The following is a 54,814-nucleotide window of genomic DNA, read 5'->3' on the forward strand; positions in this document are numbered from 1 at the left end:
CTTTGTTCGCAGCCATCATGATCCCTTGCCCAGTGCCGCAGAGGACAATACCCAAGCTGCAATCGCCCGAGGCTACGGCCTGCGCCGCGGCCTTGCCGTGTTTGGGGTAATGGGTGCTTTCCGGGCTTGTCGGGCCAATATCAACCACGTCCCAACCTTGCTGTGCGATGTGGTTGGCCACGGACCGGCGCAGCTTGATCGCCGCATGATCGCTGGAAAGAACAATACGTTTGTTGGCAGTCATGGAGGTGATTCCACTTGTGTCGCCGATCGCGCCCCATGGTCAGATATCTGCGCAATCGGTATTTCAGAAAACAGGGGGCGACATGTTTGGCCGCCCCCTGTTGCTCAATCCATCTGATACATGGATTCGTAGATCGGGGTCAGCGTCTTGTCTTCGAACAGCGAAGACACACTGGTTCCGTTCCAGATGTTCAGGATCGCCTGGGTGAAGATCGGCGCAGTCGGAACGATGCGGATATTCTTTGCCTTCAAAATCTCTTTGGTCGGCTGGATCGTATCGGTCAGCACCAGCGACTTCATGACCGAGTTCGTCACCCGCTCGACCGCCGGGCCGCTCATGACGCCGTGCGTGATGTAGGAGTGAACTTCCTTGGCACCATTGTCCAACAGGACCTGCGCGGCCTTGCAAAGCGTACCGGCGGTGTCACACATATCGTCGACAATCAGGCAGATCTTGTCCTTCACATCCCCGATAACGGTCATTTCCGCGACTTCGCCTGCTTTCTCGCGCCGTTTGTCAACGATCGACAGGGGGGCATTGATGCGCTTGGCCAGTTCACGCGCGCGCGCCACGCCGCCCACGTCGGGTGAAACCACCATGATCTCATCCAGATTGTCCTTGAACTGGTTTTTGACATCCAGCGCAAAGATCGGCGAGGCGTACAGGTTGTCGACGGGCATATCGAAAAAGCCCTGAATCTGCGCGGCATGAAGATCCATCGTCAGAATCCGCTCGATCCCTGCGCCGGTCAGCATATTGGCCACCAGCTTGGCGCTGATGGGCGTGCGGGCCTTGGTGCGGCGATCCTGACGGGCATAACCGAAATACGGGATCACGGCCGTGATCCGCTGCGCAGACGAGCGGCGCAATGCGTCGGCGATGATCAGCAGCTCCATCAAGTTGTCGTTGGCCGGGTTCGAGGTCGGCTGGATGATGAACATATCCTCGCCGCGTACGTTCTCGAACACTTCGACGAAGATCTCGCCGTCATTGAACCGTTCGACGCGCGCATCGACCAATCCCTGGTCAACACCGCGATACAGGCTCATGCGGCGGGCGATGGTTTTGGCAAGTGGAAGGTTGGCGTTCCCAGCAATAAGCTTGGGTTCGTGAAGTGTCGGCATCGGCTGAGGTCCCCGGGCAGCAATGGCTATGTGACAGATTCGTGATGTTGACACCGCTTAGCATGGCCTTACCGTCCCGCAAAGATAACGCAGCGGAGAAAGTGAACATGACCCAGATTGACTACTATTTTGCGACAATTTCGCCTTACAGCTATCTGGCTGGTACCCGGTTGGAGGAGGTGGCGGCGAAACACGGCGCAACGATCAACTACAAGCCGCTGGACATCATGGCCCTGTTCGCGCGCACCGGGGGAACCCCGCCGAAGGATCGCCACATCTCGCGGATCGAATACCGCGCTCAGGAGCTGCTGCGCCAATCCAAAAATCTGGGGATGGAGTTCAACCTGCAACCGGCGCACTGGCCGACCAACATGGCGCCTTCTTCCTATGCGATTATCGCCGCAATCAAGGACGGTTCGGGCGACGTCGGCAAGCTGAGTCATTCCATTCTGCGCGCCTGCTGGGCCGAAGAAAAGGATGTGGCCCAGGATGATGTGATCCGCGACTGTCTGGCCAATGCCGGGTTTGATCCCGATCTGGCCAACAGCGGCCTGCTGGTCGGGGCCGAAACCTATGCCGCCAATCTGGAAGAAGCCGTGGATCGTGGTGTGTTCGGCGCGCCGTTCTACATCACGCCGGATGGTCAACGCTTCTGGGGGCAGGATCGCCTGGAAGATCTGGATCGGCATCTGTCCGAGATGAAAGGATGACAGCACCAACGGCGATGCAATCCGGTTTTGTCAGACGATTGGGCGATGGAGGGCGCAAACTGCTTGCCCTTCATTGCACCATTGCGCATTCCGGCGCGTGGTCCGGCCTAGCCAAGGCATTGGATGGCAGCGTGTGTCTTGTAGCACCGGATATGCTGTCTCACGGGCGCAGTCCGGATTGGGACGGTCAACGCGATTTTTTTGACGCTGTGACAGGGCTGGCGGCGGTCGAATTGACCGAGCCCACGGATCTGGTCGGCCATTCCTTTGGGGCGATCGTTGCGCTCAGACTGGCCATCGAGCACCCGGACCGTATACGAAGTTTGACCCTGATCGAGCCTGTGTTCTTTGCCGTGGCAAAACAGGACGCGCCCGATTTGTACGATCAGCACCTGCGAGAGTCACAACCGATTGAAGCAGCGTTCCAAGCAGGCGACAAGGCGCTGGCCGCGCGGTTGTTCAACCGGATGTGGAGCACTGACATCAGCCCCAAATGGCCTGACCTGCCAGAACGGACGCGCGCCAGCATGGTGCGTGGGATTCATGTTGTTCCTGCGTCTTATGCCGTTCTGTACGATGACCGGGCCGGGTTGCTTGATCCCGGCAGATGCAAGCGCGTATCGATGCCAACCCTGTTGCTGAGCGGATCAAAGACCCAACCGACGATCCCGGCAATCTGTGAAGGGTTGCGGCGCCGTCTGCCGAACGTACGCCATAAAATCGTTCAAGGTGCGGGGCATATGCTGCCCATTTCGCACCCCCTTGAAACCAGCGTGCTGCTTCAGCAGTTCTGGAAAGCTGGCCACGGGGCGGGTGTTACAACAGGCTGAGAAACTGATCGATCTCGGCTGTTCCGATCGACCAGTCGCAGACCAGTCTGCACGCAAGGCTTTCATCGTCATCGTCACCTTCCAGCTCGGCCCCCCAAAGGTGGTAGATTGCCCCGGCCTCATGCAGCTGTTTGTGCTTCGCGCGTGAAAAAGCGGCAAAGACCATATTGGCCTGCGGTTCGTGCAGGAACTCGGCCCCTTTTGCACGCAAGCCATTAGCCAGCCGGGCACAGTTTGCGTTGGCCTGACGGGCCAGCTTTAGCCACAGATCATCCTCAAGATAGGCCGCCATCTGAGCGGACAGGTAGCGATGCTTGGAAAACAGATGCGCCCCGCGCTTGCGCCGCAGCTCGAATTCCCAGGCCTTGCTCTCGTCAAAGAACACCACCGCCTCGACGCCCATCAGGCCGTTTTTGGTGCCGCCAAAGCTGACCGCGTCCACCCCGGCTTTCCATGTCATGTCTGCCGGAGAGCAATTCAGGGCCACCAGAGCATTGCTGAACCGGGCCCCATCCAGATGGACCGGCAAGCCATATTCCTTTGCGACCCCGCACAACGCCTGCAACTCTTCCAGCGAATAGACCGATCCGCGCTCGGTGACCTGAGTGATCGACACCGGCCCGCGCTGCGGCCCGTGAACTCCTCGGGTTTCTTCGCCCAGGATGGACCCGCGCAGCGCGTCCGGAACCATCTTGTCGCTTCCGGGAACAAGGGTCAGCTTGGCCCCGGTGTAAAACTCGGGCGCGTTGCACTCGTCTTCATGAATATGGGCGACCGGAGAGCAGAAGATCGTTTCCCAAGGGTTGGACAATGTGGCAAGGGCCAGCGAATTTGCCGCTGTCCCCGTCGCCACCAGATAGACGGCAGCCCCCGGAGCTTCAAAGATGCTGCGAATGCGGTCACGCACCTCGTTCATCATCGTGTCGGCGCCATAGGCCATCTGATAGCCCCGGTTGGCCTCGGCCAGTTTGGCCATGACCTGCGGGTGAACCGGCCCGGAATTGTCAGATGCGAAATACATCAGCTAGGCTCCTCGATAATGTAGTCTTCCCACTCTTCCATGGGGGTTTCGAACTCGGACACCGTGCGCCCTCGGACCGACACGCCTGCGGCATGCACGGTTTCCGGCGTACCAGACAACAATGGGTGCCAGTCGTAAAGCGGTTTGCCTTCCCACAGCAACCGATACGCGCAGGTTTGCGGCAACCAATAGGCGTGTTCGTCGATATTGTCGGGTGTCATGACGATGCATTCAGGCACGAATTGATGCCGGATGTCGTATTGCGTGCAGCGGCAGCTTTCATCATCCAGAAGGCGGCAGGCGACGCAGGTCAGGGCAACTTCGCCCGAGTCTTCATCTTCCAGCTTGTTGAGGCAGCACTTGCCGCAGCCGTCACACAGGGCCTCCCACTCGCGCTGGTTCATCTTGCGCAGGGGTTTGCGTTCCCAGAACCGGGCGGGCAGGCCGGTGCGTTCAATCGGATCAGCGCTCATAGGGCGGCCAGAATGCCCCGGGCCTGTTCACAATCGGCATTCATCTGCGCGATCAGACCATCCAGCCCGTCAAATGTCATTTCAGGGCGCAGGAATTCGATCAGCCCCACCGACAAGGTCGCCCCGTACAGGTCGCCGGAAAAGTCGAACAGGAAGGTTTCGATATTTGGCACTTCGCCATGGAACATCGGGCGCACCCCAACCGAGGCCGCGCCGTGATAGCTGCCCTGATGCGGGCCATCCAGCACGTCGACCAATACTGCGTAGACACCGAATTTCGGCGGGTGGAGCCCTTCGATGGACATGTTCGCCGTTGGAAAACCCAGCTCGCGCCCGCGCTGCTCGCCGCCGATCACCTCGCCTTCGATCCTGTGCCAATGGCCCAGCATCGCGGCGGCATCCCTTGGGCGACCCTCGCTCAATGCGGTGCGAATGGCGGTTGACGAAACCACGTTTTCCGACCGCTGCATCAAAGGGGCAATCGTCACGCCAAATCCCATCTCTTGCCCGAACCGAACCAGATCGTCAGCCGTCCCGCTGCGGCTCTTGCCAAAACAGAAATCGGCCCCGACCACGACATGGGACAGGCCCAGCCCGTCACAAATCACGTTGCGCGCGAATTCATCGGGGGAAAGCCCGGCCAGCGCCGCGTTGAACGGCAGCTCATACAGTCTCTCGACACCCAGCTTCTCAAGCCGATGCGCCCGCGCATTGCCGCGCATCAGGCGGAACGGAGGAGAGTCCGGCGCAAAGTACTCACGTGGATGCGGCTCGAATGTCATGACACCCAGTGGCGCATCCGGGGCCGCGTCGCGGGCCAGTTCGATCACCGACCGGTGCCCCACATGGACGCCATCAAAATTCCCGATCGCAACGCTGGCGCCGCGATCTTCTGGCTCGACAAACTGGAAATCCCGGATGATGTGCATAGGCGATTGCGTAGCGTTGCGTTGCGATTTGTTCAAGCGGCAGTTTGAGTTCAAGGCACGCGTTCTGGCGAAACACACCAAAACCATTTGCCGGACATGATTGCACACGGGGCATCCCTGGAATGCTGTACAATATTCGGTCAACTGCTTGATCCAAAAAAAATACTGGGTGTAGACTGAACTTCCGACCCTCGGACCACGCTGGGGGGCGGACGATGGCCCGGCCAGGTTCAGATGAACCCAGCACAGGAGGCAGACCATGTATCGATTGCGACTGTTCGCGATTCGCAACGCCCGTGCGTTCGAGTGGATTTACAAATGTGTCGAACGGGGCATGGTCGCGATGGATCCGGTCTTTGCAAAGATCGGCTACAACCGCGTCGAACGCCCCATCGCGCTGGTCGAAAAAGGCGTCAAAAGCCTGTTGTTCGATTGCAAGATGTGCGGGCAATGCGTTTTGTCTTCGACGGGTATGTCTTGCCCGATGAACTGCCCCAAGCAACTGCGCAACGGCCCATGCGGCGGTGTACGCCCCGGTGAGTTCTGCGAGGTGAAACCCGATATGAAATGCGTCTGGGCTTTGGCCTGGGACGGGGCCAGCCGCATGCGGCACGGGGGCGACAAGATAAAAGAGGTTCTTCCGCCCGTGGAACACACCTTGAAGGGGTCATCATCCTGGCTGCGGGTCAGCCGCGAGATCGCCGCACAGGAACGCGAGGCCCGGGACGCTGCCCGCGAAACGCTTGCGCAGGCGTTCCCGGAGGCGCGAGAAAACGAACCCTCTGCGGCACCTCTGGCTGCTGAACCCCCCAACGCGGTGAACCGGGAGCTGAAGAAATGATTGATGCCCATCGCAGCGAGGTTGAGCCGATCGGCTATGTGCCTGTTCCCGAAGGCTATGTCTCGCACAGTCGATTGGAAAGAGTTCTGCGTTCGGGCCGCTTTGCGGTGACCGCTGAACTGAACCCGCCAGACAGTGCTGACCCCGAGGATGTTTTTCAGGCGGCACAGCCGTTGGGTGAAGTGGCGGATGCGATCAATGCAACCGATGCGTCTGGTGCCAACTGCCACATGTCTTCGATAGGAATCTGTGCGTTGTTGACCCGCGCGGGGTATTCTCCGGTCTATCAGATTTCCTGCCGAGACCGGAACCGGATCGCCATTCAGGGGGATGTTCTGGGGGCCGCGGCGCTGGGCGTCAGCAACGTATTGTGCCTGACCGGCGACGGTGTCGGGGTTGGGGATCAACCGGGGGCAAAACCGGTGTTCGACTTCGATTCCCTGACCTTGCTGCGGACGATCCGAACGATGCGCGATCAGGGAAAGTTTCTTTCCGGCCGCAAGATCACGCGCCCCCCTCAACTGTTTTTGGGTGCGGCGGAAAACCCCTGTATACCACCTTATGACTGGCGCCCGGAACGTCTTGCCAAGAAGGTCGAGGCGGGGGCCGAGTTTATTCAGACCAACTATATCTATGACATTCCGCTCTTTGAAAGGTTCATGGGGCGGGTTCGGGATGCCGGTCTGGACAAAAAAGTGTTCATCATCGCCGGTGTAGGCCCCATCGCTTCGGCACGCGCGGCTCGCTGGATGCGCAGCAATGTGCCCGGAATTCACATCCCGGATCATGTAATCGAGCGGATGGAGAATGCCGAAAAGCCCGCGGAAGAGGGTAAGAAGATCTGTATCGAACTGATCCAGCAGATCCGGGACATCGCCGGTGTTTCCGGGGTTCATGTAATGGCCTACCGGCGTGAACACGTGGTGTCGGAAATCATTCTGGAATCAGGTGCGCTGAAGGGACGAAAACGAACACGTTCTTCCTGACATCCTTAAGTCTGGTTGAGTGCCCAAACAAAAAAGGCGCCGGTCCGGCGCCTTTTGCAAGACTGTGTTTGCCAGTCAGTCGAACTTGCGCGACGGGGCAAGCACCATGGCTTCGCCGATCAGAACCTTCTTGCCCTCGACCGAACAATGGCAGTCCAGCTTGACGCGGCGCTTGGCAAAATCGATGTCGATCACCTTCACCTCGGCATAGACCATGTCACCCGGACGCACAGGCGCCAGGAACTTCAGTGACTGACCCATGTAAACGGTGCCATGACCCGGCAATTGTTCACCAATCACGGCCGAGATCAGACCCGCCGTCAGCATTCCATGGGCAATACGGCCTTCGAAGATGGTATCGCGGGCATAGTCATCGTCCAGATGCACCGGATTCCGGTCGGTCGAGACCTGCGCGAACATTTCGATATCTTCATCCGTCACCACTTTGCGCAGGTGGCGGGACATGCCCATTTCGATGTCTTCGATACAGATCGTTCCGCGCGGAAGATTGTCCAACATGTTGCCCTCACTCGAAATCGGCCGTGAAAGAAAAAACCATCATTTGGCCAAGGTTGGCAACTTTATTACTTCGCAGTTGCAGAAAATCAAGTCTTTTCTTGCTACCTCAAGCGCCCGATCGTGTAGGTTGGATTGATCTTTTCCCTTTCAATATAGGCGGTTAGGGATTCGTGATGCGGATGGTGCGACGTTTTTGTTTCTGCCGCGGCCAATCCGCCCGAGATGAACAGAGAATCAATGCCCTCTCCCATGCCGCCCAGAATGTCCGTGTGGGGGCCGTCGCCGATCACCAGAATGTCGCTGTCGGGGATATCGTGCCCCAGTTCCTGCAACCTGCGGCGGGCCAGATCATAGATCGGCGGGTGCGGTTTGCCGAAATACAGGCTTTCACCGCCCATTTCGGTGTACAGCCTGGCCAAAGCACCGGCACACCATTCGCGCACCTCGCCGCGGTCCACGACAATGTCAGGGTTCGCACAAAGCAGTTTCATCCCCATCTGCTTGGCGTACAGGAAATCCGGCCGGTTCACATCCGGGTCGGCCATCGGGTCGAACGGACCGCAGCAGACAATTCCCTCGGCTTCCTTCAGCGGCACACGCTCGATATGGATGGGGTGGTCCAGCAGTTTCAGCGGTTCGAAAAAGCCCGCATCGCGCTGCCACTCGCCCATGAAGTAAACCTTGTGCCCCACAGCACCCCGGAACATCGCAGATCGCGCGGAATCCCCGCTGGTGGCGATGGTGTCATACGCGTCGGCGGGGACGTTGAATTGCACGAGTTGCTCTGCCACCCCGGCGCGGGGTTTGGGAGAGTTCGTGACCAAGACCACCAGGCCACCCTTGGTGCGATAGGCCTTCAACGCTTCGACGGCTTCGGGGTAGGCCGTGATGCCGTTGTGAACACAGCCCCAAAGGTCGACAAACAGTGCTTTGTAACGGTCCGAGATCTCGGAAAGCGAGGAAACGATCTGGGTCATGGGTGCCTCTGGGTCTGATATCGCGCTGGCGACAGCTATGGCAAAGCTTGGGCCCGAACACCATCCCGCATTCCCGTTTGCGCCAAGGAATGGGTGAATCTGCTACTCGTCTTCGGTAATTTTCGTGACATCCGGGGCCTGCTGAACGTTTTCCGTTCCCAGGATGATCTGGGCCCCGATGCGCGGCTGATACCGGATGATGGCCAGGTATCCGGGTCCCAGTTCCTCCTCCAGCACCCCGACCAGAGGGGTCTCACGCAGCTTGGGTGGCAACAAACCGGCAATGGAAGAAACCTTGAACTGCGCTTCGGCCGGCAGATCGACGATCAGCCAAACCTCGGCCCGCTTGCGCTGAGCGTTGACGTCGATGCGGATGATTTCCACGGAAACCGGATCGGCCCATGCACGAATGGCTTCGGCCAGTTGCGCCTCGGTCCGCGTTTCCAGATAACGGTTGTAGGTGGACTTCCCAAGTTGCAGGACGACGACGACCAGAAACGCGATCGCGACAAAGACGCTGGCGGTAAAGTTCAGCTTGCGCTTTCCCTTGCTGAAAACCACGGAGCGCGCGGCATAGACAAGATAAACCGCGCAGGCGGACAGAATGATCGCGCCAAGATTCGTTGCGAAAAGCAGCCCTGCCTCATAGGCTTCGGCGGATTCGTCAAAATACAAAAGAATGCCCGAAGCCGACAGCGGGGGAACAAGCGAAACGCCGATGGCCGCGCCGGGTAGAAGGCTCAATTCGGATTTGTTGATCTGAACATAGGCCCCAGCCACACCGGCAGCGAGCGCGACGATCAGGTCTTCGGTACCGGGATCGGTGCGCGCCAGGACCTGGTCGGGGATCAAAATGCCACGGGGAACATCTGCGACATAGACCAGAAACCATGCCATCATTACGCAGACAATGGCCGCCAGGCAAACCGTAAGCGCCAGCGTCACCGCGCGTTTCAGCCATCCCATGACCATCGCGGCGGCCACCCCGAGGATCGGGGTCATCAGCGGTGCCACAAGCATGGCCGCGATCACGACAGCGCCGGAGTTGCGCAGCAAACCCATGGTGGCAATCACGACCGACAGCGTCAGCAACATTGCAAAGCGTCGCCAATACGCCGCCTTGTCGGCACCTTCAAAAAGAAGGATGCTGCGGGTGGTGCTCAGTTTTCGTACGACCATTGCATTTACCTGACCTGGGATAGGCTTTGGCCCCCGGTCAGACTAACAACCGGCAACGCGTCCGCAAATGGCTGTCAGTAAAGAAAAAAGGCGCCCGAATTGGACGCCTTCAGATTTGGGTCGCTTAAGGATCAGACCTTCAGGTTCGGAATGATCTGCTTTTTCCGGCTCATGATACCGGGCAGAACGACGGCGTCCCCGTCCACGGTTGCGCCAAAGCTTTTCTCGGCCACGGTTTTGACCAGATCATTGGGGACCAGAAGCGTGGCCTCTTCGTTCAGGATATCAACGACGAACAATAGCACCTGATCGACGCCGTCTTCCTTGGCAACATCCACCATCGAACCCGCCAGGCTGGCCTTGCGGTCCAGAACGACGCCGGGGGCGGTGGTTTCCAGAACCGAGACGCGGAACTTGGTGCCGTCGACCTCGTATTCTTTACTGTCCATGCGGATCAACTCGGCGTCCGAGAAGGACGAGACATCCGATTTCGCCGCAAACATGTCAGCCGCATATGCCGAAATGTCCAGCTCAAGCTCGGCCGCCAGCCGCTCTGCAACCTCGCGGTCATGGGGCGTGGTGGTGGGTGAGCGGAACTCCAGCGTATCCGACAGAATGCAGGTAAGCGCGGCGCCTTTGATGGCGTCGGGCATCTTGGCAGCATCTTCGCCCATCAGGTCGACCATGATGGTGGCCGTGCAGGCCAGGGGGCGCACTGTGATGTCGATCGGGCCTTTGGTTTCCAGGCCACCGACCAGCTTGTGATGGTCGATGATGGCGCGGATGTCCGCGTTGTTGATGTTGGCCGGCAGTTCGGCGGGGTTGTTGGTGTCGACGATAACCACCGGGGTTTCCGCGGGCAGGTCCTCAAGGATCCGCGGCTTGGGCAGGTCCCAGTTTTCCAGCATGAATGTTGCTTCGGTGTTGGGCTCGCCCAGCAACACCGGTTCGGTCTGCTCACCCTTGACCTCGTTCAGGTACCACGACCACAGGATCGGCGAGCCTGTGGAATCTGTGTCGGGGGATTTGTGTCCAAATACGAGCGTTGTCATGTCAGCGTCCTGCGGAATGGAAATTTGCGCGCGTTATAGGGCGGACAAACGTCCTTGTCACGCCACAGCAGCCCGTCTGCGACGCTTGGTCTGAAAACCGCTGAACCGGCTTAGAATGCGGCGCGTGTCAGCGCGTATCCGGCCTGCTCCAGCTGGTTCAGCAACCCGTAATCATCGCTCAGGTGTCCCGCACCGACCGCAATCACAACAGTCTGATCCCTGATGTCCAGAATCTGCGCCATCCAGTTGGCGTTTCGCTGCACCAGCAATTGCTGCTCGAAATCCTGCCATTCCGCATCAAAGACCTCGGGGCTCAGGCCCGACTGCTCAAGCCCCTGTAAGCGGGCAAGCTGTATGATCTCGGCGTGCTTTTCTTCCAGATACGCGTTGGCCATGGTGGCCAACTGGTCCGCATTGCCCTGCATCGCCCCGGACAGGCGCACAAGCGACTCGACCTGTTTCTCGAGCGGATAACTGTCGAACATGGCCATCAGGTCTTCGATTCGTTCCAGCGAGTGCTGCGGGATACCTTTTTCAACGGCCAGATCGTTCAGGCGGGCGTCCATTCCATAAGTTGAATTCGGGTCTTCGATCATGCAGGGCGGAATGCTCAGCATCATGGTCAGGAACCACGGGCGCATCTTCGCAGCCATCCAGCCGGGGATGCCGCGTTGGGCCAGGGCTGTGGACAGCGCATCCCAGTCGTCTTCTGCCATCAGGTCGATCAACGTAGGGCCCGAGGTAATCATTACCGCACTCAGGTCGCTGGCCATGGTCTTTTCGAAAGCGTCCATGTCGTCCTGAGTGACTTCGAAATAAAATGCGTCCGCTTTGCTGAGTTCGGGCGACAGGCGGTCAATCACGTCTTCCATGCGCGGATCGTAAGTGTGCAACGTGCCGATGATGTGCAAAACCGTGTCGCCCTTGCGTGCAATCCAGTGATTGCCTTCGGCATAGGCGATCCGGGCCACTGCACTTTGCAATTTGGTCCGGGTTTCCTCGGGCAGTTGTGGCCGCAGGTCCACCCCCTCGCACGCGGCCTGAGCCGAGATCGGAAACACAAGGAACGCAAGAAACGTGAGCAAACGCATGGGACCAGCCTGAATGGTGTCAAGAAGTTGAACCCAGACTTAGCCACGCCACCTGCCGATGTTCAAGCCGCCCGTCTGGTATTCTCGGACAATCTGCGTAGCATGGCCACATGAACCGCGAGCAGGATCTCTATCCCCCGGTCAAGGCGCTGCTGGAGCGTCAGGGATACACCGTCAAAGGCGAAGTCGGCGCAGTCGACATCGTTGCGGTGCGCGATGAGGATGCGCCGGTGATTGTCGAACTGAAACTGCGGTTCACGCTGGCCCTGTTTCATCAGGCGATCACCCGGCTGAAGCTCACCGATCTGGTCTATATTGCAGTCTGCAAACCCACGGGCCGAACGGCCCGGCGGGCGCTCAAGGACAATCTGGCACTGTGTCGCAGGCTTGGCCTGGGCCTGATCACCGTGCGGGCTGATGGCATGGTTGAGGTTCAGTGCGATCCCGGCCCCTACGCGCCCCGTAAAAACAAAGCCAGGGCCGCTCGGTTGCTGCGCGAATTCGACCGGCTGCAAGGCGACCCGAACGCCGGAGGCGCGACGCGCCATGGTATCGTGACGGCGTATCGGCAGGATGCGCTGAAATGTGCGGCGTATCTGGCCGAGAATGGCCCGTCCAAGGGGGCGGACGTCGCTAGATCGGTCGCGGTCCCGGTCGCCACCCGGCTGATGCGGGAAAACCACTACGGGTGGTTCGAGAAGGTTGAAAAGGGCATCTATGGGCTTACGTCAGAGGGCGCAGAAGGGTTGAAGCATTGGGCCTATAGCTGGGAACAGGCTGACTGATCCATCTTGCAAAAAAATCTCTCGCAAATTGTTGACTCGGACTTTTAGACTCCCTAGCTATGCGTCGTTATCACTCACACACCCCGAGTGCTAACGCCTCGCCAACCGGTGAGGGGAGGATAGATAAACTTTGAGCCCAAGGAGCTACAAAGATGGCATTGAAACCGCTTCATGACCGTGTGCTGGTTCGCCGCGTAGAGAGCGAAGAGAAAACCGCAGGCGGCCTGATCATCCCTGACAGCGCAAAAGAAAAGCCCAGCGAAGGCGAAGTCGTCGCAACCGGCGAAGGCGCACGCAAGGACAGCGGCGAACTGATCGCAATGGCTGTTAAAGCTGGCGACAAGATCCTGTTCGGCAAATGGTCGGGCACCGAGGTTCAGGTCAACGGCGAAGAGCTGCTGATGATGAAAGAAAGCGACATCATGGGGATCATCGAGTAAGCCCGCGCGCTTTCTCTGATCTTCATTTCAAACCAATTTCTCAAGGAGAAACGACATGGCTGCAAAGGACGTCAAATTCGACACCGATGCCCGCAACCGTATGCTGAAGGGTGTGAACATCCTGGCCGACGCGGTTAAAGTGACCCTGGGCCCCAAAGGCCGCAACGTGGTTCTGGACAAATCCTTCGGCGCGCCGCGCATCACCAAGGACGGTGTTTCGGTTGCCAAGGAAATCGAACTGGAAGACAAGTTCGAAAACATGGGCGCGCAGATGGTGAAAGAAGTCGCCAGCCGCACCAATGACGAAGCCGGTGACGGCACCACCACCGCAACCGTTCTGGCACAGGCGATCGTAAAAGAAGGCCTGAAGCAGGTTGCAGCTGGCCTGAACCCGATGGACCTGAAGCGCGGCATCGACCTGGCAACTGCCAAGGTTGTTGAAGGCATCAAGTCGGCTTCGCGCGAAGTCAAAGACTCGGCAGAAGTTGCTCAGGTTGGCACCATCTCGGCCAACGGAGAAGCCGAAATCGGCCAGCAGATCGCAGACGCGATGCAGAAGGTTGGCAACGAAGGCGTTATCACCGTCGAAGAAAACAAAGGTCTGGAAACCGAGACCGATGTTGTCGAAGGTATGCAGTTCGACCGTGGCTACCTGTCGCCTTACTTCGTCACCAACGCAGACAAAATGATCGCAGAGCTCGACGACTGCATGATCCTGCTGCACGAAAAGAAACTGTCCTCGTTGCAGCCGATGGTTCCGCTGCTCGAGCAGGTGATCCAGTCGCAGAAACCGCTGCTGATCATCGCCGAGGATGTTGAAGGCGAAGCGCTGGCAACTCTGGTTGTCAACAAACTGCGCGGCGGCCTGAAAATTGCTGCTGTCAAAGCACCGGGCTTCGGCGATCGCCGCAAGGCCATGCTGCAGGACATCGCAATCCTGACCGGCGGTCAGGTCATCAGCGAAGATCTGGGCATGAAGCTCGAGTCCGTCACCATGGACATGCTGGGCACCGCCAAGAAGATCGAAATCACCAAAGACGAAACCACCATCGTCGACGGTGCTGGCGAGAAGGCCGAGATCGAAGCACGTGTTGCCCAGATCCGCACGCAGATCGAAGAAACCTCGTCGGACTACGACCGTGAGAAGCTGCAAGAGCGCGTTGCCAAACTGGCAGGCGGTGTTGCTGTTATCCGCGTCGGCGGCATGACCGAAGTTGAAGTGAAAGAGCGTAAAGACCGTGTGGACGATGCTCTGAACGCAACACGCGCTGCCGTTCAGGAAGGCGTTGTTGTGGGCGGTGGTGTTGCTCTGGTTCAGGCCGGTAAAGCACTGGAAGCTCTGAAAGGTGCAAACGCTGATCAGGACGCAGGCATCAACATCGTTCGCAAGGCAATCGAAGCGCCGCTGCGCCAGATCGCTGAAAACGCAGGTGTCGACGGTGCGGTTGTGGCCGGCAAGGTCCGTGAATCGTCGGATGCAGCATTCGGCTTCAACGCGCAGACCGAAGAATATGGCGACATGTTCTCGTTCGGCGTGATCGACCCGGCCAAAGTGGTTCGTACCGCTCTGGAAGACGCGGCATCGGTTGCCGGCCTGCTGGTCACCACCGAAGCAATGGTTGCAGACAAGCCGCAGAAAGACGCACCTGCTGCCGGCGGCATGCCCGACATGGGCGGCATGGGCGGCATGATGTAAGCACGTCGAATTCGCCTCTGGCGAATTCTGACGACCCGACAAGCACTTGGCGGTATGGCCAAGCTGCCGAGAGGGGAACCATAGAGCTTAAGAACGGGGTCGCCTTCGGGCGGCCCCGTTTTGTATTGACGAATCTGTTTTCAAGGCGAGTTGCGACGCGGCTTTTTCCGGCGCAGCATGTCTGATCCCCCAACCTTCGGGAAAGTGAGTGTGCAAACCCCGCCCAAACGGCTATGCGGATGGTATGAGATTGTTTTTGCTCACTGCCCTGACCATGTGCGCCTTCGCGGCGAATTCCATTCTGAACCGGTTGGCCATCGACAGCGGAGCCAGCGATCCGACCGGGTTTGCCATCGTTCGGGTTTTGGCGGGGGCCGTGGTCCTGGCCGCTCTTGTGCTGGCGCGCGGGGGGTGCCTTCCGCTGCGCAATCGAAGGCGGATCATTGGCGCGGGGTCGTTGACGCTCTACATGATCGGATTTTCGATCGCCTACCTGACACTGGATGCAGGGCTGGGGGCCTTGATCCTGTTTGGCGTGGTGCAAATTACGATGTTTTCTATCGGCGCATTGACGGGCGCGACTCCGACCGCCCGGCAGGTGGCGGGGGCGGGGGTTGCGCTTGCTGGTCTTGCTTATGTGCTGTGGCCGACTGGCGCCGTTCAAGTCGACTTGGCTGGCGCGGCTCTGATGGCCGCCGCCGGTATTGGTTGGGCCCTTTATTCGATAGCGGGCCGTTCTGAAACAAACCCGCTGGAGGGAACGGCCGCCAATTTCATCATCGCTTTGCCGTTGACCGTTCTGGCGATGCTTGCCGGTGGCAGCGTCTGGCAGATGACTGGGGCGGGGTATCTGCTTGCCGTCCTGTCCGGTGCGGTAACATCCGGGCTTGGCTATGCCTTGTGGTATCGTGTTTTGCCTCAACTGGCCCCGTCCGTGGCGGCTGTCGTTCAGCTCAGCGTGCCGGTGATCGCAATTCTCGGCGGTGTTGCTTTTCTCGGCGAGATTGCCGGAGCACGGCTGATCATCGGCGCCACGCTTGTTTTGGGCGGTATCGCGCTAGCCGTGCTGCGACGTCACCGGGGCTAGGGCTTTTATCAAAGGCTGATAGGCTTTATCTGGCGGTTATGAAACTTTTGATTGCTTTGTTCTTCTGCCTTGTTCCCGCCGCAGCCAGTGCGAAATGCGTGATCCTTCTGCACGGTCTTGCGCGCACCGAGGCCTCGCTTACCGTGATGGAGCAGCTGTTCAAGGCGCATGACTATACCGTTGTGCGCCACGGGTATCCATCGACTGAAATTGGTATTCCGGAACTGGCAAGGCAAACCATACCGGAGGCGCTTGCGGCATGTGGCGATGACAAGGCCAATGTCGTTGCGCATTCCATGGGCGGTATCCTGCTGCGCTATTGGCTCAAGGACCATCGGCCCGAAAACCTGGGTCGTGTCGTCATGCTCGGCCCGCCCAATCAGGGCAGCCAGTTGGTCGATGAGCTGAGCGCATGGGAAGTGTTCGGGTATCTGAACGGCCCGGCGGGCCTGCAATTGGGCACAGGTCCCGAAGGCATTCCGCGCCGCCTGCCGCCGGTGGATTTTGAGCTGGGCGTGATCGCGGGTGAGAATTCGCTCAACCCGCTGTTTTCATCGCTGATCGACGGGCCGGATGACGGCAAGGTTTCGGTTGAAACCACCAAGGTCGAAGGGATGAAGGATCATCTTGTTCTGCCGGTGACCCACACGTTCATGATGAACAACCCGCGGGTTATGGCACAGGCGCTGCATTTCATCGAATTCGGCCGCTTCGATCGGCAGATCACCTGGCTGGACGGTGTGATGGAGATAATCGACGAGATCTGCATCGGGCAGGATTGCTCGGAACCTGACTCGGAGCCCACGCGATGACCTCTCTGGATCTGACTTTGACCGGCGCAGAGGTTCTGTTGCCGGAGGATGGACTGTCGCGCTGCGATCTATCGATAGCGGAAGGCGTCATTCAGCAAGATCGGACCGGGCGCAGGGTTGACCTGACCGGTTATCTTGTCCTGCCCGGTATCATCGATCTGCACGGGGACGGGTTCGAACGCCACATCGCCCCGCGTCGGGGCGCAATGAAGCAAATGAACGAAGGCATTCTGGCAGCCGAAGCCGAACTGGCCGCCAATGGCATCACGACCGCCGTTCTGGCCCAGTTCTACAGCTGGGAAGGTGGCGTGCGCGGCCCCGAGTTTGCCGCGCAGGTGTTTCGGGCCATCGCTGCGGTCAAGGACAGCGCCGTCACGGATCTGATCCCGCAATTGCGGTTCGAGACCAACATGCTCGCGGATTACGAGGGTCTGGCCCGTCGCATCGCCGATTGGCAGGTGCCCTATGTGGTGTTCAATGATCACCTGCCGCATGATCGTCTGGCGCAGGGCAAAAAGCCACCGCGTCTGACCGGGCAAGCGTTGAAGGCCGGGCGCAATCCGGATGCGCATTTTGAGATGCTGCTCAATATGCATGCCCGCAGGAACGAGGTTCCCGCTGCCGTCGAAGCACTCAGCGCCGAACTTGTCTCAATGAGGGTGCGTTTGGGCAGCCACGATGACGCGACCGCCGAGACAAGGGCATGGTGGCGCGACCGGGGCGTGCGCATTGCCGAGTTCCCCGAAACGCTTGAAGCCGCCGAGGCGGCGCGCGCTGCCGGGGATCATGTCATTCTCGGCTCGCCCAATGTGGTCCGCGGCGGCTCGCATAAGGGCAACGCCAGCGCGGTAGAGCTGATCGCCATGGGGCTCTGTGATGCGCTGGCCTCGGATTACCATTATCCCAGTCCACGCCGCGCGGCGCTGATGCTGGCCAAAACCGGGCTGCTGGATCTGGCCGGTGCCTGGGCGCTGATCTCGTCCGGCCCCGCGCGGGTGCTGGACTTGCCGGACCGGGGCACGCTTGCCGCGGGCAAACGCGCCGATCTGGTCATCCTTGATGCAACCACTCACCGCGTCGCCGCGACATTGGTGGGCGGGCGCGTCAGCTATATGTCTGGGGATATCGCAACCCGCTTTGTGGGGTAAAACCAGGCCAGCTTCACCTTTTTCCAAATACTCTCCCCGAAGGCATCGCGCCGTAGCGCGATATTCTACCGCTTGATCCGGTTGAAATGTCCCATCTTGCGACCGGCCTTGACCTCGGCCTTGCCGTAAAGATGCAGCGCGATGTCCCGTTCACGCGCCAGCTCAGGCACGCGGTCCATATCGTCGCCGATCAGGTTCTCCATCACCACATCCGAGTGGCGCTGCCCGTCGCCCAACGGCCAACCCGCCACCGCGCGGATGTGCTGTTCGAACTGATCCACGGCGCAGCCATTCTGCGTCCAGTGGCCCGAGTTATGCACGCGCGGCGCGATCTCGTTCACGATCAGTCCGCCGGGTGTCACGAACAGCTCAACCCCCATGACACCGACATATTCCAGAGCGTTCAGGATATTGGCCGCCAGCAGGATGGCATCGGTGCGCTGGGCCGGGGACAGGCGGGCGGGGATGGTGGTGGTGTGCAGGATACCGTCGCGATGCACATTCTCACCCGGATCGAAACAGGCGACCTGACCGTCCAGACCACGGGCCGCGATGATCGACACCTCGTGCGAAAAATCCACGAACCCTTCCAGAATGGCCGGAGCGCCAGCCACATCGGCCAGCGCGGCCTTGGCATCCTCAGGCTTGCGCAGCCGGGCCTGCCCCTTGCCGTCATAGCCGAAGCGACGGGTTTTCAGGATGGCGGGCGTCCCGATCTGTTCGATCGCCGCATTCAGGCTGTTCAGGTCGGTGATATCCGCAAACGGGGCCGTCTTCAGACCCAGCTCTTGCAGAAACGTTTTCTCGGTCAACCTGTCCTGGCTGACCCGCAATGCCTCGCGCCCGGGACGGATCGGGCGGTGCGCTTCCAGAATGTCCAGCGCTTCGGTCGGGATGTTCTCGAACTCATAGGTGATGACATCGACCGCATCGGCAAAGGCTTTCAGTGCATCTGCATCGTCATAGGCCGCAGTGGTGACGCGATCCGCAACCTGCGCCGCCGGTGGGTTCGCACCCGGTTCGTAGATATGGCTGACAAAACCCAGCCTGGCGGCTGCCACGGACAGCATCCGGCCCAGCTGACCACCCCCCAGAATCCCGATCACTGCACCTTGGGCGAGCATTTCCGCCATCTTCAACTCTCCAAACGTTTGCCAATTGCCCCAAGCGCGGAACGCAGCGCCTCGTGCGCGCCGCCCTCTTTCAGGGCGTCCGTCATTTGCAGGCTCAGCGTGCCCTCGGTCGCCAGCGCGTCACGCTCCTGCACCAACCATCCGGCGGCGCCTTTTTCCATCGAGGCCAGAAAACCGGCCATCAACTGCGTTGTATAGAACTCGGCCCCGTCCGCATCACCGGTTGCGTTACCCAGCCATTCGGCACCCGTTGCCATCAGGTCCAGAATGACGGGAACCATGGCACAAATCGCGAAATGCGCGTTCAGCGCGGCTTCATCCGCAACCTTGACCACGGGGTTTTCCGGTTCAAACAGGTCCGCCAGCAGGCGATCATTGCCAAAAGTCGCCATCGGGCAGCCGCCGGTTTCCAGAAAGCCCAGCGGGATGGTCTGCACGAAATCCGACGCCGGGGCGCAAAGCGCGGCCAGGTGCTCGGCCGAAACCGCCGCCATGACGGACACGATCTGCTGATCGGCGCGGAATGTCAGCGGGTCCAGAACGTCGGCCGCGATATGCGGGCGCAGGCACAGGAACACGATGTCCGAGGTGTCAATCACGGCCTGAGGCGGTGCAACGGTCACGCCCAGTTCGGCCTTCAAGGCGGCTGAAACCGTGGCGTTGCGCTCGGTCACGCTGATCTGGCGCCCCTTGGCGGCCATCAGCCGCGCAATCGGCGCGGCGATATGGCCGGTGCCGATAAAGCCGATCCGGCTCATCCCTGCGGTTCCTGGGGGATCGAGGCTGACAACGCGTCACGCCAATTGTCCAGCCGTTCGGCCAATGCATCATCCTGCAATGCAAGAATGCCCGCTGCCATCAGGCCGGCATTGGCCCCGCCGGCGGACCCGATCGCCATGGTCGCCACCGGAAACCCCTTGGGCATCTGCACGATGGAATACAGCGAATCCACGCCCGACAAGGCACGGGTCTGCACCGGGACGCCAATCACAGGCACCCGCGTTTTCGACGCCATCATGCCCGGAAGATGCGCCGCCCCGCCCGCACCTGCAATGATCACCTGCAACCCGCGCGAAACTGCGGTTTTGCCATAGTCCCACAGCCGGTCCGGCGTGCGGTGGGCAGATACGATACGCGCCTCATAAGCGACGCCCAGTTCGTCCAGAATATCCGCGGCTTCCTTCATCGTGGGCCAGTCCGACTGGCTGCCCATGATGATCCCCACTTTCACATCGCTCATCCGCATACGTCCCCGCGCTCAGAAAGAGCGCGCACTATAGCCAAATCCGGTTGGCTGGCAATGAGGTACAGGGTGTTCAGGCGATGATATCGGGCGTCAGGCGGTCTTCGATCAGGCGGATGATGTCTTTCAGGCGCAGTTTCTCTTTTTTCAGGCGCCGCAAGGTCAGTTGATCGGCCGTTCCCTTGTCATGCAATGCCTGAATCGCCTCATCCAGATCGCGGTGCTGTCGGCGGAAGACCTCAAGCTCAACACGCAATACTTCATCTGTTTTCATCGAAAGATCGGTAGGCGCGTTCATTGGCGACTCGGGCTTGTTGTGGTGCTTACCCAACAAGATAGTGTGTCAGACGTTATCGCGCCAGACCTTGTGGACATCCTGGTTTCTTCCCATATTCTATTGCAGGCGGTTGCCAGAACGGGGCCGCACACCACGTCGCTTTGACAATGAAGGACGAAAATACGTGTCGAAACTTACTCTTGGCTCATACCCGCATCTTTTGGGGTTCGAGCAGCTGGAACGCCTTCTGGAACGGTCTGCAAAGGCCGGAAATGAGGGATACCCGCCCTATAACATCGAACAGACCTCGGATTTTTCCTATCGCATCACTCTTGCGGTGGCCGGGTTCGCCGAAGAGGATCTGTCAATCACGATCGAGGATCGCCAGTTGGTGATCCGGGGCCGTCAGCGCGACGACAGCGAGGGGCGCATCTTCCTGCATCGCGGCATCGCGGCGCGTCAGTTTCAGCGCATGTTCGTGCTGGCCGACGGGGTCGAGGTGGGCGAGGCGATCATGGAAAACGGTCTGCTGCATGTGGATCTGACCCGCGCCGTGCCGGAAACCGTGGTTCAGACGATCAACATACGGAAGGGGTAAGAGCAATGAATACACCGATTGAAATCAACGCCGAAGGCGACCGTATCGTTTATGTCAAAACGGTCGACGTATCTGAACTGCCTCGGGAAGTCCGTGAACAGGCGGGCGATCTGGATCAGCTTTACGCCGTCCACGATTCCGACGGGCAGCAACTTGCGCTGGTCGCTGACCGCAAGCTGGCCTTCGTGCTGGCGCGTGAACATGACCTTTCTCCGGTGGCCGTTCACTAGGCGGTCTGAAACTCTGCTGAAAAGACGTGACATTTTCTGCCTATGCAGTGATCGTGCCACAAATGCTAAAGCAGGAGTGGCATCATGGGCTGGTTTGACTTTGACTGGGTGGACGCCTTCAGTGATCGCGCCTTCGGTGGCAACGGATGTGCCGTCGTTCATGAAGGTGCGCGCCTGACGCAAGAGGTCTGCATGGCCTATGTGCGCGAAACCTCTCTGGTCGAATGCACCTTTACCGGGCCGTCCGACGTGGCCGACATCCGCGTCCGCTACTTTCTGGCCAGCCGCGAAATTCCCTTTGCAGGGCATCCGACTATCGCCACCGTCGCGGCAATGCGATCCCGCGGAATAATCTCGGGCGATGGTCTGACGCTGGAAACCGGTGCCGGCCTGGTGTCGATCCGGTTGCAGGGTGATCAGATCGAAATGACTCAGGTCGCACCGCAATTCGGTACGCTCGTCCCCGCGGAACTGGTGGCGGAAGCGGTCAGCCTGCCACGGGAAGCCATCGTGTCTCCGCCTCAAATGGTTTCAACCGGCTTACCATTCTGCATCACCGTTCTGCGGGATCATGACGCTTTGCGCGCGGCCTGCCTGTCCGAGGACGCGCTGCGCAAAGTGGCTGCGACGGCAGGGTATTCCGGCTCGGATATGGCCGAGCCGTTTCTTGTCACGCTGCAAGGGGCAACCGATGAGGGCGATACGTTTTCGCGTCTTCTCATGGCCCCGCCCAGCCCGCCCGAGGATCCGTTTACCGGGTCTGCCACCGGTGCGATGGCCGCCTATTTGTGGAAACATGGCTTGATGCAAAAGGAAAGCTTCATCGCCCAGCAGGGTCACGATATGGGCCGCCCCGGGAAGGCCATCGTCACGCGTGTCGGCCCGCCTGATGCGATGACGGGCGTCAAGGTTTCTGGTCAGGGGCATATCCTGATGCGCGGGCAGGTTGATCTGCCAGAGACCGCGCAATAGACGAACCAGCTCACACCCGGCGACGTCTGCCAACACCTCCGCCCATCAAAACAAAAACGGCCCCCGAAAACCGGAGGCCGCTTCGTTTCATTCATCAGACTCAGCCGGCCGCAATCAGGCCCATGCTTTCCAGTTTCAGCAGCACCTGATGGGCGCAGTTGTCGACCTCGACATTTTCGGTTTCGACGCGCAGCTCGGGGTTTCCCGGAACATCGTAAGGGTCCGAGATGCCGGTGAACTCCTTGATCTTGCCCTCGCGCGCCAGCTTGTAAAGGCCCTTGCGGTCGCGGCGTTCGCATTCCTCGATGCTGGTGGCAACATGCACCTCGCAGAAGGCTCCGAACTGTTCGATCTCTTCCCGCACGGCGCGGCGCGTGGTGGCATAGGGCGCGATCGGGGCGCAGATGGCGATCCCGCCGTTCTTGGTGATCTCGGATGCCACATATCCGATGCGGCGGATGTTCAGGTCGCGGTGTTCCTTCGAGAAGCCCAGTTCCGAGCTGAGGTTCTTGCGCACGATGTCGCCATCCAGCAGCGTCACCGGGCGGTCGCCCATCTCCATCAGCTTGACCATCAGCGCGTTTGCGATGGTCGACTTGCCCGAGCCCGAAAAGCCGGTGAAGAAGACGGTGAAACCCTGCTTGGAACGCGGCGGGAAGCGGCGGCGCAGTTCCTCGACCACTTCGGGGAACGAGAACCACTCGGGGATTTCCAGCCCTTCACGCAGGCGGCGCCGCAATTCGGTGCCCGAGATGTTCAGGATCGTGACGTTGTCCTTGTCGAGAATCTCGTCATTCGGCTCGTATTGCGCGCGCTCCTGCACATAGACCATGTGTTTGAAATCGACCATTTCGATGCCGATCTCGTCCTGGTATTTGCGGAACAGGTCCTGCGCGTCATAGGGGCCGTAGAAATCCTCGCCCTTGCTGTTCTTGCCCGGTCCGGCGTGGTCGCGACCGACGATGAAGTGGGTGCAGCCGTGGTTGGCGCGGATCAGGCCGTGCCAGACGGCTTCGCGCGGGCCAGCCATGCGCATGGCCAGGTTCAACAAGCTCATCGATGTGGTCGAGGCGGGGTATTTATCCAGCACCGCTTCGTAACAGCGCACGCGGGTAAAGTGATCGACGTCGCCCGGTTTGGTCATGCCCACGACCGGGTGGATCAGCAGGTTGGCCTGTGCCTCTTTTGCGGCGCGGAAGGTCAGCTCCTGATGCGCGCGGTGCAGCGGGTTGCGGGTCTGGAAGGCCACGATGCGACGCCAGCCCAGCTTGCGGAAATAGGCGCGCAATTCATTCGGCGTGTCGCGGCGCCCGCGAAAATCGTAATGCACGGGTTGTTGAATTCCGACCACCGGTCCGCCCAGATAGACCTTGCCGGCCACGTTGTGCAGATAGTTCACCGCCGGGTGGGCATCGTCATCGGCGCCAAAGACTTTCTCGGCCTCGCGTGACTTGTCCGGAATCCAGCGGTCGGTCACGGTCATGGTGCCCAAGATCACGCCTTCCTGATCGCGCAGAGCGATATCCTGCCCAAGTTCGATCTGATCCGCGAAACCTTCGCTGACATCCAATGTGATGGGCATTGGCCAAAGCGTTCCATCGGCCAGGCGCATATTCTCGACCACATTGTCGTAATCCGCTTCACTCAGAAATCCCTTGAGCGGGTTGAACCCGCCGTTCATCAGCAGTTCCAGGTCGCAGATCTGACGCGGGCTCAGATCCCAGCTGGTCAGGTCGGCCGCTTCCACCTTCAGCTTCTGCGCCGAATCGTATGACACATACAGTTCGGGGATCGGGGCCAGATTGCTTAACATCGTCATTGGAATTCTCTTGTCGCAGTGTTGATTTGCCAGTGGATATCAGGCGGTTTCGAGGCGTTTGCACCGACTGACAGGCGAAGTCCACAGGCGGGAATGTAACAAAGGAGGATATGCGCCGAATATTTTTGTATTGGAAGGAATTTCTAATTCACAGGCCAAATCGATGATCTGATCCTTGCGATCATAGGTTATTGCTTCATGCAGAGAATTCCTGTTCCTGTTTTGTGGCGTTCTGCTCAAGTGTGGACGCACGGGCGACGGGCAGGGCGGGAATCGGTTCAGACACGCCGCGCAGCTGGAACAACCTGATACCATCCTGGGGCACGTCGACACCTGCGGCCTCCAGCAACTCTTGCGAGACCAGCAGTTCGACCTTCAGCGCCTTGGTCTCGCTTTCCAGACGACTGGCGACATTGACGGCGTCGCCGATTATGGTTTTCGATGCATGGCCCGCGGCGCCGATCTCACCCACCACCAGATCCCCAAGATGCAGGCCCATTCCAATGCGAATGCCGGGGCTGCCCTCGGCCTCGAGCTGTACGTTGAAGTCATCGAGGGCGTGACTGATATCGATGGCGGCTTTCAACCCGGCACGGGCGGACGCCGCCGCATTCGGCTTTTCAAAAACGGCCAGCAGCCCGTCTCCCATATATTTGTCCACCACACCGCCTTCCTTGGTGATGGCAGGCACGACGGCGTCAAAAAACCGGTTCAGCAGGAACACGATGTCATAAGGCAATTGGCCGGTCGTGCGCGCGGTAAAGCTTCGCATATCCAGAAACAGAACAGCCAACTGACGTTCCTGACCCTGGCTGGCATGCCCGCGTATGCGCCCGCCATCTGGTCTAAAAACCCGAAAAACGGTGGTGGGTTCCGTTGGGCGTATCTGGCAGGCCAGTCGCGTCTGCGGCGAGGCGCCCACAGCAGCAAGGCTGCGAGCTTCGACGTCGCCGGGCGGCGGCAGGGCGTCGTTGCCATCCTCTACGATGACACGGCATGTTGTGCAGCGCCCCTTTCCACCGCACAGGGCGGCATGCGGCACACCGTTCACCTGCGAAATCTCAAGCAAGGTCATGCCTTTTTCCGCGACCACCTCGGGCCCTTTGGTGTAATTCACGCGCACCGAATGCCTGCGCCGCCACAGTTTGCGCCCGATGTAAACCAGACCTGTCGCCCCCAGAGCCAGCCAGAAGACCAAAAGGCCATAGTCTTTTACACTGAACAGGGTCTGGAAGGTCTCGGGCGATGGCCAGTTGTAGTGCTCGATATATTGCTCGCGCAGGAATTCATCAGCAAAGTCGGCCCAGATGCGTCGACCTTCGGTCAGCAATCCGGCCAGCGCGAAAAACGGCACGAAAACCGCAACGCCGATCAGATAGGGCACGACCCGCGACCACCACCGGGTCAGCCGCAACCACATATGCAAGCCGATGCAGCCGTGTACCCAAACGATCAGCAACAAGGCGCTTTGCATCCATACGGCGATACTGGGCCACATCAGAATGATGATATATCCCATCTCGTCATTGACGTCATAGACCTCGTGCGCGACCCGCGTCTGCACGATGTGCGAGATCAGTTGCAGCGGAATCAGCAGGCCCAGAACGACCTGCAACGCCGTGCTGAAGGGCATGCGCAGGGTTCTGCGTTGCGCGATCGATGTCAGGGCCAGACCTGCATGCGTGAACAGGGCAGCATAGAGAAGCACGCTCATGGCATTGTGGCGGGTGATGGCCTTCCGACCATCCTGCATCCCGTGCAGGTAATCCGTGTGAAACAGGCCCAGGCCAATATTTATGAAGTGAAAGAATGCGAACACAAACAACACAAGACCACTGACGATCCTGAGTCGGGTTGACCACCCGCCGCGCCAAAGAGCGTTGTTCAAATGCTCACCTGTTTTTCGCTTTTCCCTCGGCAATCCTGATACGCCACTGGCTGGGGGTCAAGGGACTGGCGGGCAGCATCGGCTGCTGATCAGAGATTGCGCCGCAACCTGTGCTGTGCGGCGCCCCCTGCAACCCCGGGGGCGCTGTCGCGAAAAGGCTGACGGTCTTCGGATCTGAATTCACCGGGGCAGCCCCGCAAAGTTCAGAACGCGCGTTATTCGTTTTCCGCAAGGAACCGTTCGGCATCCAGTGCCGCCATGCAGCCCATACCGGCGCTTGTGACCGCCTGACGATAGACGTGATCGGTCAGGTCGCCCGCCGCGAACACGCCCGGAACCGAGGTTTCTGTGCTGCCCGGTTTGGTAACGACATAGCCACCCATATGCGTTTCAAGCGTGTCCTTGACCAGCTCGTTCGCGGGCGCGTGGCCGATGGCAACAAACACGCCTTTACAGGGGATTTCAGTGATCTCTCCGGTTTTGACATGCTTGACGCGCACGCCCTCGACGCCCAGCGGCGCGTCGGTGCCGATCACTTCTTCCAGCTGGTGGAACCACAGTGGCTCGATTTTGTCGTTCTTCATCAGCCGGTCTTGCAGGATCTTTTCCGCGCGCAGCTCATCGCGGCGATGGATCAGAGTCACCTTGCTGGCGAAATTGGTCAGGAACAGGGCCTCTTCCACGGCCGTGTTGCCGCCGCCGATCACCACGATTTCCTGTCCGCGATAGAAGAACCCGTCGCAGGTGGCGCAGGCTGAAACGCCAAAGCCTTTGAACTTTTCTTCCGACGGCAGGCCCAGCCACTTGGCGCGCGCGCCGGTCGCCAGAATGACGGCGTCCGCGGTGTAGGTGGTGCCGCTGTCGCCCTTGGCGGTGAAGGGGCGCTGGCTGAGATCCAGATCGTTGATGATGTCGCCGATCACTTCGCAACCCATGGCCTTGGCATGATCCTGCATCCGCACCATCAGGTCCGGGCCCTGTACCTCGGTGTCGCCGGGCCAGTTCTCGACCTCGGTCGTTGTCGTCAACTGGCCGCCGGGCTCGATACCCTGCACCAGGATGGGTTCCAGCATGGCGCGGCTTGCGTAAACGCCCGCAGTGTATCCTGCTGGCCCCGATCCGATGATCAGAACCTTGGTGTGTCGTGTGTCGGCCATGGTAACTCCGCTCGAATTGCCTGAATTGGGCTTTTGGCCCGTCGCCCCGATATAGCGACCGACAGACCCGGCTTAAAGCCCTTTACTGTTCAAGGCCGTTCAAGCCGCACAGCGCAGGGTGAGGGCGAAATGAGAGATTTGAAAACAAAGAAAATTGCGCATGTACGAAACATTATTGCGCGCGCGTAGGGGGCTGATATAAGAACCGCAAAAATCAGGAGCATTTGATGGTCACGACTCGGCTGGATGATATCGACCGCAAGATTCTGGCGGAACTGCAGGCAGACGGTCGGATGACCAATGTGGAACTTGCCAAACGGGTCGGAATTTCGGCGCCGCCCTGTCTGCGCCGAGTGCGCACACTGGAAGAATCCGGTTATATCACCGGGTACCACGCCGAGGTGAATTCCCGCGAGCTGGGATTCGAAGTGCAGGTGTTCGCCATGGTCGGTCTTGACAGTCAGGCCGAGACCGAGCTGCGCGCGTTCGAAGAACGCTGCCGCGAATGGCCGCTGGTGCGTGAATGCCACATGCTGAACGGCGAGGTGGACTTCATCCTGAAATGCGTCGCACCCGATCTCAGCAGTTTTCAGCAGTTTCTGACCGGTGAACTGCTGACCACGCCAAATGTGGCCAGCGTCAAGACATCGCTTGTTATCCGCGGCGCAAAAGACGAACCAGGCGTACCGTTCGACGTTCTGGAAGAACGAATGAACCGGACGGCGTAACCCCCAGACGTTTTGCAGGTGCGGTGTTCGGTGGCAGCATGGCAGCCACCGCCAAGGATAGAATCCAACTTAGTACCAGCTGCATGATGCCCCCCATAATGCAGTAATCGCTATCGCACTCAGGCTGTCATCGCGTCGATTTCTCCGTCCCCGGCACGCGGCATCAGCAGCGGACCAAAATCGTTGAGCGACTCGATATGCGCAAACAGGTTCAGATAAACCGACCGCAACGAGTGGCTGATCATCCGGACCGCGTTCACACCTGGGTGATACGTTTCGAACTGTAAACCATCTACCCGAATAACGGAATGGCGTTTTAGACAAATGTGAAACAGTTCAACTGGCGTCGGCGGCATTGTTTCAATCACACCCGTTCCATCCTGAAATTCAGACACAGGGGTCAGAATCGGGCCATTCCCATGCAGATGCCGCAAATGCGTCGGCGTGCCCACGATCCGCGCCGCAGGCCCGGCGATCACACCCGACATCGGCTTTTGCATACCGAATGTATCCGCCGTGATGCGCGTAAGCGGCCGCGTGCGGCCCCGCGAATCCGGACGTCCCGGGATCAGAGTGACAGATCCCTTCCACAGCACGGTTTCCGACGCGCCATCCTGAGTCAGGACCGTATCCCCGGGCATCAGGTCTTCGATGGCCATGGGCCCATGTTCCGTTTCAACCAGCGATCCGCGCGAGAAGGCGCAAAATGCATCTTCGAACATTGGCAGGGCAGGCGCGATGTGTCTGGTCTGAACCACGTTTCCGTTTTTCAACAGGCTGCTGACTTCATACCGGCGCAGCTGGGCCTTTGGTTTTGCAACCGGTCGCGGTGCGTCCCGCAGCATGGCTGTCGTTTCGATTGCATTTCTGGCCGCGCGGGCCAGTGAACTAGGAATAGTCATAAATATTCCGTCCCCTCAAATTGTCCGGTCAGGCGCGGCGTATCCCCGTACAGGCCAACCTGGCGAACTGGTTCTTTGTCTCGAAACAAATGGATGACCCATGGGCGACGGTCGGTCAGACCCCGCATTGCGACAAAATCTCGCTTTCCAATGGTCAACACATTGACCCCCCAGACAAACTCGTACTTCACGGGCGAAAATTGCCCGCACACACACAACTCCTGAATTCGTCCCGACCCCCTCAGATCGTGACGCACCACGCATCGGGCAGGAGCAAGCCCAAAGCGTGTTCACCCAATCGAGACCGGCAGCTTGGCCTCGGGGTGTTTCTGTCTCAGCGTCGTGCCGCGATGCGGCTGGCGACTCTGACAGAATGGCTTGATACTCGCTTCCACGGCATTTCCAGCTTCTGGCTCCGCGTGGCGGCGACCATGGCTTTGAGAAAGCGAGATTTGGTTTTCATGTTCTGGTCCTGCTCTGGTCGGGATTGTTTCCCGCATCCGTTATGAACCTTTTGTGACGCCTGTTTGCGGCACGGATAAGGCTTAACCGGGATGTTTTGCGGACAAGAAATTTACAGTCGGTCCATCCTTCCACTCAACACGCCAGCGTCCGAAACAAGGACGTCAGAAGACCATCTGATAGCTGGCAAAACTCGTTACGATTCTGAGTCCGATAAACACAACAAATGTGGCGGAAAAGTGGCGTCGCGCCTAAATCTGGGCCAAAATCACAATCTTATGACCGAGATCAACCGCCCGTAATCGGCCTCGTTGGCGTGTGTTGTGCGGCGGTAGGAATAGAACCGGTCCGGGTCGGAATATGTGCAGTGCCGGGTCCATTCCGCCTGCCCGACACCGGCCTGCCGCAATCGGTGCAAGCCAAAGGCGGGCAGGTCGAATTGCAGCCGGTCATCCTGTCCGTTTGCAAAGAACCGGGCGTTATCAGGAGAAACGGCGATAAATGCGTCCAGAAACTCGGGGCCCACTTCGTAGGCGCGTTGCGAGATGCTGGGGCCGATGACAACGTTGATATTCCGGCGTGTTGCGCCAAGCGTTTCCATGGCGTCCAGCGTCGCCTCAAGCACACCGTCGAGTGCACCGCGCCAGCCCGCATGGGCGGCTCCGATTACATTGGCCGCGGGATCGGCAAACAGAACTGGCTGGCAATCTGCCGTCAGAATCGTCAGCGCCAAACCGGGTGTCGCCGTCACGACCGCATCCGCGCGCGGTTTTTCGCCTTCCAGAGGCTGCTCAACCGTCAGAACCGTTGGGGAATGAACCTGATGCACGCCGATCATCGCTTCGGGTGCAACGCCCATCGCATCGGCAACCCGCCGGCGGTTCAACGCGACAATTTCGGTTTGATCTGACGATCCATAGCCGCAATTCAACCCGTTGAAGATACCAGAGGACGCCCCGCCGCGACGGGTGAAGAACCCGTGACGAAATGGGGAAAGCAAGTCCGAAGTCAGAATTTCCAGTGTCATGGCTCCAATCCCGGCGGTGGTGCAGCATAGGCCGGATAGAGGCCCATCACCTTGAACAGATTTCCCATTTCGGCCGGATGCGTCAACCGGCGATGCGCGGCGGCCAGGGCGTCCAGCTCGGAACCGCTCAGCGACCGGGACAAAGCCTGTGCCCGGGCGGTTATGCCGAGCCGTTCCAGAAACACACCCTGCGGTGTCAGGCGTGTGTGCCTGGCTCCACAGGCGCGGGTCGCAATGGCCAGTGGCTCAAAATCCACATGTGCCGTCAGGTCGGTCTGACCGGGTGACGCCAGCGGATCGGCGGGCTCGTGGTTTTGCAGGGCTTGCAGCGTATCACCCAACGAATGCCAGTCGCCATAATCGACGATCAGCGCCGTACCTCCGTGGCTGGCGATCCGACCGGCAATCACGGTCAGAATGGGGATCGCTGCCGCGCACAGCTCGACCAGATCACCATCCTTGGTGTCCGAAAGCCTGTCCGCCAGCGCCACTTGCGGCCCGTTGGGGCCTCGCCCAAACAGCAATTCGCCGTCGCGTTCGCCGACCAGACGTTCACTCCAGCCGTCACCATTGCGCAGGAACTGCCGGACAGGCAGCGCGTCGAAGAACTCATTCGCCACCAGCAGCAGGGGCTGGTCCGGCAACTCTGCGACGCTGTCAGCCCAATTCGGTGTGTAATCCTTCAGCGTGTCCGCCTGCACCTGTTTCAGGGCAGGCGAAGCCTCGACCAGCACAATTCGGGCAGCATCGTGAAATCCCTGCACGGTTCGGGTGCCACGCAGTATATCGCCCATCAGAGTGCCGCGCCCGGGCCCCAATTCGCACAGGGTGAATGGCGCGGGACGGCCCTGATCCATCCAGCTTTGCGCAAGGCACAGCCCGATCAGTTCGCCAAACATCTGGCTGATTTCCGGCGCGGTGGTGAAATCCCCGTCAGCCCCCAGCGGATCGCGCGTTGTGTAATAACCCAACGTGGGGTGCAGAAGGCATTCGGCCATGTAGTCGGCCACGCTCATCGGTCCATCCTGTCGGATGCGGGCGATCAGGTGATCGGTCAGGCTCATGTCGCCTGCCTTGCGCGCCAGACAAACCACAGGCCAAGCGCGATCATGGGCAATGACAGGATCTGCCCCATGGTCAGCCCGTATCCACCCACATGCCAGGCCAATCCCAGCGGATTGCCGGGCGACACGAATTGCGCATCCGGCTGGCGAAAGAACTCGACAATAAAGCGCGATGCGCCGTAACCGGCCAGAAACGTGCCCATGATCAGGCCGGGTTTCTGAAAGGCCCCCCGTCGATAGACCAGCCACAGCAGTACCGCACCCAGCAACACACCCTCCAGCGCCGCTTCGTACAGCTGCGACGGGTGTCGTGCGCACATGCCCGCGACCACGCCGGGGCAATCCTGCGCGGCAAATCCGGGAAAGATGACGGCCCAGGGCAGCTCGCTCGGGCGGCCCCACAGCTCGGCATTGACGAAATTGGCCAGCCGCCCCAGCAGCAATCCGGGAGGAACGGTGTAGGCGACCAGATCCCCCAGCGACAGGGCGGGGATACGGTGCCGTCGTGCAAACAGGTACGACGCAAGGATCACGCCCAGCAGGCCGCCATGAAAGGCCATACCGCCTTGCCAGACCTTCACGATCTCAAGCGGATGCGACAGGTAATAGCCGGGTTGGTAAAACAGCACAAAGCCCAGCCGCCCGCCCAGGATCACGCCCAGAATGATCCAGGTGACCAGATCCTCCAGCTGCTCGGGCTTCATCGGCGGGGTATCTGCGGGCCACAGCGCCGGGCGGCGCAGCGCCATGACCGCAAGCCGCCAAGCGATCAGAATGCCCGCGATATAGGCCAGCGCATACCACCTCAACGCGAACTCCATCCCGAACAGCGAGATCGAGAACAATTCGGGCGACAGATCGGGAAAATTCAAAACAGCCTGCATGTGCGTCTCATTGCCCGGGGTTTGCAGGGCAAGTCAACCTTGAGCCTGCGGCATTCTTTCCCCATATAGAGACCAACCGCGATACCGGAGTAGTGATATGCAAACCCGCAACAAGATACTGGACGACATGTCCCAGCTGATGACCAATGCCATGGGTGTGGCGCAGGGCGCGCGGGAAGAGGCCGAGAACGCGATGAAGTCGATGATCGACCGCTGGCTGGCCGACCGCGATTTCGTCACCCGCGAAGAATTCGACGCCGTCCGCGCCATGGCCCAGAAAGCGCGCGAAGAAAACGCCGCACTCGACGCCCGCATCGCCGCGCTTGAGGCGAAACTGGACAAGTAACGCCCAAGCGTTCTCTGTTTTCCTGGTTTTGGACAAACTTTGACGCCGCGCAATCCGACCGGGATTGTGCGGTGACGTGTATTCTGACGCATCGCAGAATTTAATCAAGACAAAGCTGGCATAAGTGCCAATATTTTGATCCCCGTTGCCGACTGTCCACAACTTATTGCTGTTATCCCCAAGAAATAGGGTTGTCAGAACCTACGCCACATCGCACCATATCTAGTACAGGCCTACGGGGGAAGCCCGGCTTGTAGAGCAGGCAACTAGCGCTGGGGCGCTGCCAGCCCCGAAATGCTAGAGATTAGTGAGGTGGCATTATGGCCCTTTCCGAGCAGTATCTCGAAGAAGACATTCATCCGATCGACATTGTTGAACATCTGGCCGAACATCACGACTGGGATTTTGATCGCATTGGGGACGATCAGATTGCCATGGCCGTCGAAGGCCAGTGGCGCACCTATTCGATCACCCTCGCCTGGTCCAACTATGACGAAACGCTTCGGATGGTGTGCAGCTTCGAAATGGAACCACCAGCCGAGCGTGAAATGCAGCTCTATGAGCTGCTCAACAAGATGAATGATCAGTGCTGGGCAGGCGCGTTTACCTATTGGGCGAACCAGAAGCTGATGGTGTACCGGTACGGGTTGGTCCTTGCCGGTGGGCAGACAGCAAGCGCCGAACAGATCGACACGATGATCACCGCCGCCGTCATGAGCGCGGAACGGTACTATCCGGCGATCCAATTGGTGACCTGGGGCAATCGAGAGCCAGAAGAAGCCATGCAAGTGGCCATTGCAGAGGCCTACGGCCGCGCGTAAACCTTTGCCCCGAACCGATATGTAAAGCGGGAGGGGCAAATGGACATGACGCGTGTGGCCGAACAGGGGCTTGTGCTTCTGGGGTGCGGAAAGATGGGGTCCGCAATGCTGGCGGGATGGCTGGAACACGGCCTCCCGCCAGCGTCCGTTTGGGTGATCGATCCGCAGCCGTCCGACTGGCTGAAGGCGCAGGGCGTCAACATCAACACACCCTTGCCCGAAGCCCCCGCCGTGGTGTTGGTCGCGGTCAAGCCGCAGATGATGGGCGAGGCCTTGCCCGCCATTCAGGCGCTGGGCGGAGGGTCCAGCCTGTTCATTTCGGTTGCGGCTGGCACCTCGATTGCCACCTTCGAATCCGTTCTGGGCGGCGATACGCCGATCATTCGCGCCATGCCCAATACACCCGCCGCCATCCGTCAGGGCATCACGGCACTGATCGGCAACGCATACGCCTCCGAGACCGATATGGAACAGGCCGAAAACCTGTTGGCGGCAGTGGGCCAGACCGTTCGCCTTGAGGATGAGGCACAGATGGACGCCGTCACCGGCCTCAGCGGATCCGGCCCGGCCTATGTGTTCCATCTGATTGAAACGCTTGCCAAAGCCGGCGAGGCGCAGGGCCTGCCGCATGATCTTGCGATGAAACTGGCCAAATCGACGGTGGCCGGGGCCGGCGCACTGGCGATGGCCGCTGACGAGGATCCGTCTCAACTGCGGATCAATGTAACGTCGCCGAACGGTACGACCCAGGCCGCGCTTGAGGTGCTGATGCATCAGGAAACCGGCTTTCCCGACCTGCTGCACCGTGCCGTCAAGGCCGCAACCGACCGATCCAAGGAGCTCTCGCGTGAGTGAAATTTCGTTCGACGACTTTCTCAAGGTCGATATTCGGGTGGGCGAAGTGATCCGCGCCGAGCCCTATCCCGAGGCCCGCAAACCTGCGATCAAGATGTGGATCGACTTTGGCAACGAGATCGGCGAGCGCAAGACCTCGGCCCAGATCACCGCGCATTACGATCCGTCCACTCTGCTCGGCAAACAGGTCATGGCCGTCGTCAACTTCCCTCCACGCCAGATCGGCAAGTTCATGTCCGAGGTTCTGGTGCTGGGTCTGCCCGATGACAACGGCGAGATCGTTTTGATCGGCCCTGACGGCAAGGTACCAACCGGCGGGCGGATGCACTGATGAAACTGCTGATCACGCGCCCGATGACTCCGGCAGTCGAATCGCGCGCCCGCGCCGATTTCGATGTGACCATCCGGGAAAACACCCTGCCCATGTCACGGCAGGAGATGCTGGCCGCTCTGGCCGATTACGACGTGGTCGTCCCGACGCTGGGTGATCAGTTTTCGGCGCAGGTTTTTGCAGAAGCCGGTCCGCCGCGCTGCAAGCTGCTGGCCAATTTCGGTGTTGGCTTCAACCATATCGACGTGGATGCGGCACGCGCGGCCGGGATTGACGTAACCAATACCCCCGGCGCCGTCACCGATGCCACGGCTGATATCGCCATGACCCTGCTGCTGACCACAGCCCGGCGCGCCGGTGAGGGTGAGCGGCTGGTGCGGTCGGGTCAGTGGCAGGGCTGGCACCCGACGCAGATGCTGGGCCATCACGTGACCGGCAAGCGCGTGGGCATCGTCGGTATGGGCCGCATCGGGCAGGCCATCGCGCGCCGCTGTCATTTCGGGTTTGCCATGCAGGTGGCCTATCAATCCCGCAATCCAAAAGATCTGGATTTCCCGGCAGAATTCACACCTGACATTGAAACACTCGCCGCCTCGGTCGATTTCCTTGTGCTTGCGGTTCCCGGTGGTGCGGAAACCCGCCACCTGATCAATGCGCAGGTTCTTGAGGCGATGAACCCCTCGGCTATTCTTATCAACATCGCCCGTGGCGAGGTGGTGGACGAGGCCGCGCTGATCACGGCGCTGCAAACCGGTCAGATCGCGGGGGCGGGGCTGGACGTCTACGAATTCGAACCCAAAGTACCGCAAGCCCTGTGCGAAATGGAAAACGTCACCCTGCTGCCCCATCTGGGCACCGCCACCGAAGAGGTGCGCAGCAGCATGGGGCACATGGCGCTGGAAAACGTGGCGGCCTTTGTCGCGGGCAGGGCGCTGCCCAACCCGGTCTAGTCGCCGACCGCCTCACGCCAGTGTTTGCGGCAGAGCGAGACATAGGTCTCGTTGCCACCGATCTGCACCTGCGCCCCTTCGGTGATGGCCTTGCCGGTCTCGTCGCGACGAATCACCATCGTGGCCTTGCGGCCGCATTCACAGATCGTGCGCACTTCGCGCATTTCGTCGGCAAGGGCCAGCAGGGTGGCGGAACCGGGAAACAGCTTGCCCTGAAAATCCACCCGCAGCCCGTAGGCCAGCACCGGTACGTCCAGATCGTCGACGGCCCGGGCCAACTGCCAGACCTGCGCTTCGGACAGGAATTGGGCCTCATCAATGAAAACGCAGGCCACGGAACCTTTGTCCAGCCGGCACCGGATCATCGCGAAGACATCGTCGCCGGGCGTGAAGGTATCGGCCTCCTCCGAGATACCGATGCGTGATGCGATCCGCCCCGCACCCGCCCGCCCGTCAATGGCGGCGGTCATCAGGTATGTCTGCATCCCACGCTCGCGGTAGTTGTGCGAGGCTTGCAGCAACACGGTCGATTTCCCCGCGTTCATGGTTGAATAGTTGAAATACAGCTTTGCCATGACGCGGGTCTAAAACGCTTGGGGAAAAGGAACAAGATACCAATCTTTTTGATGGAGCGACGTCGCCGTTGCGTTCGCAGAGGCCGAGCTACGCTCTAGGGGATGGAACCCCCACATCTGCAACAGCGACGCCGTCGGCCAACATGTGGCCAAAACGCAGCAAGGTTTAACAATATCACCCTGCAATCACTCATTACCGGCTTGAACTGCCGCCACTCACTCACAAAATCCCCCGCATATCTGAGGGATAGCCAATGTATGACATTTCAATTATGACTTGGTTATGGGAAATTTACCCACGCTTTCCCCCGTTTGGACATCGGGCAGGCGTTTGCAGGTAACAAAGGTAAAACAATGGCAGATATCGGGGCCTATCTGAAAAAACACACAGAAGCGCTGGTCAAGGATGTTGGAATCGAAGCTGCCTGTGAAATTACAGGAAAATCCAAGGCGACTCTGGGCCGGTATTACTCGGACAACGCCGAACACGCGGACAGGTTCATGCCAGTGGATGCGGTGGCCCGGCTTGAAAACGCAGCAACTTATCCGCATGTGACATCCGCGCTGGCGGATCTGAAGAACATCACCCTGTCCTACAGCGAACGCAACACCGAGGCGTCACGCACAGGCGGTGTGAATTCGGATGTCATCGCGCTCAGCCAGCGGTTTGCGATGTTGATGACCGAATATCAGGCCGCAATCGAAGATGGCATCATCACCGTCAACGAAGCCAAACGGCTGTTGAAGGAAACCAGTTTGCTGCAACAGGTTCTGATCGAGATGAAGCTGCATCTGGAAGAAGAAAGCGTCAGCTAGCCGGGGTCGGGAACCGTTGCGCCCATGACCGGCCAGTTTTCGCCTGTGCGGCCTACCTGTTTTCATGCTCGAAAAGACAGAAACGCTGACTGTGCCTGTTGCCTCAATTCAGTCACGTCAGTCCTGTAAGGTCCGTCGCGGGCAAGATCGTCAAGGGCAGAGAACCATGCAGAAATCGCAGGGAACATACAACATTTTCGCAGACCGGGTGGTTCTGCGATTTTTTGTATGCGCCTATGCGGTACTTCTGGTTCTGATGGCCCTGAGCGGTCATCAGGAAGGCTCTGACGACGTGATGCGCTGGGTGGTCGTGCAGGATCTGTTGCAGGGGCAGGGCTGGTTCGACAGCCATCAGTATCGGCTGGGCCCCGAGGGCGGTACATTGATGCATTGGTCCCGACTGATCGACGCGCCGATTGCCCTGCTCTACGGAACATTCGGTTTGGTTTTGCCGCCCGATATGGCCCTTCAGGTGACAGCATTCGTCTGGCCCTCACTTTTGGCGGGCCTGGCCTTGTGGGCCTTTGCGGTGACGGGCAGCGTTTTGGGCGCGCGGGAAGGCGCTGTTTCGGCGCTGGTTGTGGGTGTTCTGGCGCTCGAACACTCCAAGAAGTTCGACTATTTTTCGTTTGATCACCACAATGCTCAGATTCTTCTGTTCGCCACGGCCCTGATGCTGTTTGCGTTGCGCAGGGACAAACCATATGCCGGATGGCTGCTGGGTGCCTGCCTCGCGCTTTCGGTGTCGATAGGCACCGAATCGATATTGCAGATCGCACTTGTCGCCGTGTTTTTTGCCATTGACTGGATCATCAACGGTGAACCGACCCGTCGCCGGACCATGGCATTCAGTATCGGGCTGGCCATGACGCTTGTACTGACCAGCCTTGCAACAACGGGACACGAGGCCTTTCTGTTTCCAAGCTGTGACGCCCTGACTCTCAGCGTGGCGTTGCCGGCGAGCGTTGCGGCGGCAGGGCTTTGCATTGTGGCCTGGATCGGGTCCGGCTGGTCACTTTGGGGCCGCATCGGCGCATGTTTTGCAATTGGCGTGGTGACATTGGCCTGCGCTTACGGTTTCGCCCCGCATTGTCTCAGCAATCCGATCGAAGCCTTGCCTCAGGACATGCGAGACTATTGGCTGAGCCAGGTTGCGGAAGCCCAGAAAATCAACGTCACTCTGCAACGGCACCGGGGCGAAGCGCTGGCCCTGATCGCGATGTCGATCCTCTGCATGGCAGCCGCCCTGATCGTTGCAGTCAGATCGCCCTTCAGACTGGAATACGCCCTGTTTTTGGCCCTGATCGTGACCGGCCTGGTGGTGTTCCTCTATCAGTCCAGAATGATGACATTCCTGGGTGTTTCGCTGGTGGCTGTCCAGGCGCAGATCCTGCGTGTCCTGTACACCTCTTATGCAAGCAGTCGCCGCGCGTTGTCAGGGCTTGCGATGGTTGCTTTCATCCTCTGCATCTCGCCGAAAACCGGCACCAGCATCGATGAGCAGTTGGGGCGTATTGCCGGGCCGTCCTTTGCCGCATCCGCGATGCCGGCCCGACAGTCACAGCAAAATCCGGGGGCATCCTGCAAAACGCCCAAAGCCTATGCGGCCCTGCATGATCTGCCAGCCAGCAGAGTTCTTGTTGATTTCGACTTTGCCGCAAACGTGCTGCGCCATACCGACCATTCCGTATTGGCGGGCAATTATCACCGGAATCAGGCTGGAATTCTGGCGCAGATCGAACTGTTCCGATCGGACGCCGCTCAGATCGGATCACGTCTGACCGAGCTGGACGTGGATTACGTCATGCTCTGCACGTCCGCACCGCGCGCCGATTTCTGGTCCTGGGCGTCACAGGGCCGTGGTTTGCAGTCGCAATTGATTGCGGGTGAAATCCCGGCCTATCTCAGGCGGTTACAAGGTACGGAAGGTGCGGCCTTTCAGGTCTTCCAAGTGACTGGGGCAGGCTAGGACAGACAAGATCAACCGTCAGGCGTGGCGCTTCACGATCACCGATCCGACCGAATACCCGGCGCCGAAGGAACAGATCAGGCCAAGATCACCTTCCTGCAAGTCGTCGGAATACTTCGAAAACGCGATGATCGACCCCGCAGAAGACGTGTTCGCATAATCCTGAAGGATGTTGGGTTGCTCGCCCGCATCGGGTTCGCGGCCCAGAACTTTCTTGCCGATGAAGTCGTTCATCGTCTTGTTGGCCTGATGCAGCCACAGGCGTTTGAGGTCGGTATTGCTGACCCCTTCGGCCTGCATATGGTCGCTGATATGCTTGCTGACCATCGGCAACACTTCCTTGAATACCTTCCGGCCGTTCTGCATGAACTGCATGTCGCGGCGGTCAATCACGCCATCGGGGCGCGACCGGCGCAGGAACCCGTTGTTGTTGCGGATATTGTTGGAAAAGGCGGTGGCACAACGGGTTGACAGGATTTCGAAATGCGGCCCTTGTGCGTCTTCGATCCGCTCGATCAGCGTTGCCGTTGCCACATCGCCAAAGATAAAGTGACAATCCCGGTCGCGCCATTCCAGATGGCCCGAGCAGATTTCAGGGTTCACCACCAACGCCGCGCGCACCGACCCGGACCGCACCATATCCGCCGCCGCCTGAATGCCGAACGTGGCCGAAGAACAGGCGACATTCATGTCAAAGCCAAACCCGTCGATGCCCAGTTCCTGCTGAATCTCGATTGCAATCGCCGGATAGGCGCGTTCATGGTTCGAGGCCGCGCAGATCACCAGATCGACATCCGCCGCCGTACGCCCCGCCTGCGCCAGCGCCTTCCTGCAGGCATCCACTGCCATCTCGGTCATGATCCCGGGCTCGTCATCGCTGCGCTGGCGCAGCGTCGGGTGCATCACGTCCGGGTTCAGCACTCCGGCCTTGTCCATCACGTAACGGTTTTCGATCCCCGATGCCTTGACGATGAATTCTTCCGATGAATGCTGCATCGCCTCCATCTGTCCGGCGGCGATGGCTTCGGCATTCTTCGCGTTCTGTTTGTCAGCATAGGCGTTGAACGCTTCGACAAGCTCTGCGTTGGTGATGACGTTCTCCGGCGTGAAGACACCGGTACCGGTGATGGCGGGGGTATACATGGCGGGCCCTGAATGTTTCGGATTTGCCCAAAATGCAGTCACGGTGTGATTTGATCAAGGTATGTTGACCCAAGGGAATGCGCGCAAAGCCGCAACTTCATATCTTGAATAATTCATAAACTGAAGTATATGACCCCTCCAATCGCACGGAGATCCCCGATGCCCGACGATATCAGTGCCAGACTGGGCCGCCTCAGCCCCGAGATTCAGGCGATCATGGGGGTGTATGCCCTGTACTGGAAACTGGAAGAGACCTTCGACTGTATCGAAACCGACCTGAGCCAACCGGAATGCCACATGCTGATCAAGCTGGATCAGCCGAAACGCATGGGGGTTCTGGCTGCGGATATGCTGAGCGTACCGTCAACAATCACCGCCACCGCGGATTCGCTGGAAAAAGCTGGCTATCTCACGCGCGAACGTGACCCCGAAGACCGCCGCGCTTGGTTGCTGGTGCTGACCGAGCGTGGTGAAGAAGCCCGCAACATGCTGGTGGCCGCCGCCGGAGACCTGTTTCACAGGGCCTCGGGCCTCAACGAACAAGAAACTGCCGAATTCGCGCGACTGGCGCGCAAAATCCGTGACAACGTTTTGAAAACGGGAATTCCCGAGGGACTGAAGAAATGAAACTCCTGACCTCTCTGGGCCTTGTACTGGCCATTCTGGCAACCCCGATTGCCGCTCAAGAGACCCCGAAACCGGTGAAACTCATGCAGGTGCGCGAAACCGCGCCCGGTTTCACGCGGCAGTTCTTTGGCCGCGTCGCCGCGCGCCAGACCGTTGATCTTGCCTTTCAGGTTGCGGGCCAGATTGTCGAGATGCCCATCAACGAAGGCTTCGTGATTCCCAAGGACGGCCTGATTGCCCGACTGGATCAGGAACCGTTCGAGCTGCGCCTTGATCGGGCACGGCTGCAAAAGGAACAGGCCGACCGCACCGTCGCCCGCCTGTCGCGCCTGCGCGGAACAACCGCCAGCCAGGTGGCCGTAGACGATGCCGAGACCGAGGCGCAACTGGCCGCAATCGCTCTGCGCGACGCGGAATATGAACTGGAACACGCCACGCTGACCGCGCCCTTTGACGCGCTGGTCTCCAGCCGCTCGGTCGAGGCGTTTACGACCGTCTCGGCAGGCACGCCCATTGTCCGCATTCACGACATGTCCGAATTGCGCATCGTGGTCGATGTGCCCGAGATCCTGTTTCAACGCTCCGGCCAGAATGACGACTTCTTCATCACCGCGAAATTCCCGGTCAGTGACGAAGTTTTCCCGCTGGAAATCCGTGAATTCGACGCGGAAACCTCCAGCGTCGGCCAAACTTTCCGCATCCAATTCGGCCTGACCCCGCCAAAGGGGCTACAAATTTTTCCCGGCTCGTCCGTTACCGTCAACGTTCAGGTGCAGGACAACCGCACAGGAATCATCGTGCCAGCAACCGCCGTAGTCGCCGACGCAAATGGAGCGCTGAACGTCATGGTGTTTTCCCCGGCCGGGGCGGATGAGGGCTCCGTGCGCCGCGTCCCGGTGACCATCGAGCCCACGCAAACCGGCGATGTCCGGGTGCTGACGGGCCTGTCTGACGGGGATGAGGTCGTTGTGGCTGGCGGCGCTGTGTTGACAGACGGTCAGCCCGTGCGCCGGTTCACCGGCTTCGCGAACTGAGGGGCAGACAGATGAACATCGCCCGCGCCTCAATCGACCGGCCGCTTTACACATGGCTGATCATCCTCATTGCCCTTTTTGGTGGCATCTGGGGCTTCACGTCGCTTGGTCGCTTGGAAGACCCGGCTTTCACCATCAAGAACGCGGTCATCGCCACGCAATATCCCGGTGCCACGGCGGAACAGGTGGCGCTTGAAGTGTCCGAACCCCTTGAATCCGCAATCCAGCAGATGGGCGAGGTGGATGTCATCACCTCGGTCAACCAGCCCGGTCAATCGTTGATCGAAGTAGAGATCAAGTCGACTTACGACGGAACCGAACTGCCAGCCATCTGGACCCGCCTGCGGGCCAAGGTGCGCGATGCTGCCCGCGGGCTTCCGTCCGGTGTCAGCCAACCCTATGTGAATGACGGGTTCGGTGATGTGTTCGGCCTGTTCTATGCGGTGACCGCCCAAGGGTTCTCGGACGCCGAAAAGCATGAACTGGCAACGTTTCTGCGTCGCGAACTGCTGACCGTGGACGGCGTTGCGGATGTCGAGGTTCAGGGCCTGCCGGACGAGGCGATATTTGTCGAACCCGATCTGGCAATCTCGGTGAACCAGAATGTCCCGCTGCAAGCGATCAACCAGGCCATCGCCAATGCGGATTCGGTCAATTCCTCAGGGTCCTTACGCTCTGATAACGACCGCACCACCATTCTGACGGCCGAAGGGTCAGACAGCGTGTCGGCCATTGCGGGCCTGTCTGTTGGTTCACAAGGGCAGGTGATCAACCTCTTTGACATGTCCGATGTCTATCGCGCCCGTCAGAACGATCCGGACATCATGATCCGCTACAACGGGACCGAGGCCTTCACCTTGGGCATCGCGGGTCTGGCCACCGAAAACATTGTCGAGGTTGGTAAACGCGCTGACGCCAAATTCGCGGAGTTGAACACAAGCATTCCCTTCGGTGTCGAAATCCTGCCGATCTATCAGCAACATGTGGTGGTCGAGCAGGCCTCGAACGACTTTCTCGTGAATCTTGCCATGTCGGTGGCCATCGTGGTCGCCGTGCTGGGCATCTTCATGGGCTGGCGCGCGGCCATTGTCGTTGGCTCGACCCTGTTGCTGACCGTGGTCGGCACGCTTCTGTTCATGTCGCTCTTCTCAATCGAGATGGAGCGTATCTCATTGGGTGCCCTGATCATCGCCATGGGGATGCTGGTGGACAACGCCATCGTTGTGGCCGAAGGGATGCAGATATCCATGCTGCGCGGCCAGTCCTCGCGCGATGCGGCCGAGGATGTGGCGTCAAAAACCCAGGTCCCCCTGCTGGGGGCCACCGTGATTGGCATCATGGCTTTTGCGGGCATTGGCCTCAGCCCTGACGCAACCGGAGAATTCCTGTTCTCTCTGTTCGCCGTGATCGGCATTTCACTGTTGCTCAGCTGGGTTTTGGCGATCACTGTCACGCCGCTTTTGGGGCATTACTTCTTCAAACAGGGCAAAGCAGGCGAGATCGACGCTTACGGCGGCCTCCTGTTCCGCACATATGGCGCGATCCTGCGCTTTGCGCTCCGCTTCCGCTGGCTGGTTGTTGTTGGTCTCGTCGGCGTAACCGTGGTGTGCTATGCCGGGTTTGGGCTGATGAAACAGCAGTTCTTCCCGAACTCCAACACGCCTTTGTTCTTTGTGCACTACAAGCTGCCGCAGGGCACACCGATTGCGCGCACGGCTCAGGACATGGCGGAATTCGAAGATTGGCTGACCCAACGCGATGACGTGGTTTCGGTTACGACATTCGTCGGTCAGGGGGCTACCCGGTTCATGCTGACCTATTCGGCGGAAAAACCGAACCCGAGCTATGGTCACATGATCATCCGCACGGAAAGTCTGGATGACATCCCGGCCCTGCAAGCGGATCTGGAAGCGTTCGGGTCGGTCCAGTTCCCCGAAGGAGAGTTCGGAACCAAGCGCCTGGTCTTTGGCCCCGGCGGCGGCGATCCGATTCAGGCCCGCTTCTCGGGCAGCGATCCTGTGGTTCTGCGACAACTTGCGGACGAGGCGGTGCAGCGCATGGCGGCGGCGTCGCCCAACGCGCTGCTGGTTCATCATGACTGGCGCGAACAGGAACTGGCGCTGCAACCGATCTATGCCACCGAACGGGCGCAGACAGCGGGTGTCACGCGCGAAGATATCGCCGCCACCCTGCAATTCTCGACCGACGGCATCACGGGTGGTGTGTTCCGCGAGCGCGACCGCCTGATCCCGATTATCCTGCGCCGACCTGCGGACGGGGATTACTCGATTGTCGATCAGGTGGTGTATTCGGACCAGTCGGAAAAGTTTGTACCAATCGAACAGATGGTCGATGGATTCGAGTACAAATCTCTCAATACGCTGGTTCACCGTCGTGATCGGGTTCTGACCATCACCGTCGGCGCGGACATCCCGCCCGACCTGACGGCGGCTCAGGTACACGCCGAAGTACGGGACGCCATCGAGGCCATCGAACTGCCATCGGGCTACAAGATGGAGTGGGGGGGTGAGTTCGAAAACTCGCGCGACGCGCAGGCAAGCCTGGGCAAGCAATTGCCGCTGAGCCTGCTGATCATGGTGCTGATCTCGGTCCTGCTGTTCAACGCGATCCGCCAGCCGATCATCATCTGGCTGCTGGTGCCGATGTCCGTGAACGGCGTGGTGATCGGCCTGTTGGGAACAGGGCTGCCCTTTACCTTTACGGCACTTCTGGGCCTGCTCAGCCTGTCGGGCATGCTGATCAAGAATGGCATCGTTCTGGTGGAAGAGATCGACCTTGTCCGCGCTACCGGCAAACCCCTGCGCGAGGCAATCGTCGAAGCCTCGGTCTCGCGTTTGCGTCCAGTGATGCTGGCTGCGATCACGACCATTCTGGGCATGGCGCCGCTGCTGACGGATGCGTTCTTCGTCTCGATGGCGGTGACGATCATGGGCGGTCTGGCTTTTGCGACCGTCCTGACAATGGTCGCGGCACCGGTGTTCTACCTGCTCTTCTTTGCGCGCGATGAAAAACGCGAGGCGCAGGCAGTCTGAACACGGGCCTCTTTTGGGTCCAGCTGAAAAGCTGGGTCCAATCAGGTTAGATCAAAGGAACAAACGGCACGTCACAGGCCGCCAGTGCAGTGAAGATTGCGAGAACCAGAAATGTGCGCATTGTTTCATTCTCCTTATGCCTGAACGAAATGCGCGCCCGTTGAGTTCAGGTCAACGGGCGCGCATCTTTTCGTTCATTGATGAGCCAATTGTGGCTCAGGCGGGCTATCCCTGAAGGGATTTCACCTCGACATCCCCTTCGGCCTGCGCCTTGATCGCCAGAGCGGCAGCATGGCTTGCAGCGGCCGTGGTGTAATACGGGATCTTGTCATAAAGCGCGATGGACCGGATGGCCTTGCTGTCCTCGACCGCCTGCGCGCCTTCGGTGGTGTTCATCAGCAGTTGAACCTGACCGTCTTTCAGCATGTCGACCACGTCCGGCCGGCCCTCATAGACCTTGTTGACCACGTCGCATGGCACACCCTGTTCCGCCAGCCAGCTTTGGGTGCCGCGGGTGGCGACCAGCGTGAAGCCTTGTTCGACCAGAACCTGTGCAGCCTCGAGCATCGCTGCGCCCTTGTCGGCATCCTTGATCGAAATGAAGGCCCGGCCCGAAGTCGGCAGCACCATGCCCGCGCCCATCTGCGCCTTGAGGAAGGCGCGCGGGAAATCGCGGTCCCAACCCATGACCTCGCCGGTCGAGCGCATTTCCGGGCCCAGGATAGTATCGACGCCCGGGAAACGGGCAAAGGGCAGGACGGCCTCTTTCACCGAGAACCATGGCATGTCCGGGTCGGCCAGCGTCATCTGATCGGCGATCTTGGTGTCGTCCACGGTCTTGTAGGGCGGGCGCTGCGGGAAGCTTGCCAGCTTTTCGCCTGCCATGACGCGCGCGGCAATGGAGGCAATCGCGCTGTCGGTGGCCTTTGCCACGAACGGCACAGTACGCGAGGCGCGCGGGTTGACCTCGATCAGGTAGATCTCGTCATCCTTGATCGCGAACTGGACATTCATCAGGCCGACAACGTTCAGCGCCTTGGCCAGTTTGAACGCCTGATCCTTGATCTGCGCGATGATCTCTTTCGACAGCGAATAGGGCGGCAGCGAACAGGCGCTATCGCCCGAATGCACGCCGGCCTCTTCGATATGCTGCATGATGCCTGCCACATGCACGTCGGTTCCGTCACACAGCGCGTCCACGTCCAGCTCGACCGCGCCTGCCAGATAGCTGTCCAGCAGAACGGGGCTGTCGCCCGAGACCACAACGGCCTCGTTGATATAGCGTCGCAGCTGATCCATATCGCGCACGATTTCCATCGCACGCCCGCCCAGAACGTAGGAGGGGCGAATGACCAGCGGGAAACCGATCTCTTCGGCAATCTCCAGCGCCTTTTCATCGGTCGAGGCAATACCGTTTCTGGGCTGTTTCAGGCCCAGTTCATTGACCAGCGCCTGGAACCGTTCACGGTCTTCGGCCAGATCAATTGCGTCCGGTGTGGTACCCAGAATCGGAATGCCCTCGGCCTCAAGCGCGTTGGCCAGCTTCAACGGAGTTTGCCCACCGAACTGAACGATCACGCCGTGCAGCGTGCCGTTTTCCTGTTCCTTCGTCAGGATTTCCATGACGTGTTCAAAGGTCAGCGGCTCAAAATACAGACGGTCCGAGGTGTCGTAGTCGGTCGAGACCGTCTCGGGGTTGCAATTGACCATGATGGTCTCGTACCCGGCCTCGGTTAGCGCATAGCAGGCGTGGCAGCAGCAATAATCGAACTCGATCCCCTGACCGATCCGGTTCGGGCCACCACCAAGAATAACGACCTTCTTGCGGTCGCTTGGGCGTGCCTCGCATTCGACATCTCCCATCATCGGGGCTTCGTAAGTCGAGTACATATAGGGTGTCTGCGCTTCGAACTCGGCGGCGCAGGTATCAATGCGTTTGAAGACCGCGGTGACGCCCAGATTGTGGCGGGCGCGGCGCACGTTATCTTCGCTGCGGCCTGACAGGTTGCCCAGACGCGCATCGGTGAAGCCCAGCATCTTGAGCTTGCGGATGCCTTCTTCGGTCACTGGCAGACCGTCCTTGCGCACGGTGCGCTCGGCTTCGATGATCTCGCGGATGCGGGCCAGGAACCAGGGGTCAAACTTGGTGACGCCGAAGATTTCATCGTCGCTCAGGCCATGACGCATGGCTTGGGCGATGGTGCGCAGGCGGTCGGGGGTCTGCTTGCTGATCGCTTTGATGACATGCGCTTTGTCATCGCTGCTTTCGACCTCATCCCACAGGCCGATGCTCAGCCCCGGAATTTCGATCTCATCAAACCCGGTCAGGCCGGATTCCATCGAGGCCAGCGCCTTCTGCATGGATTCGTGGATGGTGCGGCCGATGGACATCGCCTCACCCACCGACTTCATTGCAGTGGTCAGATAGGGTTCAGAGCCGGGGAACTTCTCAAACGCGAATTTCGGGATCTTGGTGACGACATAGTCGATGGTAGGTTCGAACGACGCAGGCGTGACCTTGGTGATGTCGTTGTCCAACTCGTCCAGCGTGTAACCAACGGCCAGTTTCGCGGCAATTTTGGCAATCGGGAAACCCGTCGCTTTCGAGGCCAGCGCCGATGAACGCGACACGCGCGGGTTCATTTCGATCACAACCATGCGGCCATCATCGGGGTTGATCGCCCATTGCACGTTCGAGCCACCGGTTTCCACCCCGATCTCGCGCAGCACGGCGATCGAGCCGTTGCGCATGATCTGGTATTCCTTGTCGGTCAGCGTCAGGGCAGGGGCCACCGTGATCGAGTCACCCGTGTGCACGCCCATTGGATCGACGTTTTCGATGGAACAGACGATGATGGCGTTGTCGGCAGTGTCGCGCACCACTTCCATCTCGTATTCTTTCCAGCCCAGCAGGCTTTCATCGACGAGGATCTGGTTGACGGGCGAGGCATCCATGCCCGAGCGGCAGAAATGGATATAATCCTCACGGTTGTAGGCCACACCCCCACCGGTGCCGCCAAGCGTAAAGGCGGGGCGGATGATGGCTGGCAGGCCGATTTCCTCCAACTCGTCCAGAGCGATCTGCACACCTGCGTCCAGATCGGCAGAGCCGTCGGCCTTCTTGGGGGCGGTCACGATGGTAGCTTTAGGGTTTTCCAGCCCCAGCCGGTCCATCGCCTCGCGGAACAATTTTCGGTCCTCGGCCATCTCGATGGCGTCGCGTTTGGCACCGATCATCTCGACACCGAACTTGTCCAACACTCCCATCTCTTCCAGCGCGAGCGAGGTGTTCAGACCGGTTTGCCCGCCCATGGTGGGCAACAGCGCGTCGGGGCGTTCTTTCTCGATGATCTTGGCGACCACTTCGGGTGTGATCGGCTCGATATAGGTGGCGTCGGCCAGGCCGGGGTCGGTCATGATCGTCGCCGGGTTCGAGTTCACCAGAATGACCCGGTATCCTTCTTCCCGTAGGGCCTTGCAGGCCTGGGCGCCGGAATAGTCGAATTCACAGGCCTGACCGATAACAATGGGGCCCGCCCCAATGATCATGATCGACTGGATGTCGGTTCTTCTCGGCATGGCCTTGTTCCTTCGATTGTCCGCGAGTCAGGGCACCGCCCCAGCGCCCAAATTGTCCTGCGTTATAGGGACCGCGCAAAAAGGTGCAAGAGGTATCGGAAACAGGGGCGAAATTGCCGCTTTCCCCTCTTTCACTCGGCAGAGTATTCTCTATATGGCCCCTCACGGCAAATGAGGATGCAAGTGCGTATTCGTTTCGATCAGGGACCGGCCGGGCGAGGAACCCGGTTTCAGCGTCCGTCTCAGGTGATCCGTGCGGATGTGGCGGAGGACGTGCCCCAGGCTCTGGCGGCGCTGGACGCGGCGCGCGCAGGTGGTGCCTGGCTGGCAGGGTATGCCAGTTACGAGCTGGGCTTTGCGCTCGAGCCCCGGCTTAATGGTCTTTTGCCGGAAGAACGCCGTCTGCCTTTGTTGTGCTTTGGGGTTTATGATGCGCCGGATCGGGTCGCTCTTCCTTCGCCTGCGGGTGAGGTGGGCGCATTCCGGCCGCGCTGGGATGAAGCGCGCTACGGCAAGTCCTTCAGGGCCGTGCATGACGCCATCGGTGCCGGCGACATCTATCAGGCCAACCTGACCTTTCCGATTGACCTGACCGTTTCGGGCAACAGCGAAACGCTCTATGCCGCGCTGGCGGCGGGGCAGCCAGTGGGCCACGGAGCACTGGTGCAGCAGGATGGGCTGCCTGATCTGCTCAGCCGGTCGCCCGAACTGTTTTTCCGCACGGATGAGGGTGGGCGGATCGAAACCCGGCCGATGAAGGGAACGCAACCGCGCAGTGAAGACCCCGATGAGGATGCGCGCCGCCGGGCTTTTCTGAGCGCGGACGAAAAGAACCGGGCCGAGAACCTGATGATTGTTGATTTGCTGCGCAACGACATCAGCCGCGTCGCGCTGCCCGGATCCGTTCATGTGCCCGACCTGTTCCGGGTGGAAACCTATGCCACCGTGCATCAGATGGTCTCGCTGGTGCGGGCGCAGCTGCACAAATGCGTGGGGTTGGGTGAAATACTGACGGCACTGTTTCCCTGCGGGTCGATCACCGGAGCCCCCAAGATCCGCGCGATGGAAATTCTGGCGGAACTGGAGCCATGGGCGCGCGACATCTATTGCGGGACGATTGGCTGGGCCGCGCCTGATGGTCGGTCCGAGTTCAACGTGGCCATCCGCACCTTGATGCTTGAGGATGATCAGGCCACTCTGAACGTAGGCGGCGGTGTCGTTTGGGACAGCACCGCCGCGTCAGAGTATGAGGAGGCGTTATGGAAAGCCCGCTTCGCCCGCCAGCTGAACCTGATTTCAGCCTGATCGAAACACTGGCCTTCCGCCCGGATCAGGGCTTTGTCAGGCTGGACCGCCATCTTGCACGAATGGCCCGTACTGCGCGGGTGTTCGAGATTCCTTTCAACCCCGATGAAGCGACCGCCCGGCTGAACAGCGCGGCTTGCGACACTCCGCTGCGATGCCGCCTTACGCTGGATGTGTCGGGCTCGGTTGATCTGTCGACCGGCGAACTGGTGGACAATCCCAGGATCTGGCGCGTCGCTCTGTCAGATCATCGCCTGGCTTCGAATGACCTTTGGTTGCGTCACAAGACCACGCGCCGTGCGCTCTATGATAATGCGCGCGCAGCGCTGCCCGAGGGGGTGGACGAACTGTTGTTCTTGAATGAACTGGATGAGCTTTGTGAAGGCACCATCACGAACCTGTTTCTGGAAATGCCCGATGGCCGGATTCTGACGCCCGCTTTGTCCTGTGGGCTCTTGCCGGGGATACTGCGCGAAGAACTGCTGGAAAACAAAGCGGTCACCGAAGCCGTGCTGACCTTGACCGACCTGAAAAATGCGCAAACTGTGCGGATCGGAAATTCACTGCGCGGATTGATCGAGGCGGAGCTGATAGACGCGTGACAAAAAACAGCACGATGATCGGACCGCCGGTTCCGCTGACGCGCCTGCGGCTGGAATTTGGCCTGTTCTATATTGGCTTGCCGTTGCTGATCGCTGTTCTTTTCCCTCCGAACTGGATGTTCCCGGCGCTGTTTGCATTGACCGGGCTTGGTATCGTGCTGCTGCACCGGACGCCTGGGTTTCAATGGGCCGAGCTTCGTTATGACTGGGCCAACTGGACCCTGCGCGAGGTGGCTTTGTTCTCTGCCATCGTGGCTGCCTTTTGTGTTGGGCTGATTCAGATCACGCGCCCGGATGCCGCGTTCTACCTGCTTGTGCACCGCCCCGAAATGCTGGCCTTCATCTGGGTCGGCTACCCACCTTTGTCAGCGCTGCCGCAAGAACTGCTGTTCCGTCCTCTGTTCTTTCGCCGCTATCACGCGATCCTGCCGGATGGGCGTGCGGCCTATCTGCTGAACGCGGCCATATTCTCGTTCGCGCACCTGATGTACTGGAGCTGGATCGTCGCACTGATGACATTCGCCGGCGGCCTGCTGTTCACATGGGCCTACCGGCAGCGTGGGTCATTCTTCTATGCGGTGTTGCTGCACGCGATTGCGGGCAATATCATTTTTGCGGTGGGGCTGGGCGTATATTTCTACTCGGGCAATGTGCAAAGGCCGTTTTGAAGGGGCAACCCGCCTTGACTTTCCGGGGCTGACAGGGTGTATCGGCGCGACGAATTCTGCTCCCGAAGGGATATTCCATGCACGCCTATCGCAGCCACACCTGCGCCGCCTTGACCGCCGCCAATGTTGGAGAAACCGTTCGCCTGTCCGGTTGGGTGCATCGGGTTCGAGATCATGGGGGCGTGCTGTTCATCGACCTGCGCGACCATTTCGGCGTAACCCAGATACTGTGCGATGGCGACAGCGCCGCTTTTGCTGCGCTTGAAAAGGTGCGGTCCGAATGGTGCATCCGCATCGACGGCACCGTCAAAGCCCGTGACCCGGACCTGGTGAACCCGAAACTGCCCACCGGCGAGATCGAAGTTTACGTGCGCGAACTGGAAGTTCTGGGGGCCGCCGACGAATTGCCGCTGATGGTCTTCGGCGATCAGGAATACCCCGAGGAAACGCGCCTGCGCTATCGCTATCTGGACCTGCGTCGCGAGGCGATGCAGCGCAACATGACCCTGCGCTCGGACGTGGTGGCCTCCATGCGCAAACGGATGTGGGATCAGGGGTTCCGCGAGTATCAGACGCCGATCATCACCGCCTCGTCGCCCGAAGGCGCGCGCGACTTTCTGGTGCCTTCGCGCCTGCATCCGGGCAAATTCTACGCGCTGCCACAGGCACCTCAGCAGTTCAAACAGCTGATCATGGTGTCGGGTTTCGACAAATACTTCCAGATCGCACCATGCTTCCGCGACGAAGACCCGCGCGCCGACCGCTCGCCCACCGATTTCTACCAGCTTGATCTTGAGATGTCCTTTGTTGAACAGCAGGACGTGTTTGACACGATCCAGCCCGTTCTGACCGGCGTGTTCGAAGAGTTCGGCGGTGGCCGCAAGGTCGATCAGGACTGGCCGCAAATCTCCTACAAGGATTCGGCGCTGTGGTACGGCACGGACAAGCCCGACCTGCGGAACCCCATCAAGATGCAGGTGGTGTCCGAGCATTTCCGCGGTTCCGGTTTCGCGATCTTCGCCAAGCTGCTTGAACAGGAAGGCACCGAAATCCGCGCTATCCCGGCGCCGACCGGTGGCAGCCGGAAGTTCTGTGACCGCATGAACGCCTTTGCCCAGAAAGAGGGCCTGCCGGGCATGGGCTATATCTTCTGGCGCGATCAGGGTGAGGGGATGGAGGCTGCGGGACCGCTGGCCAAGAACATCGGCCCCGAGCGCACCGAGGCGATCCGCCAGCAACTGGGTCTGGGCGTCGGTGATGCGGCGTTCTTCCTGGGCGGCAAGCCGAAAGCCTTTGAAAAGGTTGCGGGTAAAGCGCGCGACGTGATCGGCGATGAGCTTGGCCTGACCGAAAAAGACCGTTTTGCCTTTGCCTGGATCGTCGATTTCCCGATCTATGAACAGGACGAGGAAACCGGCGTGATCGATTTTGAGCACAACCCGTTCTCGATGCCGCAGGGCGGTATGGAGGCGTTGCAGGGCAACCCGCTGGATGTGCGCGGTTATCAGTATGATCTGGCGTGCAACGGATACGAGCTGGTTTCAGGCGCGATCCGTAACCACAAGCCGGAAATCATGCTGAAGGCCTTTGAACTGGCGGGCTATGGCGAGGATGAAGTAAAATCCCGCTTTGGTGCCCTGTTCAATGCCTTTCACTATGGCGCCCCGCCACATGGTGGATGCGCGGCTGGTATCGACCGGATCGTGATGCTGCTGGCAGATGAGGCCAACATCCGCGAGGTCATGATGTTCCCGATGAACCAGCGTGCCGAAGATCTGATGATGGACGCACCTTCGGACCCGACCTCGGATCAGTTGATGGAGTTGGGTCTTCGCGTTATCCCTCAGGACCAGTAATTAATCTCCGCCCGCTTGTCGCGGGCGGTTTTTTTCGCGCAGGCTGCCTGTGTCAGTCCAGCGGGTCTTTCAGATTGTTTCGGTTGACGCGGATTGAACGCGCGGCATGCCGTGTTTGGCGGTACAGCCAGATGCACAAAAGGGTTGCAGTGATGAAATACGCTGTCACCATTTCAAATCGCCTCTCGCTGTTCCAGTCGGTTCTGCACCATCCCGGCAACCTGCGCCGCCTGTGCCATGATCGGCATCCCGTTTGCGCGTGACAATGCCAGCTTTCGCGCTGCCTCCGCCAAGGGCCTGTCATTTGCCTCGCGCGCGACGCCGTGCAGGAACTGTGCGGCGTAATCCAATGTACGGTGATCGTTGGGACCTGCGAGGACATCGGCGATATGGGCCATGTCGTCCTGATAGGCCAAAGGGTCCGGGCGGATGATTTCATCGCGCACGGCATGAAGCCCGCTGGGCCGCCGGTCCTCTGGCAGGCGTTCCAGAATGGATTTCTGAAAATGTGACATTGATTTTAGCGGCTTGGACAAAAACCCATCTGCGCCGGCCGCCAGAGCCATGTCTTCGCTACCGTCATCGCCCGAAAGGCCCATGATGACGCTGATACGGGGCGTGACCTCGGCCAATTCGGCGATCAGGTCGGCGCCGGAACCGTCCGGCAGACCCATATCGACCAGGATGACCGAAGGTCGATAGATCTGTAGATGCCTTCGCGCCGATTTCAGGCAATCCGCACGGCGAATGCGCGCGCCGCTGTGCAGGCACATCAGGCGGATGGCATCGCAAGCGTACCGGCTGTCTTCGACAACCAATATTGTCTGACCCAGCAAGGGTCGAGTCGCGGTGGGCGCGGCGGTGGTGGTGGCAAGTAGGCCCGAATCGTCCATGGCAGCTCTCCTATGCAGCAGATGCTTCACGCTAGGAACTCCTGGCTAACACGACGTTAACGCGCGATTTGGCGCACTTGTCCTTTGGCGGATCAGCCCCCATAACCCATGCAACGCAGGACAGCAGGAGTGAGACATGATTGGACGTCTGAACCACGTCGCCATCGCCGTACCGGATCTTGAGGCGGCGTCCGAGCAATACCGCAACGCGCTGGGCGCCAAAGTCGGCGCGCCGCAGGACGAGCCGGATCATGGTGTCACGGTCGTGTTCATCGAACTGCCCAACACCAAGATCGAACTTCTGTATCCGCTGGGTGATGACAGCCCGATCAACGGGTTTTTGGAAAAGAACCCGGCCGGCGGCATCCACCATGTATGTTACGAGGTCGAGGATATCATCGCGGCCCGTGATCATCTGAAAGCAACTGGAGCCCGTGTTCTGGGATCAGGTGAACCCAAGATCGGTGCGCATGGTAAACCGGTTCTGTTTCTGCACCCCAAGGATTTCAACGGCTGCCTGGTCGAGCTGGAGCAGGTATAACCCCCCAGCCCCGGAGGGCCTGAAATGACCATTACTGCCGCGCTGGTGTTGTTCGCCGTCATCTGGTTCATGACGTTGTTGGTGGTGCTGCCCATTCGCATCAAAACCCAGGGCGATTTGGGTGATATCGTTCCCGGCACGCATGCGGGCGCGCCGGAAGTGCATCACATGAAAAGAAAGATGTGGATCACCACCGGTATCTCTGTGGTTCTGTGGGCGATCATCGCCGGGATCATCCTGTCGGGCGTGATCTCGGTGCGGGATTTCGACTGGTTGAATCAGTTGGAGCCAAGGTAATCCCCGTCAGGCCTTTTGGCCTGACAAGGCATGATAGATATGGGTGAATGTGGCGGCCCCGATGATCGGGATCACCAGGTTCACCAGCGGCACTGAAAGCGGAATGGCCATCAGTGTGCCCGCCACCCAGATCGTCGTTGAATGTTTGGCCCGCAGCTTGCGCGCGCTGTCGCGTCCGATCCGTCGCATCGCGGCAAGGGTGAAATATTCACGCCCCAGCAAGAA

The 54,814-nt window shown here is 59.7% G+C and carries 57 protein-coding genes (1 of these 57 cut by a window edge); 30 read left to right on the forward strand and 27 right to left on the reverse strand.

What is annotated here, in order from left to right; all coding sequences use genetic code 11:
• Together AC2FNN_RS08860 and AC2FNN_RS08865 are read right to left on the reverse strand one after the other, a co-directional pair.
• Positions 1–244 (reverse strand): RpiB/LacA/LacB family sugar-phosphate isomerase (locus AC2FNN_RS08860; protein ID WP_496757993.1); only part of this gene is annotated, 244 nt, incomplete at its 3' end.
• A gap of 104 nt (positions 245–348) precedes the next feature.
• Positions 349–1,368, reverse strand: a complete 1,020-nt coding sequence (locus AC2FNN_RS08865) for a ribose-phosphate pyrophosphokinase (RefSeq protein ID WP_117872500.1) — start codon at positions 1,366–1,368, stop codon at positions 349–351.
• A 107-nt stretch (positions 1,369–1,475) separates the two neighbouring features.
• Here AC2FNN_RS08865 and AC2FNN_RS08870 point away from each other — a divergent pair, with 107 nt between their 5' ends.
• Together AC2FNN_RS08870 and AC2FNN_RS08875 are read left to right on the forward strand one after the other, a co-directional pair.
• Positions 1,476–2,078: a 2-hydroxychromene-2-carboxylate isomerase gene (locus AC2FNN_RS08870; RefSeq protein WP_496757994.1), complete on the forward strand. Its 603-nt coding sequence runs from the start codon at positions 1,476–1,478 to the stop codon at positions 2,076–2,078.
• Positions 2,075–2,908, forward strand: a complete 834-nt coding sequence (locus AC2FNN_RS08875; protein ID WP_496757995.1) for an alpha/beta fold hydrolase — start codon at positions 2,075–2,077, stop codon at positions 2,906–2,908. The genes AC2FNN_RS08870 and AC2FNN_RS08875 overlap by 4 nt, the downstream gene beginning before the upstream one ends.
• On the opposite strand, the gene AC2FNN_RS08880 is transcribed toward AC2FNN_RS08875, so the two are convergent.
• From AC2FNN_RS08880 to AC2FNN_RS08890, 3 genes are read right to left on the reverse strand one after another with little or no spacing between them, the layout of a single operon-like run.
• Positions 2,895–3,929, reverse strand: coding sequence for a threonine aldolase family protein (locus AC2FNN_RS08880; RefSeq protein WP_496757997.1), 1,035 nt, complete (start codon positions 3,927–3,929; stop codon positions 2,895–2,897). The genes AC2FNN_RS08875 and AC2FNN_RS08880 overlap by 14 nt on opposite strands.
• Positions 3,929–4,402 (reverse strand): YcgN family cysteine cluster protein, encoded by a 474-nt coding sequence (locus tag AC2FNN_RS08885; protein ID WP_171206268.1) that lies wholly within the window; start codon positions 4,400–4,402, stop codon positions 3,929–3,931. Before AC2FNN_RS08885 ends, AC2FNN_RS08880 begins: the two co-directional genes overlap by 1 nt.
• A complete protein-coding gene (locus tag AC2FNN_RS08890; protein ID WP_496758000.1) occupies positions 4,399–5,331 on the reverse strand; it encodes a bifunctional riboflavin kinase/FAD synthetase in 933 nt (310 codons plus the stop codon). Before AC2FNN_RS08890 ends, AC2FNN_RS08885 begins: the two co-directional genes overlap by 4 nt.
• Before the next feature lie 259 nt (positions 5,332–5,590).
• Here AC2FNN_RS08890 and AC2FNN_RS08895 point away from each other — a divergent pair, with 259 nt between their 5' ends.
• A complete protein-coding gene (locus tag AC2FNN_RS08895; RefSeq protein WP_496674224.1) occupies positions 5,591–6,172 on the forward strand; it encodes a methylenetetrahydrofolate reductase C-terminal domain-containing protein in 582 nt (193 codons plus the stop codon).
• A complete protein-coding gene (locus tag AC2FNN_RS08900) occupies positions 6,169–7,158 on the forward strand; it encodes a methylenetetrahydrofolate reductase (RefSeq protein ID WP_496758001.1) in 990 nt (329 codons plus the stop codon). Before AC2FNN_RS08895 ends, AC2FNN_RS08900 begins: the two co-directional genes overlap by 4 nt.
• A gap of 75 nt (positions 7,159–7,233) precedes the next feature.
• On the opposite strand, the gene AC2FNN_RS08905 is transcribed toward AC2FNN_RS08900, so the two are convergent.
• The 5 genes from AC2FNN_RS08905 to AC2FNN_RS08925 all read right to left on the reverse strand — a co-directional run bounded on the left by AC2FNN_RS08905 (position 7,234) and on the right by AC2FNN_RS08925 (position 11,976).
• Complete coding sequence (locus AC2FNN_RS08905; RefSeq protein WP_117872517.1) at positions 7,234–7,677, reverse strand: MaoC family dehydratase; 444 nt, start codon at positions 7,675–7,677, stop codon at positions 7,234–7,236.
• 101 nt (positions 7,678–7,778) lie between these two features.
• A complete protein-coding gene (locus tag AC2FNN_RS08910; RefSeq protein ID WP_496758002.1) occupies positions 7,779–8,654 on the reverse strand; it encodes a TIGR01459 family HAD-type hydrolase in 876 nt (291 codons plus the stop codon).
• A 102-nt stretch (positions 8,655–8,756) separates the two neighbouring features.
• On the reverse strand, positions 8,757–9,833 hold the full coding sequence (locus AC2FNN_RS08915; RefSeq protein ID WP_496758003.1) for a DUF389 domain-containing protein: 1,077 nt from the start codon (positions 9,831–9,833) through the stop codon (positions 8,757–8,759).
• A 131-nt stretch (positions 9,834–9,964) separates the two neighbouring features.
• Positions 9,965–10,885, reverse strand: coding sequence for a manganese-dependent inorganic pyrophosphatase (locus AC2FNN_RS08920; RefSeq protein ID WP_496758005.1), 921 nt, complete (start codon positions 10,883–10,885; stop codon positions 9,965–9,967).
• 110 nt (positions 10,886–10,995) lie between these two features.
• Positions 10,996–11,976 (reverse strand): TraB/GumN family protein, encoded by a 981-nt coding sequence (locus AC2FNN_RS08925; protein WP_496758007.1) that lies wholly within the window; start codon positions 11,974–11,976, stop codon positions 10,996–10,998.
• A 110-nt stretch (positions 11,977–12,086) separates the two neighbouring features.
• On the opposite strand from AC2FNN_RS08925, the gene AC2FNN_RS08930 reads away from it, so the two are divergent.
• The 6 genes from AC2FNN_RS08930 (at position 12,087) to AC2FNN_RS08955 (ending at position 17,944) form a co-directional block, all read left to right on the forward strand.
• Positions 12,087–12,761 carry a DUF2161 domain-containing phosphodiesterase gene (locus AC2FNN_RS08930; RefSeq protein WP_496758009.1) on the forward strand — a complete coding sequence of 225 codons (675 nt, stop codon included), beginning with the start codon at positions 12,087–12,089 and terminating at the stop codon, positions 12,759–12,761.
• 152 nt (positions 12,762–12,913) lie between these two features.
• The gene (gene groES / locus AC2FNN_RS08935; RefSeq protein WP_010441779.1) at positions 12,914–13,201 is read left to right on the forward strand and encodes a co-chaperone GroES; all 288 of its coding nucleotides are present in this window, start codon (positions 12,914–12,916) and stop codon (positions 13,199–13,201) included.
• Between the two features lie 55 nt (positions 13,202–13,256).
• A complete protein-coding gene (gene groL / locus AC2FNN_RS08940) occupies positions 13,257–14,897 on the forward strand; it encodes a chaperonin GroEL (protein WP_496758011.1) in 1,641 nt (546 codons plus the stop codon).
• Between the two features lie 244 nt (positions 14,898–15,141).
• The gene (locus tag AC2FNN_RS08945) at positions 15,142–15,984 is read left to right on the forward strand and encodes a DMT family transporter (RefSeq protein WP_496758012.1); all 843 of its coding nucleotides are present in this window, start codon (positions 15,142–15,144) and stop codon (positions 15,982–15,984) included.
• A gap of 38 nt (positions 15,985–16,022) precedes the next feature.
• Entirely contained in the window at positions 16,023–16,796 is a 774-nt protein-coding gene (locus AC2FNN_RS08950) for an alpha/beta fold hydrolase (RefSeq protein ID WP_496758014.1), read from the forward strand.
• The gene (locus AC2FNN_RS08955; protein WP_496758015.1) at positions 16,793–17,944 is read left to right on the forward strand and encodes an alpha-D-ribose 1-methylphosphonate 5-triphosphate diphosphatase; all 1,152 of its coding nucleotides are present in this window, start codon (positions 16,793–16,795) and stop codon (positions 17,942–17,944) included. Before AC2FNN_RS08950 ends, AC2FNN_RS08955 begins: the two co-directional genes overlap by 4 nt.
• A 65-nt stretch (positions 17,945–18,009) precedes the next feature.
• On the opposite strand, the gene AC2FNN_RS08960 is transcribed toward AC2FNN_RS08955, so the two are convergent.
• The 4 genes from AC2FNN_RS08960 to AC2FNN_RS08975 all read right to left on the reverse strand — a co-directional run bounded on the left by AC2FNN_RS08960 (position 18,010) and on the right by AC2FNN_RS08975 (position 20,618).
• Positions 18,010–19,077, reverse strand: a complete 1,068-nt coding sequence (locus AC2FNN_RS08960) for a 5-(carboxyamino)imidazole ribonucleotide synthase (RefSeq protein ID WP_496758016.1) — start codon at positions 19,075–19,077, stop codon at positions 18,010–18,012.
• Positions 19,078–19,079: 2 nt separating this feature from the next.
• Positions 19,080–19,835 carry an NAD(P)-binding domain-containing protein gene (locus AC2FNN_RS08965; protein WP_496758017.1) on the reverse strand — a complete coding sequence of 252 codons (756 nt, stop codon included), beginning with the start codon at positions 19,833–19,835 and terminating at the stop codon, positions 19,080–19,082.
• A complete protein-coding gene (gene purE, locus AC2FNN_RS08970; RefSeq protein WP_117872985.1) occupies positions 19,832–20,317 on the reverse strand; it encodes a 5-(carboxyamino)imidazole ribonucleotide mutase in 486 nt (161 codons plus the stop codon). Before purE ends, AC2FNN_RS08965 begins: the two co-directional genes overlap by 4 nt.
• A gap of 76 nt (positions 20,318–20,393) precedes the next feature.
• Entirely contained in the window at positions 20,394–20,618 is a 225-nt protein-coding gene (locus tag AC2FNN_RS08975; protein WP_152458986.1) for a YdcH family protein, read from the reverse strand.
• 163 nt (positions 20,619–20,781) lie between these two features.
• On the opposite strand from AC2FNN_RS08975, the gene AC2FNN_RS08980 reads away from it, so the two are divergent.
• From AC2FNN_RS08980 to AC2FNN_RS08990, 3 genes are all read left to right on the forward strand, one after another.
• Positions 20,782–21,195 carry an Hsp20 family protein gene (locus AC2FNN_RS08980; protein ID WP_058275530.1) on the forward strand — a complete coding sequence of 138 codons (414 nt, stop codon included), beginning with the start codon at positions 20,782–20,784 and terminating at the stop codon, positions 21,193–21,195.
• Between the two features lie 5 nt (positions 21,196–21,200).
• The gene (locus AC2FNN_RS08985) at positions 21,201–21,425 is read left to right on the forward strand and encodes a DUF1150 family protein (protein WP_298852484.1); all 225 of its coding nucleotides are present in this window, start codon (positions 21,201–21,203) and stop codon (positions 21,423–21,425) included.
• Positions 21,426–21,509: 84 nt separating this feature from the next.
• Positions 21,510–22,397 (forward strand): PhzF family phenazine biosynthesis protein, encoded by an 888-nt coding sequence (locus tag AC2FNN_RS08990; protein WP_496758020.1) that lies wholly within the window; start codon positions 21,510–21,512, stop codon positions 22,395–22,397.
• Between the two features lie 100 nt (positions 22,398–22,497).
• Here AC2FNN_RS08990 and AC2FNN_RS08995 read toward each other — a convergent pair whose 3' ends face one another.
• From AC2FNN_RS08995 to trxB, 3 genes are all read right to left on the reverse strand, one after another.
• Positions 22,498–24,216 carry a bifunctional sulfate adenylyltransferase/adenylylsulfate kinase gene (locus AC2FNN_RS08995; protein WP_496758021.1) on the reverse strand — a complete coding sequence of 573 codons (1,719 nt, stop codon included), beginning with the start codon at positions 24,214–24,216 and terminating at the stop codon, positions 22,498–22,500.
• Between the two features lie 196 nt (positions 24,217–24,412).
• A complete protein-coding gene (locus AC2FNN_RS09000; RefSeq protein ID WP_496758022.1) occupies positions 24,413–26,104 on the reverse strand; it encodes an adenylate/guanylate cyclase domain-containing protein in 1,692 nt (563 codons plus the stop codon).
• Positions 26,105–26,319: 215 nt separating this feature from the next.
• Entirely contained in the window at positions 26,320–27,261 is a 942-nt protein-coding gene (trxB, locus tag AC2FNN_RS09005; RefSeq protein WP_170346067.1) for a thioredoxin-disulfide reductase, read from the reverse strand.
• A 227-nt stretch (positions 27,262–27,488) separates the two neighbouring features.
• Between trxB and AC2FNN_RS09010 the strand changes: the two genes are divergently transcribed.
• A complete protein-coding gene (locus tag AC2FNN_RS09010) occupies positions 27,489–27,989 on the forward strand; it encodes an Lrp/AsnC family transcriptional regulator (protein ID WP_152458979.1) in 501 nt (166 codons plus the stop codon).
• Positions 27,990–28,108: 119 nt separating this feature from the next.
• Here AC2FNN_RS09010 and AC2FNN_RS09015 read toward each other — a convergent pair whose 3' ends face one another.
• From AC2FNN_RS09015 to lgt, 5 genes are all read right to left on the reverse strand, one after another.
• Entirely contained in the window at positions 28,109–28,891 is a 783-nt protein-coding gene (locus AC2FNN_RS09015) for a Hint domain-containing protein (RefSeq protein ID WP_496758025.1), read from the reverse strand.
• Positions 28,892–29,225: 334 nt separating this feature from the next.
• Complete coding sequence (locus AC2FNN_RS09020; protein ID WP_256367481.1) at positions 29,226–29,354, reverse strand: hypothetical protein; 129 nt, start codon at positions 29,352–29,354, stop codon at positions 29,226–29,228.
• Between the two features lie 267 nt (positions 29,355–29,621).
• A complete protein-coding gene (gene pgeF, locus AC2FNN_RS09025; protein WP_496758027.1) occupies positions 29,622–30,380 on the reverse strand; it encodes a peptidoglycan editing factor PgeF in 759 nt (252 codons plus the stop codon).
• Positions 30,377–31,444 (reverse strand): class I SAM-dependent methyltransferase, encoded by a 1,068-nt coding sequence (locus AC2FNN_RS09030; protein ID WP_496758029.1) that lies wholly within the window; start codon positions 31,442–31,444, stop codon positions 30,377–30,379. Before AC2FNN_RS09030 ends, pgeF begins: the two co-directional genes overlap by 4 nt.
• Positions 31,441–32,328 carry a prolipoprotein diacylglyceryl transferase gene (gene lgt, locus AC2FNN_RS09035; RefSeq protein ID WP_496758031.1) on the reverse strand — a complete coding sequence of 296 codons (888 nt, stop codon included), beginning with the start codon at positions 32,326–32,328 and terminating at the stop codon, positions 31,441–31,443. The genes AC2FNN_RS09030 and lgt overlap by 4 nt, the downstream gene beginning before the upstream one ends.
• A gap of 97 nt (positions 32,329–32,425) precedes the next feature.
• Here lgt and AC2FNN_RS09040 point away from each other — a divergent pair, with 97 nt between their 5' ends.
• From AC2FNN_RS09040 to AC2FNN_RS09060, 5 genes are all read left to right on the forward strand, one after another.
• Positions 32,426–32,674 (forward strand): accessory factor UbiK family protein, encoded by a 249-nt coding sequence (locus AC2FNN_RS09040; protein ID WP_496758033.1) that lies wholly within the window; start codon positions 32,426–32,428, stop codon positions 32,672–32,674.
• A 320-nt stretch (positions 32,675–32,994) separates the two neighbouring features.
• Complete coding sequence (locus AC2FNN_RS09045) at positions 32,995–33,495, forward strand: type III secretion system chaperone family protein (protein WP_152458973.1); 501 nt, start codon at positions 32,995–32,997, stop codon at positions 33,493–33,495.
• Positions 33,496–33,534: 39 nt separating this feature from the next.
• Entirely contained in the window at positions 33,535–34,350 is an 816-nt protein-coding gene (gene proC / locus AC2FNN_RS09050) for a pyrroline-5-carboxylate reductase (RefSeq protein ID WP_496758035.1), read from the forward strand.
• The gene (locus tag AC2FNN_RS09055; RefSeq protein ID WP_496758037.1) at positions 34,343–34,681 is read left to right on the forward strand and encodes a tRNA-binding protein; all 339 of its coding nucleotides are present in this window, start codon (positions 34,343–34,345) and stop codon (positions 34,679–34,681) included. Before proC ends, AC2FNN_RS09055 begins: the two co-directional genes overlap by 8 nt.
• A complete protein-coding gene (locus AC2FNN_RS09060; RefSeq protein WP_496758039.1) occupies positions 34,681–35,631 on the forward strand; it encodes a 2-hydroxyacid dehydrogenase in 951 nt (316 codons plus the stop codon). Before AC2FNN_RS09055 ends, AC2FNN_RS09060 begins: the two co-directional genes overlap by 1 nt.
• Here AC2FNN_RS09060 and AC2FNN_RS09065 read toward each other — a convergent pair.
• Positions 35,628–36,206 (reverse strand): thymidine kinase, encoded by a 579-nt coding sequence (locus tag AC2FNN_RS09065; protein WP_496758041.1) that lies wholly within the window; start codon positions 36,204–36,206, stop codon positions 35,628–35,630. The genes AC2FNN_RS09060 and AC2FNN_RS09065 overlap by 4 nt on opposite strands.
• A 354-nt stretch (positions 36,207–36,560) precedes the next feature.
• Between AC2FNN_RS09065 and AC2FNN_RS09070 the strand changes: the two genes are divergently transcribed.
• Both AC2FNN_RS09070 and AC2FNN_RS09075 read left to right on the forward strand, forming a co-directional pair.
• Positions 36,561–37,022 carry a hypothetical protein gene (locus AC2FNN_RS09070; protein WP_496758042.1) on the forward strand — a complete coding sequence of 154 codons (462 nt, stop codon included), beginning with the start codon at positions 36,561–36,563 and terminating at the stop codon, positions 37,020–37,022.
• A 166-nt stretch (positions 37,023–37,188) separates the two neighbouring features.
• Positions 37,189–38,991 carry a hypothetical protein gene (locus AC2FNN_RS09075; protein WP_496758044.1) on the forward strand — a complete coding sequence of 601 codons (1,803 nt, stop codon included), beginning with the start codon at positions 37,189–37,191 and terminating at the stop codon, positions 38,989–38,991.
• 18 nt (positions 38,992–39,009) lie between these two features.
• Here the strand turns inward: AC2FNN_RS09075 and AC2FNN_RS09080 are convergent, their stop codons facing one another.
• Positions 39,010–40,134 carry a beta-ketoacyl-ACP synthase III gene (locus AC2FNN_RS09080; RefSeq protein WP_496758045.1) on the reverse strand — a complete coding sequence of 375 codons (1,125 nt, stop codon included), beginning with the start codon at positions 40,132–40,134 and terminating at the stop codon, positions 39,010–39,012.
• A gap of 159 nt (positions 40,135–40,293) precedes the next feature.
• On the opposite strand from AC2FNN_RS09080, the gene AC2FNN_RS09085 reads away from it, so the two are divergent.
• From AC2FNN_RS09085 to AC2FNN_RS09095, 3 genes are read left to right on the forward strand one after another with little or no spacing between them, the layout of a single operon-like run.
• Entirely contained in the window at positions 40,294–40,761 is a 468-nt protein-coding gene (locus AC2FNN_RS09085) for a MarR family winged helix-turn-helix transcriptional regulator (RefSeq protein WP_496758046.1), read from the forward strand.
• Positions 40,758–41,795 carry an efflux RND transporter periplasmic adaptor subunit gene (locus AC2FNN_RS09090; RefSeq protein WP_496758048.1) on the forward strand — a complete coding sequence of 346 codons (1,038 nt, stop codon included), beginning with the start codon at positions 40,758–40,760 and terminating at the stop codon, positions 41,793–41,795. Before AC2FNN_RS09085 ends, AC2FNN_RS09090 begins: the two co-directional genes overlap by 4 nt.
• 11 nt (positions 41,796–41,806) lie before the next feature.
• A complete protein-coding gene (locus AC2FNN_RS09095) occupies positions 41,807–44,848 on the forward strand; it encodes an efflux RND transporter permease subunit (RefSeq protein ID WP_496758049.1) in 3,042 nt (1,013 codons plus the stop codon).
• Between the two features lie 225 nt (positions 44,849–45,073).
• Here the strand turns inward: AC2FNN_RS09095 and carB are convergent, their stop codons facing one another.
• A complete protein-coding gene (carB, locus tag AC2FNN_RS09100; RefSeq protein ID WP_496758050.1) occupies positions 45,074–48,427 on the reverse strand; it encodes a carbamoyl-phosphate synthase large subunit in 3,354 nt (1,117 codons plus the stop codon).
• A 177-nt stretch (positions 48,428–48,604) separates the two neighbouring features.
• Between carB and AC2FNN_RS09105 the strand changes: the two genes are divergently transcribed.
• The 4 genes from AC2FNN_RS09105 to aspS all read left to right on the forward strand — a co-directional run bounded on the left by AC2FNN_RS09105 (position 48,605) and on the right by aspS (position 52,858).
• Complete coding sequence (locus AC2FNN_RS09105) at positions 48,605–49,732, forward strand: aminodeoxychorismate synthase component I (RefSeq protein ID WP_496758051.1); 1,128 nt, start codon at positions 48,605–48,607, stop codon at positions 49,730–49,732.
• Positions 49,687–50,334 carry an aminotransferase class IV family protein gene (locus AC2FNN_RS09110; RefSeq protein WP_496758053.1) on the forward strand — a complete coding sequence of 216 codons (648 nt, stop codon included), beginning with the start codon at positions 49,687–49,689 and terminating at the stop codon, positions 50,332–50,334. The genes AC2FNN_RS09105 and AC2FNN_RS09110 overlap by 46 nt, the downstream gene beginning before the upstream one ends.
• Positions 50,331–51,002 carry a CPBP family intramembrane glutamic endopeptidase gene (locus AC2FNN_RS09115; RefSeq protein ID WP_496758055.1) on the forward strand — a complete coding sequence of 224 codons (672 nt, stop codon included), beginning with the start codon at positions 50,331–50,333 and terminating at the stop codon, positions 51,000–51,002. Before AC2FNN_RS09110 ends, AC2FNN_RS09115 begins: the two co-directional genes overlap by 4 nt.
• A 77-nt stretch (positions 51,003–51,079) precedes the next feature.
• The gene (gene aspS / locus AC2FNN_RS09120; RefSeq protein ID WP_496758056.1) at positions 51,080–52,858 is read left to right on the forward strand and encodes an aspartate--tRNA ligase; all 1,779 of its coding nucleotides are present in this window, start codon (positions 51,080–51,082) and stop codon (positions 52,856–52,858) included.
• Between the two features lie 173 nt (positions 52,859–53,031).
• Here aspS and AC2FNN_RS09125 read toward each other — a convergent pair whose 3' ends face one another.
• The gene (locus tag AC2FNN_RS09125) at positions 53,032–53,751 is read right to left on the reverse strand and encodes a response regulator (RefSeq protein ID WP_496758058.1); all 720 of its coding nucleotides are present in this window, start codon (positions 53,749–53,751) and stop codon (positions 53,032–53,034) included.
• 136 nt (positions 53,752–53,887) lie between these two features.
• Here AC2FNN_RS09125 and mce point away from each other — a divergent pair, with 136 nt between their 5' ends.
• Complete coding sequence (mce, locus tag AC2FNN_RS09130) at positions 53,888–54,292, forward strand: methylmalonyl-CoA epimerase (protein WP_170346086.1); 405 nt, start codon at positions 53,888–53,890, stop codon at positions 54,290–54,292.
• 24 nt (positions 54,293–54,316) lie between these two features.
• Positions 54,317–54,589, forward strand: a complete 273-nt coding sequence (locus AC2FNN_RS09135) for a DUF1467 family protein (RefSeq protein WP_117867937.1) — start codon at positions 54,317–54,319, stop codon at positions 54,587–54,589.
• 6 nt (positions 54,590–54,595) lie between these two features.
• On the opposite strand, the gene AC2FNN_RS09140 is transcribed toward AC2FNN_RS09135, so the two are convergent.
• Positions 54,596–54,814, reverse strand: the 3' end of a protein-coding gene (locus AC2FNN_RS09140) for an EI24 domain-containing protein (protein WP_496758059.1). The gene runs 480 nt beyond the window's last position; the window shows 219 of its 699 coding nt (coding positions 481–699); its start codon lies off the right edge, out of view; the stop codon is at positions 54,596–54,598.

This window comes from Ruegeria sp. BHSA118 (genome assembly GCF_059613405.1).

What these genes read in the sequence shown, in the direction of transcription:
- AC2FNN_RS09125 (WP_496758058.1), bottom strand. Translation starts at nt 53,751, where the DNA reads ATGGACGATTCGGGCCTACTTGCCACCACCACCGCCGCGCCCACCGCG.
- AC2FNN_RS09085 (WP_496758046.1), top strand. Translation starts at nt 40,294, where the DNA reads ATGCCCGACGATATCAGTGCCAGACTGGGCCGCCTCAGCCCCGAGATT.
- AC2FNN_RS09070 (WP_496758042.1), top strand. Translation starts at nt 36,561, where the DNA reads ATGGCAGATATCGGGGCCTATCTGAAAAAACACACAGAAGCGCTGGTC.
- AC2FNN_RS08920 (WP_496758005.1), bottom strand. Translation starts at nt 10,885, where the DNA reads ATGACAACGCTCGTATTTGGACACAAATCCCCCGACACAGATTCCACA.
- AC2FNN_RS09030 (WP_496758029.1), bottom strand. Translation starts at nt 31,444, where the DNA reads ATGAGCCTGACCGATCACCTGATCGCCCGCATCCGACAGGATGGACCG.
- AC2FNN_RS09095 (WP_496758049.1), top strand. Translation starts at nt 41,807, where the DNA reads ATGAACATCGCCCGCGCCTCAATCGACCGGCCGCTTTACACATGGCTG.
- AC2FNN_RS08880 (WP_496757997.1), bottom strand. Translation starts at nt 3,929, where the DNA reads ATGTATTTCGCATCTGACAATTCCGGGCCGGTTCACCCGCAGGTCATG.
- AC2FNN_RS09065 (WP_496758041.1), bottom strand. Translation starts at nt 36,206, where the DNA reads ATGGCAAAGCTGTATTTCAACTATTCAACCATGAACGCGGGGAAATCG.
- AC2FNN_RS09040 (WP_496758033.1), top strand. Translation starts at nt 32,426, where the DNA reads ATGCAAACCCGCAACAAGATACTGGACGACATGTCCCAGCTGATGACC.
- AC2FNN_RS08985 (WP_298852484.1), top strand. Translation starts at nt 21,201, where the DNA reads ATGAATACACCGATTGAAATCAACGCCGAAGGCGACCGTATCGTTTAT.
- AC2FNN_RS08945 (WP_496758012.1), top strand. Translation starts at nt 15,142, where the DNA reads ATGAGATTGTTTTTGCTCACTGCCCTGACCATGTGCGCCTTCGCGGCG.
- AC2FNN_RS08910 (WP_496758002.1), bottom strand. Translation starts at nt 8,654, where the DNA reads ATGACCCAGATCGTTTCCTCGCTTTCCGAGATCTCGGACCGTTACAAA.
- purE (WP_117872985.1), bottom strand. Translation starts at nt 20,317, where the DNA reads ATGAGCGATGTGAAAGTGGGGATCATCATGGGCAGCCAGTCGGACTGG.
- AC2FNN_RS08865 (WP_117872500.1), bottom strand. Translation starts at nt 1,368, where the DNA reads ATGCCGACACTTCACGAACCCAAGCTTATTGCTGGGAACGCCAACCTT.
- AC2FNN_RS09110 (WP_496758053.1), top strand. Translation starts at nt 49,687, where the DNA reads ATGGAAAGCCCGCTTCGCCCGCCAGCTGAACCTGATTTCAGCCTGATC.
- AC2FNN_RS09090 (WP_496758048.1), top strand. Translation starts at nt 40,758, where the DNA reads ATGAAACTCCTGACCTCTCTGGGCCTTGTACTGGCCATTCTGGCAACC.
- AC2FNN_RS09060 (WP_496758039.1), top strand. Translation starts at nt 34,681, where the DNA reads ATGAAACTGCTGATCACGCGCCCGATGACTCCGGCAGTCGAATCGCGC.
- AC2FNN_RS08915 (WP_496758003.1), bottom strand. Translation starts at nt 9,833, where the DNA reads ATGGTCGTACGAAAACTGAGCACCACCCGCAGCATCCTTCTTTTTGAA.
- groES (WP_010441779.1), top strand. Translation starts at nt 12,914, where the DNA reads ATGGCATTGAAACCGCTTCATGACCGTGTGCTGGTTCGCCGCGTAGAG.
- AC2FNN_RS09015 (WP_496758025.1), bottom strand. Translation starts at nt 28,891, where the DNA reads ATGACTATTCCTAGTTCACTGGCCCGCGCGGCCAGAAATGCAATCGAA.
- groL (WP_496758011.1), top strand. Translation starts at nt 13,257, where the DNA reads ATGGCTGCAAAGGACGTCAAATTCGACACCGATGCCCGCAACCGTATG.
- mce (WP_170346086.1), top strand. Translation starts at nt 53,888, where the DNA reads ATGATTGGACGTCTGAACCACGTCGCCATCGCCGTACCGGATCTTGAG.
- pgeF (WP_496758027.1), bottom strand. Translation starts at nt 30,380, where the DNA reads ATGACACTGGAAATTCTGACTTCGGACTTGCTTTCCCCATTTCGTCAC.
- AC2FNN_RS09075 (WP_496758044.1), top strand. Translation starts at nt 37,189, where the DNA reads ATGCAGAAATCGCAGGGAACATACAACATTTTCGCAGACCGGGTGGTT.
- AC2FNN_RS08930 (WP_496758009.1), top strand. Translation starts at nt 12,087, where the DNA reads ATGAACCGCGAGCAGGATCTCTATCCCCCGGTCAAGGCGCTGCTGGAG.
- AC2FNN_RS09105 (WP_496758051.1), top strand. Translation starts at nt 48,605, where the DNA reads ATGCAAGTGCGTATTCGTTTCGATCAGGGACCGGCCGGGCGAGGAACC.
- AC2FNN_RS09020 (WP_256367481.1), bottom strand. Translation starts at nt 29,354, where the DNA reads ATGAAAACCAAATCTCGCTTTCTCAAAGCCATGGTCGCCGCCACGCGG.
- carB (WP_496758050.1), bottom strand. Translation starts at nt 48,427, where the DNA reads ATGCCGAGAAGAACCGACATCCAGTCGATCATGATCATTGGGGCGGGC.
- lgt (WP_496758031.1), bottom strand. Translation starts at nt 32,328, where the DNA reads ATGCAGGCTGTTTTGAATTTTCCCGATCTGTCGCCCGAATTGTTCTCG.
- AC2FNN_RS08950 (WP_496758014.1), top strand. Translation starts at nt 16,023, where the DNA reads ATGAAACTTTTGATTGCTTTGTTCTTCTGCCTTGTTCCCGCCGCAGCC.
- AC2FNN_RS08905 (WP_117872517.1), bottom strand. Translation starts at nt 7,677, where the DNA reads ATGTTGGACAATCTTCCGCGCGGAACGATCTGTATCGAAGACATCGAA.
- trxB (WP_170346067.1), bottom strand. Translation starts at nt 27,261, where the DNA reads ATGGCCGACACACGACACACCAAGGTTCTGATCATCGGATCGGGGCCA.
- AC2FNN_RS08990 (WP_496758020.1), top strand. Translation starts at nt 21,510, where the DNA reads ATGGGCTGGTTTGACTTTGACTGGGTGGACGCCTTCAGTGATCGCGCC.
- AC2FNN_RS08925 (WP_496758007.1), bottom strand. Translation starts at nt 11,976, where the DNA reads ATGCGTTTGCTCACGTTTCTTGCGTTCCTTGTGTTTCCGATCTCGGCT.
- AC2FNN_RS08875 (WP_496757995.1), top strand. Translation starts at nt 2,075, where the DNA reads ATGACAGCACCAACGGCGATGCAATCCGGTTTTGTCAGACGATTGGGC.
- AC2FNN_RS08955 (WP_496758015.1), top strand. Translation starts at nt 16,793, where the DNA reads ATGACCTCTCTGGATCTGACTTTGACCGGCGCAGAGGTTCTGTTGCCG.
- AC2FNN_RS09010 (WP_152458979.1), top strand. Translation starts at nt 27,489, where the DNA reads ATGGTCACGACTCGGCTGGATGATATCGACCGCAAGATTCTGGCGGAA.
- AC2FNN_RS08885 (WP_171206268.1), bottom strand. Translation starts at nt 4,402, where the DNA reads ATGAGCGCTGATCCGATTGAACGCACCGGCCTGCCCGCCCGGTTCTGG.
- AC2FNN_RS08960 (WP_496758016.1), bottom strand. Translation starts at nt 19,077, where the DNA reads ATGGCGGAAATGCTCGCCCAAGGTGCAGTGATCGGGATTCTGGGGGGT.
- proC (WP_496758035.1), top strand. Translation starts at nt 33,535, where the DNA reads ATGGACATGACGCGTGTGGCCGAACAGGGGCTTGTGCTTCTGGGGTGC.
- AC2FNN_RS08965 (WP_496758017.1), bottom strand. Translation starts at nt 19,835, where the DNA reads ATGAGCCGGATCGGCTTTATCGGCACCGGCCATATCGCCGCGCCGATT.
- aspS (WP_496758056.1), top strand. Translation starts at nt 51,080, where the DNA reads ATGCACGCCTATCGCAGCCACACCTGCGCCGCCTTGACCGCCGCCAAT.
- AC2FNN_RS08975 (WP_152458986.1), bottom strand. Translation starts at nt 20,618, where the DNA reads ATGAACGCGCCTACCGATCTTTCGATGAAAACAGATGAAGTATTGCGT.
- AC2FNN_RS09080 (WP_496758045.1), bottom strand. Translation starts at nt 40,134, where the DNA reads ATGTATACCCCCGCCATCACCGGTACCGGTGTCTTCACGCCGGAGAAC.
- AC2FNN_RS08890 (WP_496758000.1), bottom strand. Translation starts at nt 5,331, where the DNA reads ATGCACATCATCCGGGATTTCCAGTTTGTCGAGCCAGAAGATCGCGGC.
- AC2FNN_RS08900 (WP_496758001.1), top strand. Translation starts at nt 6,169, where the DNA reads ATGATTGATGCCCATCGCAGCGAGGTTGAGCCGATCGGCTATGTGCCT.
- AC2FNN_RS08895 (WP_496674224.1), top strand. Translation starts at nt 5,591, where the DNA reads ATGTATCGATTGCGACTGTTCGCGATTCGCAACGCCCGTGCGTTCGAG.
- AC2FNN_RS08995 (WP_496758021.1), bottom strand. Translation starts at nt 24,216, where the DNA reads ATGACGATGTTAAGCAATCTGGCCCCGATCCCCGAACTGTATGTGTCA.
- AC2FNN_RS09135 (WP_117867937.1), top strand. Translation starts at nt 54,317, where the DNA reads ATGACCATTACTGCCGCGCTGGTGTTGTTCGCCGTCATCTGGTTCATG.
- AC2FNN_RS08870 (WP_496757994.1), top strand. Translation starts at nt 1,476, where the DNA reads ATGACCCAGATTGACTACTATTTTGCGACAATTTCGCCTTACAGCTAT.
- AC2FNN_RS09045 (WP_152458973.1), top strand. Translation starts at nt 32,995, where the DNA reads ATGGCCCTTTCCGAGCAGTATCTCGAAGAAGACATTCATCCGATCGAC.